General features: G+C 41.5%; 47 protein-coding genes, 1 pseudogene and 1 CRISPR repeat array (2 of these 49 running past the window's edge). Of the genes and pseudogenes, 7 read left to right on the top strand and 41 right to left on the bottom strand.

Going from position 1 to position 57,671, the window contains the following annotated elements:
- Positions 1 to 190: the 5' end (the start) of a nitrate reductase subunit alpha gene (locus AAHF22_RS05615; RefSeq protein WP_347323977.1), read on the bottom strand. It extends 3,485 nt beyond the left edge of the window; the window shows 190 of its 3,675 coding nt (coding positions 1-190); the start codon lies at positions 188 to 190; its stop codon lies beyond the left edge, outside the window.
- A 698-nt stretch (positions 191 to 888) separates the two neighbouring features.
- Here AAHF22_RS05615 and AAHF22_RS05620 point away from each other — a divergent pair.
- Entirely contained in the window at positions 889 to 1,335 is a 447-nt protein-coding gene (locus tag AAHF22_RS05620) for a hypothetical protein (RefSeq protein WP_347323978.1), read from the top strand.
- A 148-nt stretch (positions 1,336 to 1,483) separates the two neighbouring features.
- On the opposite strand, the gene AAHF22_RS05625 is transcribed toward AAHF22_RS05620, so the two are convergent.
- The 8 genes from AAHF22_RS05625 to AAHF22_RS05660 form a co-directional block, all read right to left on the bottom strand.
- Positions 1,484 to 3,496 (bottom strand): alginate lyase family protein, encoded by a 2,013-nt coding sequence (locus AAHF22_RS05625; RefSeq protein ID WP_347323979.1) that lies wholly within the window; start codon positions 3,494 to 3,496, stop codon positions 1,484 to 1,486.
- Positions 3,497 to 3,616: 120 nt separating this feature from the next.
- Entirely contained in the window at positions 3,617 to 5,011 is a 1,395-nt protein-coding gene (locus AAHF22_RS05630; RefSeq protein ID WP_347323980.1) for an ABC transporter substrate-binding protein, read from the bottom strand.
- Between the two features lie 119 nt (positions 5,012 to 5,130).
- Positions 5,131 to 6,729 (bottom strand): response regulator, encoded by a 1,599-nt coding sequence (locus AAHF22_RS05635; protein ID WP_347324121.1) that lies wholly within the window; start codon positions 6,727 to 6,729, stop codon positions 5,131 to 5,133.
- Positions 6,730 to 6,731: 2 nt separating this feature from the next.
- Positions 6,732 to 8,504, bottom strand: coding sequence for a cache domain-containing sensor histidine kinase (locus AAHF22_RS05640; RefSeq protein ID WP_347323981.1), 1,773 nt, complete (start codon positions 8,502 to 8,504; stop codon positions 6,732 to 6,734).
- A gap of 6 nt (positions 8,505 to 8,510) precedes the next feature.
- The gene (locus tag AAHF22_RS05645) at positions 8,511 to 9,344 is read right to left on the bottom strand and encodes a carbohydrate ABC transporter permease (RefSeq protein ID WP_347323982.1); all 834 of its coding nucleotides are present in this window, start codon (positions 9,342 to 9,344) and stop codon (positions 8,511 to 8,513) included.
- Positions 9,345 to 9,365: 21 nt separating this feature from the next.
- Complete coding sequence (locus AAHF22_RS05650) at positions 9,366 to 10,250, bottom strand: carbohydrate ABC transporter permease (RefSeq protein WP_347323983.1); 885 nt, start codon at positions 10,248 to 10,250, stop codon at positions 9,366 to 9,368.
- 443 nt (positions 10,251 to 10,693) lie between these two features.
- Positions 10,694 to 11,353, bottom strand: a complete 660-nt coding sequence (locus AAHF22_RS05655) for a hypothetical protein (protein ID WP_347323984.1) — start codon at positions 11,351 to 11,353, stop codon at positions 10,694 to 10,696.
- Between the two features lie 90 nt (positions 11,354 to 11,443).
- Positions 11,444 to 11,614 carry a helix-turn-helix domain-containing protein gene (locus AAHF22_RS05660; RefSeq protein ID WP_347323985.1) on the bottom strand — a complete coding sequence of 57 codons (171 nt, stop codon included), beginning with the start codon at positions 11,612 to 11,614 and terminating at the stop codon, positions 11,444 to 11,446.
- Positions 11,615 to 12,377: 763 nt separating this feature from the next.
- Here AAHF22_RS05660 and AAHF22_RS05665 point away from each other — a divergent pair.
- A pseudogene (locus AAHF22_RS05665) lies at positions 12,378 to 14,096 on the top strand (alpha-amylase family glycosyl hydrolase); the annotation flags it as partial.
- A 138-nt stretch (positions 14,097 to 14,234) separates the two neighbouring features.
- Here AAHF22_RS05665 and AAHF22_RS05670 read toward each other — a convergent pair.
- Positions 14,235 to 14,702 (bottom strand): DUF6678 family protein, encoded by a 468-nt coding sequence (locus AAHF22_RS05670; protein ID WP_347323986.1) that lies wholly within the window; start codon positions 14,700 to 14,702, stop codon positions 14,235 to 14,237.
- 586 nt (positions 14,703 to 15,288) lie between these two features.
- Between AAHF22_RS05670 and AAHF22_RS05675 the strand changes: the two genes are divergently transcribed.
- Entirely contained in the window at positions 15,289 to 15,735 is a 447-nt protein-coding gene (locus tag AAHF22_RS05675; RefSeq protein ID WP_347323987.1) for a hypothetical protein, read from the top strand.
- Between the two features lie 260 nt (positions 15,736 to 15,995).
- On the opposite strand, the gene AAHF22_RS05680 is transcribed toward AAHF22_RS05675, so the two are convergent.
- From AAHF22_RS05680 to queD, 23 genes are all read right to left on the bottom strand, one after another.
- Positions 15,996 to 16,823, bottom strand: coding sequence for an AAA family ATPase (locus AAHF22_RS05680; RefSeq protein ID WP_347323988.1), 828 nt, complete (start codon positions 16,821 to 16,823; stop codon positions 15,996 to 15,998).
- Between the two features lie 45 nt (positions 16,824 to 16,868).
- Entirely contained in the window at positions 16,869 to 18,068 is a 1,200-nt protein-coding gene (locus AAHF22_RS05685) for a GTP-binding protein (RefSeq protein ID WP_347323989.1), read from the bottom strand.
- A gap of 449 nt (positions 18,069 to 18,517) precedes the next feature.
- Positions 18,518 to 19,714, bottom strand: a complete 1,197-nt coding sequence (locus AAHF22_RS05690; RefSeq protein WP_347323990.1) for a GTP-binding protein — start codon at positions 19,712 to 19,714, stop codon at positions 18,518 to 18,520.
- A gap of 316 nt (positions 19,715 to 20,030) precedes the next feature.
- The gene (locus tag AAHF22_RS05695; protein WP_347323991.1) at positions 20,031 to 20,558 is read right to left on the bottom strand and encodes an SMI1/KNR4 family protein; all 528 of its coding nucleotides are present in this window, start codon (positions 20,556 to 20,558) and stop codon (positions 20,031 to 20,033) included.
- Positions 20,559 to 21,362: 804 nt separating this feature from the next.
- Positions 21,363 to 22,775, bottom strand: a complete 1,413-nt coding sequence (locus tag AAHF22_RS05700) for a radical SAM protein (protein ID WP_347323992.1) — start codon at positions 22,773 to 22,775, stop codon at positions 21,363 to 21,365.
- A 102-nt stretch (positions 22,776 to 22,877) separates the two neighbouring features.
- A complete protein-coding gene (locus tag AAHF22_RS05705; RefSeq protein WP_347323993.1) occupies positions 22,878 to 23,858 on the bottom strand; it encodes a prolipoprotein diacylglyceryl transferase in 981 nt (326 codons plus the stop codon).
- A gap of 309 nt (positions 23,859 to 24,167) precedes the next feature.
- Complete coding sequence (locus AAHF22_RS05710) at positions 24,168 to 24,464, bottom strand: hypothetical protein (protein ID WP_347323994.1); 297 nt, start codon at positions 24,462 to 24,464, stop codon at positions 24,168 to 24,170.
- Positions 24,465 to 24,645: 181 nt separating this feature from the next.
- On the bottom strand, positions 24,646 to 25,695 hold the full coding sequence (locus AAHF22_RS05715; protein WP_347323995.1) for an LLM class flavin-dependent oxidoreductase: 1,050 nt from the start codon (positions 25,693 to 25,695) through the stop codon (positions 24,646 to 24,648).
- 132 nt (positions 25,696 to 25,827) lie between these two features.
- A complete protein-coding gene (locus tag AAHF22_RS05720; RefSeq protein WP_347323996.1) occupies positions 25,828 to 26,463 on the bottom strand; it encodes a GNAT family N-acetyltransferase in 636 nt (211 codons plus the stop codon).
- A gap of 198 nt (positions 26,464 to 26,661) precedes the next feature.
- Positions 26,662 to 27,318 carry a hypothetical protein gene (locus tag AAHF22_RS05725; protein WP_347323997.1) on the bottom strand — a complete coding sequence of 219 codons (657 nt, stop codon included), beginning with the start codon at positions 27,316 to 27,318 and terminating at the stop codon, positions 26,662 to 26,664.
- Between the two features lie 461 nt (positions 27,319 to 27,779).
- Positions 27,780 to 28,538, bottom strand: a complete 759-nt coding sequence (locus AAHF22_RS05730; protein WP_347323998.1) for a ParB N-terminal domain-containing protein — start codon at positions 28,536 to 28,538, stop codon at positions 27,780 to 27,782.
- A gap of 40 nt (positions 28,539 to 28,578) precedes the next feature.
- Positions 28,579 to 29,547: a 2,3-diaminopropionate biosynthesis protein SbnB gene (sbnB, locus tag AAHF22_RS05735; protein ID WP_347323999.1), complete on the bottom strand. Its 969-nt coding sequence runs from the start codon at positions 29,545 to 29,547 to the stop codon at positions 28,579 to 28,581.
- Between the two features lie 157 nt (positions 29,548 to 29,704).
- Positions 29,705 to 29,947, bottom strand: coding sequence for an acyl carrier protein (locus AAHF22_RS05740; RefSeq protein ID WP_347324000.1), 243 nt, complete (start codon positions 29,945 to 29,947; stop codon positions 29,705 to 29,707).
- A 29-nt stretch (positions 29,948 to 29,976) separates the two neighbouring features.
- On the bottom strand, positions 29,977 to 31,722 hold the full coding sequence (locus AAHF22_RS05745; RefSeq protein ID WP_347324001.1) for an ABC transporter ATP-binding protein: 1,746 nt from the start codon (positions 31,720 to 31,722) through the stop codon (positions 29,977 to 29,979).
- A gap of 22 nt (positions 31,723 to 31,744) precedes the next feature.
- Positions 31,745 to 32,533, bottom strand: a complete 789-nt coding sequence (locus AAHF22_RS05750) for a glycosyltransferase family 2 protein (RefSeq protein WP_347324002.1) — start codon at positions 32,531 to 32,533, stop codon at positions 31,745 to 31,747.
- An 11-nt stretch (positions 32,534 to 32,544) separates the two neighbouring features.
- Complete coding sequence (locus AAHF22_RS05755) at positions 32,545 to 33,678, bottom strand: diaminopropionate ammonia-lyase (protein WP_347324003.1); 1,134 nt, start codon at positions 33,676 to 33,678, stop codon at positions 32,545 to 32,547.
- Between the two features lie 28 nt (positions 33,679 to 33,706).
- Complete coding sequence (locus AAHF22_RS05760; RefSeq protein ID WP_347324004.1) at positions 33,707 to 35,023, bottom strand: 7-cyano-7-deazaguanine synthase; 1,317 nt, start codon at positions 35,021 to 35,023, stop codon at positions 33,707 to 33,709.
- Between the two features lie 15 nt (positions 35,024 to 35,038).
- Positions 35,039 to 36,592, bottom strand: coding sequence for an AMP-binding protein (locus tag AAHF22_RS05765; protein ID WP_347324005.1), 1,554 nt, complete (start codon positions 36,590 to 36,592; stop codon positions 35,039 to 35,041).
- A gap of 12 nt (positions 36,593 to 36,604) precedes the next feature.
- Entirely contained in the window at positions 36,605 to 37,564 is a 960-nt protein-coding gene (gene sbnA, locus AAHF22_RS05770) for a 2,3-diaminopropionate biosynthesis protein SbnA (RefSeq protein WP_347324006.1), read from the bottom strand.
- Between the two features lie 118 nt (positions 37,565 to 37,682).
- The gene (folE, locus tag AAHF22_RS05775; protein WP_347324007.1) at positions 37,683 to 38,258 is read right to left on the bottom strand and encodes a GTP cyclohydrolase I FolE; all 576 of its coding nucleotides are present in this window, start codon (positions 38,256 to 38,258) and stop codon (positions 37,683 to 37,685) included.
- A gap of 26 nt (positions 38,259 to 38,284) precedes the next feature.
- Positions 38,285 to 40,027 (bottom strand): carbamoyltransferase C-terminal domain-containing protein, encoded by a 1,743-nt coding sequence (locus AAHF22_RS05780; RefSeq protein WP_347324008.1) that lies wholly within the window; start codon positions 40,025 to 40,027, stop codon positions 38,285 to 38,287.
- A gap of 35 nt (positions 40,028 to 40,062) precedes the next feature.
- Positions 40,063 to 40,794: a 7-carboxy-7-deazaguanine synthase QueE gene (gene queE, locus AAHF22_RS05785; protein WP_347324009.1), complete on the bottom strand. Its 732-nt coding sequence runs from the start codon at positions 40,792 to 40,794 to the stop codon at positions 40,063 to 40,065.
- Positions 40,787 to 41,275: a 6-carboxytetrahydropterin synthase QueD gene (gene queD / locus AAHF22_RS05790; RefSeq protein ID WP_347324010.1), complete on the bottom strand. Its 489-nt coding sequence runs from the start codon at positions 41,273 to 41,275 to the stop codon at positions 40,787 to 40,789. Before queD ends, queE begins: the two co-directional genes overlap by 8 nt.
- 445 nt (positions 41,276 to 41,720) lie before the next feature.
- Here queD and AAHF22_RS05795 point away from each other — a divergent pair, with 445 nt between their 5' ends.
- The gene (locus AAHF22_RS05795; RefSeq protein ID WP_347324011.1) at positions 41,721 to 42,755 is read left to right on the top strand and encodes a hypothetical protein; all 1,035 of its coding nucleotides are present in this window, start codon (positions 41,721 to 41,723) and stop codon (positions 42,753 to 42,755) included.
- A 298-nt stretch (positions 42,756 to 43,053) separates the two neighbouring features.
- Here AAHF22_RS05795 and AAHF22_RS05800 read toward each other — a convergent pair whose 3' ends face one another.
- Positions 43,054 to 43,284, bottom strand: a complete 231-nt coding sequence (locus AAHF22_RS05800) for a DUF896 domain-containing protein (protein ID WP_347324122.1) — start codon at positions 43,282 to 43,284, stop codon at positions 43,054 to 43,056.
- Positions 43,285 to 43,603: 319 nt separating this feature from the next.
- Between AAHF22_RS05800 and AAHF22_RS05805 the strand changes: the two genes are divergently transcribed.
- Both AAHF22_RS05805 and AAHF22_RS05810 read left to right on the top strand, forming a co-directional pair.
- Positions 43,604 to 43,915, top strand: a complete 312-nt coding sequence (locus tag AAHF22_RS05805) for an ArsR/SmtB family transcription factor (protein WP_371834026.1) — start codon at positions 43,604 to 43,606, stop codon at positions 43,913 to 43,915.
- Entirely contained in the window at positions 43,908 to 46,502 is a 2,595-nt protein-coding gene (locus tag AAHF22_RS05810) for an FAD-dependent oxidoreductase (RefSeq protein ID WP_347324123.1), read from the top strand. Before AAHF22_RS05805 ends, AAHF22_RS05810 begins: the two co-directional genes overlap by 8 nt.
- A 268-nt stretch (positions 46,503 to 46,770) precedes the next feature.
- On the opposite strand, the gene AAHF22_RS05815 is transcribed toward AAHF22_RS05810, so the two are convergent.
- The 5 genes from AAHF22_RS05815 to AAHF22_RS05835 form a co-directional block, all read right to left on the bottom strand.
- On the bottom strand, positions 46,771 to 47,220 hold the full coding sequence (locus tag AAHF22_RS05815) for a C40 family peptidase (protein WP_347324012.1): 450 nt from the start codon (positions 47,218 to 47,220) through the stop codon (positions 46,771 to 46,773).
- Positions 47,221 to 47,722: 502 nt separating this feature from the next.
- On the bottom strand, positions 47,723 to 48,379 hold the full coding sequence (locus tag AAHF22_RS05820; protein WP_347324013.1) for a flagellar brake protein: 657 nt from the start codon (positions 48,377 to 48,379) through the stop codon (positions 47,723 to 47,725).
- A 568-nt stretch (positions 48,380 to 48,947) separates the two neighbouring features.
- Positions 48,948 to 51,365, bottom strand: a complete 2,418-nt coding sequence (locus AAHF22_RS05825; protein ID WP_347324014.1) for a heavy metal translocating P-type ATPase — start codon at positions 51,363 to 51,365, stop codon at positions 48,948 to 48,950.
- Between the two features lie 513 nt (positions 51,366 to 51,878).
- Positions 51,879 to 53,177, bottom strand: coding sequence for an arsenic transporter (locus tag AAHF22_RS05830; RefSeq protein ID WP_347324015.1), 1,299 nt, complete (start codon positions 53,175 to 53,177; stop codon positions 51,879 to 51,881).
- A 427-nt stretch (positions 53,178 to 53,604) separates the two neighbouring features.
- Positions 53,605 to 53,949 carry an ArsR/SmtB family transcription factor gene (locus AAHF22_RS05835; protein WP_347324124.1) on the bottom strand — a complete coding sequence of 115 codons (345 nt, stop codon included), beginning with the start codon at positions 53,947 to 53,949 and terminating at the stop codon, positions 53,605 to 53,607.
- 457 nt (positions 53,950 to 54,406) lie between these two features.
- On the opposite strand from AAHF22_RS05835, the gene AAHF22_RS05840 reads away from it, so the two are divergent.
- A complete protein-coding gene (locus AAHF22_RS05840) occupies positions 54,407 to 54,766 on the top strand; it encodes an ArsR/SmtB family transcription factor (RefSeq protein WP_371834027.1) in 360 nt (119 codons plus the stop codon).
- Positions 54,767 to 54,879: 113 nt separating this feature from the next.
- Here AAHF22_RS05840 and AAHF22_RS05845 read toward each other — a convergent pair whose 3' ends face one another.
- Together AAHF22_RS05845 and cydC are read right to left on the bottom strand one after the other, a co-directional pair.
- A complete protein-coding gene (locus AAHF22_RS05845) occupies positions 54,880 to 55,890 on the bottom strand; it encodes a cation diffusion facilitator family transporter (protein ID WP_347324017.1) in 1,011 nt (336 codons plus the stop codon).
- 230 nt (positions 55,891 to 56,120) lie between these two features.
- A CRISPR array of direct repeats spans positions 56,121 to 56,488; the repeat unit is 32 nt; unit sequence ATTTCAATCCACACTCCTGCACGAGGAGTGAC.
- Between the two features lie 262 nt (positions 56,489 to 56,750).
- On the bottom strand, positions 56,751 to 57,671 hold the final stretch of the coding sequence (cydC, locus tag AAHF22_RS05850) for a thiol reductant ABC exporter subunit CydC (protein WP_347324018.1). Its footprint extends 954 nt past the window's final position; the window shows 921 of its 1,875 coding nt (coding positions 955-1,875); its start codon lies beyond the right edge, outside the window; its stop codon occupies positions 56,751 to 56,753.

A 57,671-nucleotide genomic window follows, 5' to 3' on the forward strand; every position in this document is an offset into this window, starting at 1 on the left:
TTTTCACAAATACTTTCCAACTGCATGAACCGGTGCAGTTGACACCATGCGTTGTACGCACGACTTTGTCATGGGACCAGCGTTGACGGTACATATTTTCCCAGTCTCTATTTTTCTCCTCCAAAATCGACCAGTTGCTGGAATAGCTCTCAATCGGCTTGAAGAAATTCAATTTGTATTTCCGTTTCATGTAAATGAACACTCCTTTTCCAATGCTTGAATCGACAAACATGGAGTTCAATGAAAAGTGGCAGTATAAAATCGATCTCGGTATACATCCGTTAAGATTGTTGTTCGCAAATGACTTGACGATATAGACAAGTTCTATGCTTTTATTATGATCTTCCGGCACAGCGACGGACATTAGGGAATTCCCTTTTCTCGTCGGGAAATGTCCTGATCTGTCGAATGCATGTTCATTTTCGATCTGTTACTCGGCGCTGCTCCACCATTCCAGAACAATACAAATGTGATGTACCTATAGATCATGATTATCTGGATAAAGTTCCAAAATATGATGTATTTTATTTAGAATAAATGGTAATTTATAATTGATATCCTAAATCTCTACTGCCACTAGTAATAATCCTCCTATACAGATTGCAACTCGGCAGGCGGTAGCCTTTAAACGAGGATCGGAAAGGAGTTTTGTAAGCGTTATCTTGCAAATGGACAATGATGGTGAGCAAGCGATAGTTGATCGGTCATACGATTCTGGTTAGCTGGGCATAACACTACTACATTGCAAAGGAGATCGGTTTATACACGTTAAACGACTGCTTGTTTGTATGTGCAGTCTGATCATTGTTACCTCGTAACCGTCCTAATCGACTTATCCATGAACAGGTTCATCGTTTCATACTTTGGCAGGACAAAGGAGAATGTATGATGAAGATTAAAGTGGTATTGGCGATGTTTGTAGTATGGACGCTGGTGTTCAGTCTGGCTGTTGCTCCGCTATCTACCTATGCAGCATCTTCCTCCCATACTAATCAGCAAGCGCGGTTATTTGGCGAGGTCGAAGAAACATTTACGATCGATAATAACCAGACCTATTATGTTGGGCCACTCGCTTCGACCGGTTATGTTAATGTGTGGCTTACATTTCCGCTGGCAGCAGGTGAAAGCCTGAGCTACAAATACGAATGGTATAATGAAGAAACTGACTCGTGGCAGGTGGTGAACAGTTCCAGTGTGACCGGTCCTTATTCGCAATATTTTTTCACCATCAATCATCCTGGATATGAGCAGCTCGGCGTCTACCGTCTTGCCTTCACAGCCAATGTAACGGCACCGATGGAAGTGTATCTGTATGGCGAATATATGGCTTGGTGATGAGTTTGTAATGTCGTTCTATCCATAAATCTATAGCTATCGCAACCGCATATCTACTCTCTGTCATATTATGAAAAAAGAGGGATCGCACCGATACCGATGCGATCCCTCTTTGCTATTTTTCGTACAACGCTTTAATAGATAATCTTCAAGATAAAACCCAGCTAATCCGCTGCTCATCTACACAAACCTGTAGCTGTGATTTATCGTTGTACAATACAATCTCCACACGATGATCCGTATGGCATTTCAGCTTGTCTACTACCCATACATTCGCTGGATCAGATCGATGATCATCTGGAATGACGACAGTCGCAATACCGATCGGGCGATCTATGCGAATCCCGGCATCGATAATAGAAGTTGGCTGCTTTTGCCCATAGATTGGAGACACCCAGCCTTCCTCGCAGACAATTTGCAACTTATGGTCATGGTCATCCGGCTCTGCTGAATCATGCTCACTGGATGTTGCCAGCGTCCAATACATGCGTGCAGATAGTTCGTTTTGCGGATAATCCAGTTGAACAGTCGGTGTAATATTAGGTTCGTTTATATCTGCTAATTCTACTTGTATACCTGCTGGGCTTGTCGTATCGCCAGTCATCACACGAACAACTGCATCAGGATGCAGCTGAAAGCGCTGATGCACTTCATGGTCTGCCTGCGCATCGATCCAATCTATCATAATGAGCAGCGGAATCTGCTTGCCCATCACCAGCCAGCGTCGGTGCTGAACAGGATCTTCTAAACGCATATATCCATCATGGGTCGCGTCCACCAGCTCATAGTCAGCATTGCTTTCGCGGCGAAGGGTCTGACAAGCTGCTGCTGGTTCTGCCCATGCTTGCGTCGAAATGTACGGCGTCTGATCGACACCATCGATCACGACCGTATTATGTGCAGCCGTGCTTTTGAAATAATGGCGCCAATAGCCTTCCTCATACGTATATCGACCTGGATCAACGAAAATTAATTGCCGCTGCCAGTACCATTCCAAATTTAGCGCATCCGCATGCCCGTGCGCTCCACCCATCGGCGCCGCATCAAAGAACAGATGTTGCCCCGGTGATTTCATCATATAATAGCCGGTTTGCGGAAAATCCATGCTCTCCACTTCAACAAGCTCCTGTTGCTGTAACCCCTTATACTTCTCGAACATCTCCGCACCAAACATCCATAAAAAGTCCGGACTCACCTCACCACGCAGCAGCAGATGCTCATCGTCCAAAATACCACCCAGTATTGCCACTCGTGCTCTGCCATTACTCACCCATTCCGAATCTCCAATCGCCGTCGAACGATGATCCGGGCGAATCATTGCCAGTGTGAATGTAGTCATCCGGTGTAGCTGCTGTCCATATGAAGTTGGAAATGGAAAACCTGACAATCTACCTAGCAAATACGGCGTACCAAACATCTCAATACTCGCATCATGATAATGCGTGGTCAGCTCACTCTGAATACCTTCCGGCCCGATCTGATCATACTGGCATAACTGTAAACGCTCCGTAGCCAGCTGACGCCAGTAAGGTGCTCTTGGATGCTCACTATAAAAGACACCGATCATAAACAAGCCCTGCATATGCATCATCGCATGATTAATTTCTGTTTGACCGAGATAAGACGTTAAATACACAGCATGCTGCTCCAGCGCCACTAATAGTTCAGTCGTAAATGCTTCATCGATCTGCTCACTACGCTGCATATATGCATAAGCCGATATCCATGACTGTACACGCAAACCTGTTTCCAGCAGACGCCACGGGCCTGGTAATTGGAAAAATGTAGCTTCCTCATACGGCATCGACGGCTGAGGTGGTGGATTCTGTGCACACCAGCTGCGAAAATGGCGAATGTACGTCGCTACATATTTCTCCTCACCTGTCATCAAATAGGCTCTTCCTAGATCCAGCATATGCCAGTGACGATTGATCCCCCATGTAAATTCAGGATCAAGCGACGGATTATATAACCAATCGACCGGATCCCCCATCGGTATCCAGTGTGTCAGATCATTCGTATACGGCACCATAAACAAATGTTGGCACGCTTGATCGGCAATTTGGATCGTATCTGCGGCTTGTTGTGGATAATGCTCCTGGTAAGCCGTAGCTGCCTGCTCCAGCTCATCTGCGGTCAAATAGTACGTTCTTGCACTCATCGTGTTATGATCCCCTTTCGATTTACCAGATTGACGTGCAAAGGACTGACCTCAAGCACTAGGCTTGCCTGAAGGTCAGTCCGATTCCATTTGCATTCGTGAGCGTATTCGTGATGCTACTTATTCGTCTTTGGACAGCTTGCCTTCCAGCTTCGCGGAACTAAAGCCTGGATCGGCTTTAATGGTCGTTAAACCTGAATCTCTAGCTTGCTGGAGTGCTGCATTATAGCGAGTATTCAGATCGCTAATGATTTGATCCACATCGCCGCCGGTCAGCACGTATTTGACAAAGTCCTCCGTCCATTTTGGCCCTTCAACCTGACTTTCTGTAGCCGACAATGGGTTCGCCGGATACAGTGCATCGTATTTACGAGGCAGAAAGCCTGCAATACCAGGAATCGTCGGTTTGGTAGCATGCTCCAATACGGTAGGGATCAGCGATACGCCATAGCCGTTTTCATAGTATTTCGTTTGCAAATCTGTGCTGTACACATAATTCATAAATTTCCATGCTGCGTCTTTATTGGGCGAGTCTGCGCTAATGCCGATATAGGAACCACCGATCACCTGTACCGCGCCGACAATTTTACCATCCTTTGTTGGCGGTGGAGCCGCTGCCCATTTTACCTGTGTTGGGAACTGATCTTTGTACACGCCTGGCTCACCAGAGTGGTTAAAATACATTCCGATTTTGCCCTGTGCGAATTGAGCACGCAGCGGATCGATATCTAGACTTTCCACACCTGGCAACATACTGCCATCTGTCATCATCTGGCGCATCGCCAGTGCAATATCTTTGTACATGCTAAAATCGAATTCGCCTGTAACGTAATTGTATCCGTCTACGCCAGTCGTTACACCAGCGGGTCCAACCGTGTTCGCTGGACGACCGAATCCGCTTACACCTTTGAGTGGACTGGCAAAGCCATAGATGCCTTGCGCTTTACCCATATCGGTAATTTTCTTCGCGTCCTGCACCATTTCGTCCAGTGTTGTTGGTGGAGCCGCAATGCCTGCTTGTTTGAACAGATCTTCGTTATAGATCAGGCGCCATGTTTGTCCCGTGTTGGGCAGCGTATAGATTTTGCCGTCAATTTCATTTTTATGATCAATGATAACGTCCTTGAACGTTTGCTTCATTTCGTTGCTCATATAGTCGTTAATTGGAGTCAGATATCCCTTTTTCACATACGTTTCAAAATCATCAATTTGCAGTACATCCGGCGCTTGTTTACTGGCAAAGGCGATGTCGACAGCCTGTGGATAGTTGTCCCCCATCACATTCATGTCGACTTCGATGTTGTCTTTGTTCGTTTTGTTAAACTCGTCTACCTTGCTCTGCATGAATTCAGCATCATGACGATCCGGAGTCCAGTATACAATCTTAGTTTTGCCACCACTTGATGCGGATGATGAAGAAGCGCTACTGTCTGTCGAACTCGAATTCGCAGAACAGGCAGCCAATGCGACGACGAGCATTGTACTTCCTACGACTTGCAACCATTTCTTCTGCATGTGCAGTCCCCCCGGATTTTGTTTTGGTGGGAGATGAGTCATTCACCTCTTGCTATTAACAATAACGGGTAAAATCTCACATGTGAGTAGGGTATATCGACTACACTGGGGTAGGGAATTCATCTTTTCTTCGCATTCTGCTGTTCAAAATAGTGCTGGCGAAACATCGATGGGTTCATGCCGCAATGCTTTTTAAACATTTCGCTAAAATACGGCCGATCCTCATAACCAAGCCGTGCGGAAATTAATTGCACCTGCATGCCCTCCAGCAGCCATTGCTTCGCCTTTTCAATGCGTAATGTGGTGACATAGTTAGCAAGCGTCATAGACGTTTCGCGTTTGAACAGATTCGCCAGATAGCTCGGACTTAAATGCACTGCACGCGCACAGCTATTCACCGTCAGATCACTATCCAGATGATCCTCGATATATTGCTTCACCTGCTGGATCACGCGCGAATACTCCTTATTTTGCTGACCACGAATACATTCACAACAGAATGAGCAAAATTCAGTCGTAATATTCATCCATTCGGCAAAGGTAAGTAGCGGCAAGCCTTGAATATCGGATAAACGCTCCGCCAGTCCATTGCATGGCACCCCTTCAAGCACTTCAAGCATCGTGCGATAAACGGTCATACATAATGTTTTAAATTGCTGCACCATCAATTCAGGACGGCAATAATCCGATTGCGATATCCACTCCAGAAATAATTCGTCCAGCATATATTCCGTCTGTTCGTTATTGCCAGAACGTAGCGCATACAGCAGCGCTTTTTCTTTATCCGGTGCATAACGCGGAATATCGCTTGTCCGCTGTGTCCGTTCATAGCTGTAACAGCCACCCGTTGAGCTGTAGAAGCGATACCCGAGTGCACGATCCGCTTCTTGATACGCATAAGCAAGCTGTGCAGGACCTTCCTGTATGGTGCTGTATCCTAGCGATATCGGGCCAGCCCCCTCACCTTCGATACAAGCTGCCGCCTCCTGCCATAATGACTCCATATCGATTGAACGGGAAGCTGGCAACAGCGCTACGATGCGCTGACTGCCATCATGCAGCACGATGCCGTCCTCGCGTTCCTCTATCATTTCGCGTAAAGCTGTAATCGTATGCTCATTCATTTTAGCCAGCGATTTCCCTTGCTCTCCTCGCTCTGTGTCAAAAATAAGCGTTCGATAACATGGCAACATTTTGTGCATCTGCCAGTTGTTCCACTGTTGCTCGTTGTCAACCGAAGGTGCACGATGAAGCAGTTTGCGCAGGAAATCATCGCGCTGATGACGGCGATTTTCCAGCAGTTCCATTTCCAGCAGACGCATTTTAGCTGTCTTTTCCGCTTCTTCCACAATCGCTTCCCGCAACTTCACCACCGTTTCGACCACCTGAGCCGGTGTAAAAGGCTTCGATAAATAATCAAAAGCGCCGAGGCGTACTGCCTCCTGCGCATAGACAAAATCGTTAAATCCGCTCATGAATATGACCCGGCTCGGCAAGTGCTCTTCGACCATTTTACGAATCATATCGCGGCCGCTCAGATGTGGCATACAAATATCAGTCAGCACAATATCCGGGCGAAGCTCACGAATCATTTCCAATCCACGCTGTCCATCCTCAGCTGTTCCGACAATCCGAATGCCATGTTTTTCCCACGGAATCTGATAAGCAATCCCGTTCACGACCATTTTAATATCGTCCATCACACACATTGTCAGCATACTCACAGACCTTCCTCCCCGTGAAATGGAATCGTGATCATCACCGTCGTCCGTTTATCAGGTGTACTTTCAAAATGCATCGATGCGGCCTCTCCATAATTTAAGCGCAGCCGGCTATAGATGTTATACAGCGCATAACTCGCATGCTTTTGCAGCGGCTCTTCCAGCGTGCGATTCATCGTATCAGCGTCCAGCCCATGCCCATTATCTGACACACTGAGCTTGAGATGATTGCGATTCACAGTCGCTTCAATCTCAATCCGACAGGGACGCTCCACATTTTTGAAGCCATGCAAAATTGAATTTTCAACGAGTGGCTGTAACAAAATTTTGGGCAATAACGCATGTCGTGCTGCCCCATCCATCCTGATCGTGTACATGAACATCTCTTCATAGCACTGCTGCTGAAGCAACATGTACTGCTCGACATGGTTTAGTTCCTGCTCCAGCGTCGTCATTTCCTGACCGTTATTCAGTCCCAGCTTGAACAGAAGCGATAACGAGACGATCATCTCCCCCACCTGTTCACTTTGACCAAACTGGCTTTTCCACAAAATCGTATTCAGCGTATTGTACAAAAAGTGTGGATTGATCTGTGCCTGAAGCGCTTTGATCTCGTAACGAAGGCGCTCCTGTTCACTGATCGTATTCGCCTCAATCAGATTTTCGATCTGTCCCATCATGCGGTTGAAGCGATATCCGATGACGCTTACTTCATCCTCATATTTACTGGCGAAGCGCGCATCGAGATCGTTATTTTCAACCCGCTGAATAATTCGGTATAGCTTATTCAACGGGCTTAACAATAGTCTGGTGAGCACGCTAGAGAACATGAGTGCGATCATCATACATCCGATCATAATCGCCAGAATGAGCCAGCCGATCTCACGCATCTCGCCAAGCAGATTGCTTTTGGACTGTACAGCGACGAGTGACCAGTTCTCATCCAGCTTAAGCCTGGCATAGTTCACCAGCTGCTCGTCATTTTCATTCGGATATGAAAAGGCACCCTGCTGCTGGCGTCCAAACGCCTCCAGAAAAGCAGCGGTGCCCAAATCGGTCGGTGCTGGGCTAACACCAGGTAATATACTTTGCCCTTGCCCATCAACTAAAAATAGCCCGATCTGATCATCCAGCACATTTTCCCGAATCAAATGATCCATATATTCTTCATTAAAGTTCACGATAAGATATACATCGGACAGATTATAGCCGTTGTTCAGCGAGTTGCGAAGGGGACGAACAAGTAAAGTGATGACACGCTTTTTCCCTTGAAACAGCTGATCCTCATGTCCAGCTACCCAGTGCACATTCCACGAACGATCAGCGATTTCCTTTTCATATAGCTGTCGAAATGAAGCATCGCCCATCAATGAATCCTGTGTTGAATAAAAATCACCTATCGGCGTAGCCAGCAGTACCGAATCGACGGCTGGCTCAATTTGTTTGAGCTGGGCAAACGGTGTTTGCATCAGTGATAGATCCGTATAAAAGCGCGAGCCGTCTTCGTTCCGGACATCGTTCATCACCCGATTGTACGTTTCGCTCATCATCAGGGAATAACTGGCTACAATCATATGCCGCATACTTTCATCCAGCGTCTGAACGGTTTTGTTGAGCATCGTTTGTTTGAGCTGCAATGCGTTCTGCTCAATGACTTTAGCGGCAAAATTATAGGCAAAACCGCCGGTTACCGTAATGCACACAAAGGTAAGCAATATATACAAAATATGAATGCGACTTTTGAGCGATAACTTGTAAAATCCCTTGCTCATTCCTCATCATCCTTTTACCGCTCCAAGAGTGACCTGCATGAAGGACTTGTTCGCAAATACGTACACGATCAGCAGTGGCAAGATCGAAATGCATGCCCCAGTTAGCATCAATTGCGATTCAGATGCCGCGCCAAAACCATAACGCAGATTAGACAAACCGACCGGTAACGTTTGCAAATCGGGATTGCTGAGTGTGAACACCAGCGGCAAAATGTATTCGTTCCACGAGTTCTGAAATACGCCCAGACCTGCAACTGCCAGCGCTGGACGCAGCAATGGCAAAATGATACGCCAGAACACCGAAGCAGGATGACATCCATCGATCCAGGCGGCTTCATCCAGTTCACGAGGAATGTTTCTCAGGAAGCCGATCATAATAAAATACGTGGCCGCATGGGCGCTAATAAGAATAAGAATGACACCCCATAGTGATTTTTGCAACCCTAGTAATACCATCAAATCAAACTGTGGACGCAGCACGACCGCGCCAATCGAAATGAACAATGTGCTTGCCATCAGACCGGTATAGATCTTCTTGCCCGGAAACTGGGCACGATCTACTGCATATGCCGCCATCGAGGACACCAGTAGCGTTCCAATCGTCGTCATCACACTGACAAACAAGCTGTTCCATGTAAAACGTGAGAAATTCGCTTTCGTCCATGCCGTTGCATAATTGCTAAACTGCCATACATCCGGCAAAATATGTGCACCGCTCGTCAGCTCCAAATTCGTCATAAATGAACCGGATACGACGATTACAATCGGAAATAGCGTTACAGCAGCCGTTACGAGCAGAAACACCCACAGAAGGGTTTTGCCTGTATATTTAATGACCATGTTTATTCCCCTCCTGATCGTTTAGTACATTTTATTCAGCTTACGAGATAAATAGAAATACAGGATCGTGACGATACCGACGATAATCGCTGTCACAAAGCCAACCGCACTGCCATAGCCGAGCTGCTGTTGCACCGGCGATTCAGGTGAAACCGGGAAAAGTAGCTTGAACAGGTACAGATACATCACCTCGGTTTTGCCATACGGCCCACCCTCTGTGAGCACCATAATACTTTCATAGCCTTTGAGTGAAATCGTAATCGCCAGCATAATAATCATCTGCATGACCGGACCGAGTAGCGGAATCGTAATGCTCCATAGTTTGCGTATTTCGCTTGCTCCATCTAATGAAGCTGCTTCGTACAGATCTTCTGAAATACCTTGCAGTCCAGCAAGGAACAATAGCATATAGTTACCAACCGCCCCCCAGATCGCGATCATAATCGTCGTCAGCATCGCATAGTCCGCGCCAAGCCAGCTAATCGGTGCCCCGATGATATGGAATTTCAGCAGAAATTGATTCAGTACGCCATTATACGAGTTGAAAATAATGAAAAAGACAATCGACATAACCGAGGCACTAAATACCGTCGGCAAATAGTAGATTGCTCGCAGCACAGTGCGCCCTCGTAGTTTACGATTCAAAATAAACGCCAGAATGAGCGATAGCGGAATGGTTACAATCAGCTTGCCTGCCGCATAAATGCCTGTATTCACAACAGACTGCCAGAACTCCGCATCCCGCAGCAAACGGGCAAAGTTACCAAAACCGATAAAGATCGGATCACCATACCCCTGATAGTTATAGAACATATACCGAAGCGCCCACATTAGCGGATACACACCCAGTACAAGCGTCAGAAACACGCTAGGAAAAATAAACAGATAGGCTGTTTTCTTGTTCACGGTAACCTTCCCCCTTTAGGTCTGTTGAAAAAAGTATACGGGAGTAGGTGAAGGGAGGGAGATAGGAAAATCAACTTTATCGTGTAGGATAATCTAACTTTGATGCGGAGATAGAATATGACTCATGGGGATGGTGAGCTGAAATATTGGTGGTTTTCTGGAATATTGGTAGTTTTATAGCGGAGTGTAGTGATTTTTACACATGTTTGTGGGTTGGGATATTTGAATGAGTATGTAAGTAAAAATTACGTATGGGTTGAATTAGTTAGTAGGGTATGGTCTTAACTATGGGTTAGAGTGAGGATGTAAAGGCTTGTATATTTAAAGCTTAAAAATTCAAGAGTTTAAAGATTTAAAATGAATGTTTTATCTATGTCCCATTCGAATTTCAACTTTAACCATATAATTGTTCCATCTCTTTTACTCCGGTTCTCTGTCTACGATCACAACGAATTAACATTGACGAGCAAACGGATAACGGCAAGTTGCTCAGGTTGCAGCGTAGGCATATGATGTTCAATCACATGGTCGACCAGCGCTTGATCGATAAATGGGATAACGAATAGTAACAGTTCATAGGTGATTTCTTGTGTTGTTAGCAGTTCTGCTAGTGCTTGTTCGGGCAATAATGAGAGGATTTCGGCTAGTTTTTGCTGGTTGGTATATTGTTGCCAGTGTGTTGCGACAAAAGATTGGAGCTGGTCGGGTGCTATACATGGTGCGATGGTCGACATTTGCTGGATGGTAATCTGGTGTTGATGTTCGTTGACATATTGATGCAGTCGCTCATCATAATATGGAGCAATCCGGATGACGGTTAAAATGTGATCGATCGTTAGGGGATCATCTCCGCAAACGATTGCATACAAAGCATTTTCAGTTAGGAATGGTGCAAGTTCGGTTAAAGCGTTGGCGTTCTCCGCCAGTGAATCGGTATGTAGTCTCGTAATATGGATAAGCGTTTCCTGATCCACTAACGGTGCCAATTGAATAATTTGTGCTACAGTTAGCGTCTGTAGATCATCGGGGAAAGATGATTTTTGATCGTCCTGTGCAATGATTGCATCGATTTGCACTGGATTTGTTAATGTGTGCAGGGGCATTGGGGTAGCTTGTCCGGGTGCGAATGAGTGTAGTAATTCGTCGGAAAGTTCCGTATTCTCGCCAAGTAACATAGCGATGTCAATATGTAGTCATTTTGCAAGTTTGATCATCGTGTAGAGATCGGGTAGCGATTTGCCAGTTTCCCATTTGGAGACTGCCTGAGGTATGACGTGCATATAGTCGGCAAGCTCCAATTGAGTGAGGTTCTGTTGCTTACGATAGTTGGCGATGGTCGCACCGATTAATATTGAATCCAGCATGATGATAAGCTCCCTGCCATTGCATTAGAATGTATGAATACTTGGATTGCTGTAAGCTACAATAAACGAAGGTAATTAAGGAAATGGGGCAACTTATGGTGTGAGTGATTTTTGAATACGGTTTAAATAAAAAGGCATTTGAGCAAAGTAAAATAGCTTACTTTTCACTGTGTTAGTGAACGTTTAGTATGAGATACGATTACAAATCATGTCGCTATACAGCATACGTTATTGTCTGTTTTGGAAACTTACAATTTATTTTCTCCTTCGACGTAGATTCGTTGTGTATCAGAAGCAAAATACGTCCATTTCCTCCCTCTAGCTGTGTTAGCAGGATCGCCTTCTACATTCGCCGCCCATTACTTATTTTTATTTTAGCGGTCATGGGCACAGATGTACAACAACCTGTAGTTGAGCCATCTATCCACTATGAGTTGAGTCTATTCCGGTATAATATTCGCTATTTATACTAATAATCTATCATGTCGTTCCACTTATTAAAATCATATTTTAACAGAATATTGTACTCCATCACCCGTTCCATAATTTCATATATTTACCTCCTTTTATTTTTGTAAGCGCTATCTTATAATCAATTGCGTAAACGTTTGCACAATCACACAACCCATATTGCTAAGGAGGACGAATGATGTACGTAAGATTTAATCAACACATGAAGCGGTCAGTAGCTGCCTGGATTGCGCTATTGATGGTGATGGCGGTACTGTTGGGGAGCTTTGGCCCTACGATCCATGCAGCGGATAATTCAGTAACCGTCTATTACAAAAAGGGCTTTACTTCACCGTACATACACTACCGGCAAGCTGATGGCAATTGGACAACAGCGCCCGGTATGAAAATGGCAGATGCTGAAGTGAGCGGCTACACGAAAGCAACGATCAATATTGGCACATCCACCCAGCTTGAAGCTGTCTTTAACAATGGTAGCGGTACATGGGACAACAATGGTTCCAAAAACTATCTGTTTAACACAGGCACATCGACCTTCACACCAGGCACGAACGGTGCCGCAGGTACGATTACAGCTGGTGCTCCATCCGGCTATACCACACCAACTGATCCATCGACTCCTCCTTCCGATAATTTTGGACCGGTTGACTGGAGTAAACGCAGCATTTATTTTATTATGACCGATCGCTTTAGCAATGGCGATACGAGCAATGATAACTATGGCGGCTTTACCTCCAACAAAAGCAATCCCGGCCAGTGGCATGGCGGCGACTTTCAGGGCATTATTAACAAGCTCGATTACATCAAAAATATGGGTTTTACTGCAATCTGGATCACACCTGTAACGATGCAAAAGAGCACTTATGCTTACCACGGCTACCATACGTATGATTTTTACTCTGTTGATGGTCACCTCGGCAATATGGCGAAATTCCAGGAGCTGGTGCGTACCGCACATAGCAAAAATATCGCTGTTATGCTCGATGTAGTCGCTAACCATACCGGCGATTTCCGCCCCAACAATGGGATAGCGAAAGCCCCATTCGATCAGGCAGACTGGTACCATAACGCCGGCGATATTACGCAAAATGACTACAATACGAACAATCAGTCCCGCATCGAAAATGGCGATGTGGCCAGTCTGGATGATCTGAAGCAAGAAAATCCAGCAGTAGCGACAGAGCTGAAAAACTGGGGCAAATGGATCATCCAGCAATCCGGCGTAGATGGATTACGCGTCGATACGGCAAAACATGTACCGAAGTGGTTCCTCAAAGACTTTGACAGCGCAGTCAACACATTCACAATTGGCGAAATATTTAATGGTAACCCGACCTATGTTGGCGATTACACCAACTATTTGGATGCAGCGCTCGATTTCCCAATGTACTACACCATTCGTGACGTATTTGCCAAAGACGGATCGATGAATCTGATCAAAGATCGTTATGCGCAGGACAATCGCTACAAAAATGCCAATCTGAACGGTACATTTATCGATAACCATGATGTGAAGCGTTTCCTGAACGAAGCATCCGGTAAACCAGGCGCATCATATGATAAATGGCCACAACTGAAAGCAGCGCTCGGCTTCCTGCTCACTTCACGCGGTATCCCGATCGTGTATCAAGGTACCGAACAGGGCTTTAGTGGCGGTGATGATCCGGCTAATCGTGAAGACATGACATTTGATACGAACAATGAGCTGTACAAATATATTGCCAAATTGAATGTCGTCCGCAATGCTCATCCAGCCTTGCAAAACGGGACGCAAAAAGAAAAATGGTCAGATAACACCGTGTATGGATTCCAGCGTACAAACGGTGCTGACGATGTGGTTGTACTGATTAACAATTCATGGAACAGCGAGACACGCACGATTCCGAATCTGGATAACGTCGGTAACGGTACAATATTGAAAAACCAGCTTGGCACCGATTCGGTGACCGTAAACGGTAGTTCGATCACGATTACACTCGCACCAAAAGAAGTGAAGATTTTGACTAAATAATGGAGTGATCTGTTCTATAGACGTCTTCATTTCACTTTCTTATTAAACGTTTGTATAGACTGCAAACGTGGAAGTGACAGCTCTACGACCCTATGAAAATAGCCTGCTTGTACGCATTAGCGACCAGCAGGCTATTTTTTATTTATGCAGGTGTGCAAACTCAGCGGCAGTAGCATAGCCATAAATCCAGTAATCTCCCTCTTTATACATATAAGGAATACCACATTCTTTTAATAAGGTGACAAAAGCAGCTTCGATATCGATCAGCTTATTTTCCACCAGACGTCCACGAAATTCCAATCGTCTCGGCTTGACCCGAATCCATTCCACATCACATGCGGGATGCTGCCAATCGCAAAACTGTGCATCATCTGATTCATCCCCAAGTATAGTGTGCCAATCACCATCATAGCTCACATCCTGTTGGAATGATTCTGGCTCGGCTTTTGGAGACAATACTTTTTTCACTTGAAAAGCCGGGGGGAATGGTAACTTGCGATATACACCAACCTTCAGCTTTTCCCAGCGTGTATCGTTCATTACTGACGTTAATCCACGGCGCTCTACTTCTTGCATAACTTGCTGCTTGTAGCGTATGTAATCCATGACTGTGCTCCTTTCTTCGTCCACTTGTTGTGCTGCCTTGATAGGGATGTATGAATGTATGGTAGTATGGAGAATAGAAATTGGATTGTACATTACATAATGAATAGCACTATTTAAAACGATGCGGATTGAACTCCAATGTACTCTTTCCAATTCGACACACCTATATGTTATCTGTTCGCCTTATCATTCTATTTTACTATATCAGTCATTCACTACGAGCAAAAGAAAGGAACTTATTATGGACTCTAAAAGCTCTAATTACCTTAAGAACTCTAAGAACTCTAAGAACTCTAAGAACTCTAAGAACTCTAAGAACTCTAAGGACTCTAAGGACTCTAAGGACTCTAACAATTTTAATGATTTTAAAACATCCAACCATATTAATCATCACAACCATCAATCTTCAGCTTTCAATGAACCTTCGACTACACATGAGTCTATTCATACAGAAGAGAATATAAAAGATACCTCTAACTCCATCACTCCAGCACAAATCCATCAATCGAAACCTTATATAACTAGCTCGATTTATAACGATTTTACGATTCAAACCGCACATACATTGCTTGAGCTATATACACAAATGGCAAAAGGACTTTGTACGACCCTTGCTGCTTCTTACTCAACAGAATCTACAATTGCCCCACTATCATCCACGCCGGACAACACTTCTTTTGAAGCGCTATTCGATCTGATCGCTGAACAAGAAGACGATACCGATCCGGTAATTTGTTATAAAAATGAGTATTGGAACATCGACCCTCATGGCGAGCATTGCCTGTTTATAAGCAGCTCTGGCATCTCGATGGAGGTGCATATTTATAATTATCGCTGGATCGATGCTGCCTTTTTCAGCCAGTTTCTACAAAGCCTTGCCCATGCTACCGGTCATCCGCACAGCCGACTTGCCCAGCAACTGACAGCATCGATTGCTCCAGCCGATTTCCAATCGATCTGCGCATTGCTGGAATATCTATGTGCTCAGGGAATGGTCATTCAGCACAATGCTGTACATTTTAGTCTGGCGTGATGTAATGCCCAATCAGTAAATGCTGATGCATAATACGCAACGAACAAGTAATGGTCATGAAAAATCCCTCATTGCCGAGAGCAAGAGGGATTTTTATTTCACATCTATTTTACATAATATATATGGATCATGTATATACACGACTACACCACTACATCATTCGCCATCTAACATTTTCCGACTGTGCACTCTATAATTAACAAAACAATACTTAGCAAAACAGTCTGGACGAAAAGAACGTCGACGATGCTACACAAACGCTATACTCGCTCGGCTACCAGCAAATGATACGGACGATATTCATGAAACGACATCTCGATCAACAGCTGAGACATCGGCGTATCATCAATGATCGCTTTACGTTTTGCTTTTAAAATAATCTGTTCCATATCCGCGTAGCTGCAACCTTCCATCCACTCGGCTGCCCACTGATCTAATCCTTGCTCCCGCGGGAAATCACCACATAAACGAGCCATGTATTCCAGTCGTAATGCAGCGGCTGGATTACTATAGATCATTTTCGTATCAAATCGACGCCAGATGGCATTGTCCAGCTCCGTTTCCAGATTGGTCGCTGCGATAAAAATACAATGCTCTGGAAACTCATCCAGACATTGCAGCAGTGTATTCACAACACGCGCCATTTCTTTTACTTCATCATTGTTATCGCGTGTACGTGCGACCGCGTCAAATTCATCCATAAACAGCACACAAGGTTCCAGCCGCGCATATTCGAAAATTTTACGCACATTGCTGCCTGTCTCGCCTAGATGAGCATGAATGAGTGCATCTAATCGCACCGTTACCAGCGGTAATTCCAGCTCATGTGCCAGATGGAAAGCGGTTAGCGTTTTGCCTGTGCCTGGAGGCCCGAACATCATAATTTTGTTTGGCACCGGCACGTCATGAAGGGCAAACTTCTCCTTCATATTTACAATTTTCAAAAATTCCTCGGTAATGATGCGATTTTCCGGCGAAAGTACAATATGGCGAGAACGCTGTCCGCATTCTTTGACACTGTATACCGACGCCATCTCAATTCCTTTTGTTAATGGCATCTTACCGTAGTTGCGACGGTTTTTACTCATGTGTGCTGTTCTCCTTCATTATGTTGAGTTGTTATGTTGTCTCATTTAGCTAAAAAAAGGCAATGGATCGTTCAGTTCACGCCAGTTACTGTGTAACTCTTCTCGTGTAAGCAATGCTTCATCCAGACTGCTCTCAATTTGCTCCCGATCCATATCGATACCGATAAATACTAATTTGGTCACACGATCTCCCCACGTCTCATCCCAATCCGGTGTGCGCGGCACTTCACCGCCAAAATGAACATCCAGTTCCTCCTGACTAAGTGCTGCAACCCACAGTCCCGCTGGCGACAACTGCTTGGAAGTTCCCGCATGGCTAAATGAAATAGCCATATTGTTGCGCGTTGCCAGCCACATCAATCCTTTGGAACGTATAATAGAGCTTGGATACTTTTTGACCCAGTTTAATAACCGTTCTGGATGAAAAGGAATTTTACGACGATACACAAACGAGCTAATGCCATATTCCTCTGTCTCCGGTGTATGTTCTTCTTTCAATAGTTCCTGAATCCAGCCTGCCGATTGGCTCGCTTTTTCAAAATCGAACAGCCCTGTATTTAAAATAGCTGTCGGATCAATCTTCCCATGTGTGGAATGAATAAGTCGCGCTTCCGGTTGCATCGCACGCAGTGCCTTTTCCAGACGTTCTAGCTCCACCGGCGTTACCAGATCGACCTTATTAATGATAAGCACATCGCAAAATTCAACCTGATCGGTAAGCAAATGCACAATCCCACGCGTATCATCCTCGCCAGCTGCCTGCCCACGATCCAGCAAGCTTTCGCGAGAATAATAATCCTGCCAAAATTGCGCTGCATCTACAACCGTAACCATCGTATCCAGCCGAGTTAGACTCGTTAAGTCGACTCCATTCTCTTCATCCACATACGTAAACGTCTGCGCAACCGGTACAGGCTCCCCAATTCCTGTTGATTCGATCAAAATATAATCAAACTTTTCCTCTCGTGCCAGCTTTTCCACTTCCAGCAGCAGATCTTCACGCAGCGTACAGCAAATGCAACCGTTAGACATTTCGACGAGCTTCTCGTCTGTACGTGATAATCCACCTCCATCGCGGATTAGATCAGCATCGATATTCACTTCACCTAGATCATTCACGATTACGGCTACACGTAGTCCTTCCCGATTGTTGAGCACATGATTCATAATCGTCGTTTTCCCGGACCCTAGATAACCGCTCAGTACAGTAACCGGGATTCTGCAATCCTGCTTGATTGCTGTCATGTACATCCACCTTTCTTCTTTGCCTATCTTCATTTTGTGTCGTCAGCCAATTCGTATCATCGACAAATTTATTTCTCAAAAAAGCGTAATTATTACGATTAAAACACAGGCATAGTTAAACTCAATAGAATGACAAGGTGCGATAAAATCGTTTATTAGAGTACAAGATTCGTATCCTTCTCATCTCGTATCGTGTACATCATTTGTTCTAATTTAACAAATGGCTTATAAATAGCATCCATCTCAAGCAGCACCATTTCACTTAGAGTTATGACGGAATATGATTAGATTTGAATGATACCAATAGATGAAGCTATCTCATTTACCGCAATCATTTCCTGGTCATAAGCTATATGCGACTGCGCGCAACGGATGAATAATCGTATTTTCGTCTATGATCACACCTTAATGCACACTCATTCATTTTATTAGCCATCAGAATATGTGATTCAAGACGAATGTACGGGCCACGGTAATGGATTCGAGAACGTCGTCCAATTCTGCTCCATCTCCTGCTCGGTAAGCAGACACTCATCCAGTTCTTCTTCCAATAGAGCTTGTTCCATTCCGATGCCGATCATGACTAGCTCGGTCAGACGATCTCCCCAGCGTGCATCCCAGCGTTCGTGTACATCCGGTTCTTCTTCCAGAATCGTTTGCTGTTCATCAACAGGCAATGCTGCTACCCATAATCCTGCTGGTCCAAATTGAATCGATGGTCCCGCCTGGCTCAAGCTTGCTGCCAGATCACCTTCGGCTGCGAGCCATACCAGTCCTTTGGCACGTACAACTTCCTCCGGCCATGCACTCATATATTCAGCCAGACGTTCTGGATGAAACGGGCGACGACGGCGATATACAAAAGAACCGATGCCGTATTCTTCTGTTTCCGGTGTATGCTTTTCTAGTTCCAACTCTCTAATCCAGCCTGCGGACTGACTCGTCTTATCAAAATCGAACAAGCCTGTATTCAAAATTTCCGATGGATCAACCGTTCCGTTCGTTGTACGAATAATCTTCGCCATTGGCTGAAGCTGACGAATGACACGTTCTAATCGTTCCAGCTCCTGTGGTTCGATCAGATCACATTTGTTCAATAGTAAAACATCACAGGTTTCAATCTGATCAATGAGCAGATCAACCACATCACGGGTGTCGTCCGTTCCGGTTGCCTGACCACGCTCTAATAACGTTTCGCCAGATTCATAATCATGCCAGAAGCGATTAGCATCGACGACCGTTACCATACAATCGAGGTATGCCAGATCGGTCAAATCAATACCGGATTCCTCATCTGCATACGTAAACGTCTGCGCGACCGGTACCGGCTCGCTAATACCCGTCGATTCAATCAAAACATAATCAAATCGACCTTCCTGCGCAAGCTTCTGCACTTCCTGTAGCAAATCATCTCGTAATGTACAGCAAATGCATCCGTTCGACATCTCGACGAGCTTTTCTTCCGTGCGCGATAATGCTCCTTGCTCCTTTACGATCGCTGCATCAATATTAATTTCACTCATATCATTTACAATCACAGCAACTTTCAGTCCCTGACGATTGTTCAAAATATGATTCAGTACGGTCGTCTTGCCGGCCCCCAAATACCCGCTAAGCACCGTCACCGGTAATCTTTTCCCAGTCATGTCTATTCTCCTTAATAGTAAATATTACGATTAATATGTAACAATATATGCCTGTTTGAATCTTTTGTCAACCATATCGGTTGCTTCAGACAGGCATACGCAGTAGATTAGAGACGTGCTTATTCGTTTGTTCCAACGTAAGAATGGCTAGTTTGGCTAGTTTAGCAGTTTAGCTAGTTTAGCTAATTTGGAAATTATACTTTAAACTGCGATCTTGTCTAGCCCAATAAAAATACTCGCAGATCCTATAAATCGCCGCAGACAAACAAAAGTCGTGCATTGTAGCAGCTTACAATTGCTTTAGGGATGTACCTTATTATTGTTCTTCATGCAGACACAACTGGATAAAAGCATTCAAGCTCTCCGCTTCGACAGAACGATTGTTCCAATCGTGCCAGAAATACAAAATCTGACCATAATTTCCATCATCCGCAGGGTCCATATCGATGCATACATAATCACCTGAACCATTCGTTGCAAATGGGATCCACGCCGGATTCCAGAGCATCGGCTTAATCGCTGCATCATTTTCGGGTTCCTCTCCATCTGGATCATATTCTTCCTGCAAAAATGTCCATGTCTCCATAATTTTCTTAATGGATGAAAAGGTGAGATTACGTAGTAATGGCATCGTCTCTAGCCGATCATCCTGTCCATCATGTACGCGATACCATTCTCGCATTTGATCTGGCAATTCTACTTTTAATAGCTCTTCCAGTTCCTCTAGCTCATAATTGCGTGCACTTCTTCGCAAACAAAGTTGCTCCAGCTTGCATTTGTTCATTTTCATCGCATGCTGCTGCACCGCCTTCCATAGATGCTCTGCAAATTGATGATTGATCATAACTTTCCTCCTTGTTTGATGTCATTTTGCCTCTTATCCGTACTCTGGATGTTAGCTTGTTCCTATACAGCATATCAGCAAAAAATGATTTTGACAGCTACCTCGAACGGGTTTATAATTTCTTTTTTTCGGGTTTTAGGTTTTTCTATTGTGAATTTTTCATATAATGTAATTTTCATTTAAAAGGATATAGATTTTAAAAATGTTGGCACGATGGATTTTGCCTGTTTGGAAGGTTGTTGGCTTGATTTATTGTCCACCTCGATGCCCACTTGCTGGATGGTCTGCTTTTATTTCAGCTTATAACTAAGTTGCACTCTCTGCTCTCTGCTCTCTGCTCTCTGCTCTCTGCTCTCTGCTCTCTGCTCTCTGCTCTCTGCTCTCTGCTCTCTGCTCTCTGCTCTCTGCTCTCTGCTCTCTGCTTAAATGGTGAGATTTTCTAATGCTATCCAGTCAATATCTTTTTTTATTTTCTTATCCTCTATTATGAATTTTTCATATGTTGATTTTTTATTTTAAAATTATTGGATCGGATATAAAAAAGCTTCGGTGCATCCGAGGATACATTCGAAGCTTTCGAGAATTTTTTCATCATCATCTTATCGATATTTCATCGTGTTTCTTCTATACTAATTTAATCGCTTACTATAGCGATTATCATCCAAATCGCTCGCCATCACTATATCGTTACCGCTATATCATTACTCCGTTTCTATATAACTTCTATCTATCGATTTTGCTCCACCTTTATTTTACGATTCGGCATCATCAGGAAGGCTCATCATCATTGCATCTTCTCTCGTTTCACTGCCACGCCGTCGTAATTTCCTGCTTCAAGCTCTCCAGGATCTGCTCCTTATCATCCCGGTAAAACATATTATAGGTGTCAAACGGAATGATACGTCCGTCCGGATGGGCGATGTGTACGCATGATTTTTTGACCGACCGCACATCAAAATTGTAGGCATCCAGAAACTGCATAATGATAACGCGGAATACATTATCATATACGATGCGCTCCGGCACAGCAGCGAGCGGCAGACAGCAAAGTAAGCTTTTGAGCGATAAGGCAGAGGATACTGGCGAATGTCCAGTCGATAGCAGCTCGAACAGCTTGCCACGGATAGCCGGATCATTTTCAAATACGATCGTATTACTGTCCCCTTCCAGCAAAATCTGCGGATCGATCATCCGAGTTAGGGGCAGCACTTCTCCATCCAGCTTTAACGCATAGCCCATCGCCAGTGAATCGGGATGACACGGTACTGGTAAAATATCATCGGAATTAAACACACCGGACTGATCGATAATCATCTGGCGCACTTCGCTTACCGTCAATCGATCGGTCGCTGGATCATAGCCTTCCAGTCGTCCTGCCGCCTGAATCGGCTGAATCGTGACGCCACGCACGGCAGGCTGCTCCAAACCGTATTGAATAATCGTCCCGACCTCATGATCATTTAATCCTTTTTTCAACGTGACCACGAGTGTCGTCGATAGATTTAATTCATTTAAATGGGCAATCGCCTGCTCGCGAATCGAGCGCAGATCGGCACCACGCAACTCTTTCAGCACCGACGCTTCCATACTATCAAATTGCAAATAAATTTCGAAGCCCGGCATATAGTCTGCCATTCGGCGTACAAACTCGCGATCTTTCGCAATACGGATTCCATTTGTGTTCACCATAATATGCTTGATCGGACGCGACTTACACATATCCAAAATTTCAAAAAAGTCCGGATGCGTCGTTGGCTCACCCCCACTAATCTGCACAATATCTGGCTCGCCTTCATTTTCGACAATACGATCGAGCATAAAAGCGATCTGTTCCAATGAACGATACGATGTGCGATGGGGTGACGATTCAGCAAAGCAGATCGGACACTGTAAATTGCAATGATCCGTAATTTCTAGTAGCGTTAGGCAACTATGCTGTTCATGATCCGGGCATAGTCCACAATCATATGGACAACCGTACTTGATCGGCGTATTCCATATTTGCGGCATTTCCGATGGCTTAATAAACTCGCGTGTACGATGATAGTAGTCCACATCGGTAGAAATGAGTACCTTTTCCGGGCCGTGGATCAGACAGCGTTTCTGCATGTAAATCCGACCATTTTCTTCAATAATCTTCGCTTCCACCTTACGATAACAAGTCGTGCAAATGCTGTTCGTGATCTCGTGGTATAAATAAGGACGGTTTTTAGGCATTATGTATTCCTCCTTGAACGAATAGGTTCGTTTTCAGTGAGCGCATGACGACTGTACATTGCAACATCGTGCAGAATAGGTAATGTATATCACGAGTAAACTTTATTTGGCCATATTCGCTCTTGTGGTCTGGCGACGCAGCAGGTCACCACGTCCCTTTAGCAATAACCAGCTATAATAGATTAATCCGGCGATACAGGCAAGCTGAATATTGTTCAGTCCCCAGTACGGATGCAGTGTCGGCTTGATAAATTCGATCAATAATCGGAAGCCCAGATAACCGAACATAAACCATTGGAAAAGTCGTCCCGACACATAGCCGCTAGATACATTTGTATCTTTTGTAATATGATCTGCTGATAGTGGTGACAGTGACAGCGGTGCATGTGCTTCACTGGACGTTGTCGTTGTTGACACGCTGGTCGCTGCTCTTTCTGTTGCTGGCGCTATTCCTTGTGCTGTTCCTGTTTTTATTGCTGGTGATGATACCGTTGCAATAGACGCCGTCTCTTTTTTCCAGCTTGCTCGGCTTTGACGATACATGGGATAAAGTACAATCCCTAACACGATCAAAAAACCCATCTCATACAGCTGTGTCGGATGCCGCAGCACCCCATCGCCAAAGTCTACACCGGTAAATAAACTTGTTGCTGTTCCATACGTATGATCATCCAACCCGGTCAAAAAACACCCGATGCGCCCGATCGCAATTCCGATCAACATCGGATAGGCAAAATCATCGCCGGTGGAACTTTTCCAGCCTGCCCATTTTTTAGCCAGTTCCACACCGATCAATCCGCCAAGTAACCCACCAACGATCGTCTTCCCACCCCATAGAAAGTGACCCTGACTGAACGCTGCCCACGTCGCCGCCGGATCTTCCAGCCAAAATAATACCTTTGAGCCGATCGCAGCACCGAGAATCGTACCCGCGAGAATTTGTAAACTGACCAGCTTCGACATCCCACTCGGTCTGCGGGTCCAGAGATAGATGCGAAAACCAATAAAATAAGCTAATGCTTCGAATAGCACATGCGGATGAATGCGTAGCGATCCTACATGAATATAAACCGGAAAGTCCACAGCGTTCCTCCTTTCGCCAGTCTTATTTTACAGCATCACATTATGCGATGTTCTATACATTTGCATCGTTATGCGATGTTCTGCGCTGTGTTCACTGTTCTGCGCTGTGTGCATCATTGTGCTAGATTCTTCAGATGCTACCTCGCCCTGTTCAGTTCTACTACATGATGCTCAGTTCTACTACATGATGCTCAGTTCTGCTGCATGATGCTCAGTTCTGCTACATAATGCTCAGTTAATTGCTCAGTTAGAAGTTCAGCAAGAAGATCAAGCTCCATGCCCTGCTCTCTTTTTCACATGAATTGCATCTTAATAGGAAAAGATCATCGCTCCACAGATCGCCAGAAACAGGATCGTCGCTCCCCCAATAACAGCCAAAATCGACACAATGACTTTCCAGGCAATCATCCCAGCACTATCTTGCTTCCGTGGTGGCGGCTGGATCGTTTGAAACGAATGATTGACTCTAGGTGTCACTGCATGCATTCCATCCAGGCAGCCTGCAACGGCTGGATCATAACATTCTTCACACAATGCCTTACCACATTGCCTGCACTGATACACCGCAGCCCGATCCGGATGATTGACACAATGAAACGTCTCCATCCTATCACCTCCTTATGAGCATTTCTGCATTCACATTTCTATCGATATGCGAACAGAAATTGATTTCATTTACATATTCGCTATATGTAAGGGTTTACCTTCTATATATTAGGAAATAATACTGACTATGCCTCATTTCCATTCACCCCAACCTACATCAATTTACATCAAAAAAAGCAGCCTATACCGGCTGCTTTTCCTGCCAAATCTTCGATTTCACTTCACGTCTCACAATCGGTGCAACTTCCGTAGCAAATCGCTGCAACTGTTCCTGCTGCTCACTTGCCGTCAATCCATCTACACTAATGCCAAGCACCTCATGTCCGAACAACTGCTGATAACGCAAAATTTTCTCTGCCACCTGCTGAGGACTCCCTACCAGTGCAGGTCCATTGACAATATTATCTTCTAAATCGGTAAACGGACTCCCGTTATGCTTTGCCGCATCCGTACCTTGAAACGAGTCATAATACGGTCGATAACGCCGCACGGCTTCTTCCGTTGTACTGGCAATATACAATGCGCCAGCTCCTGCGCCCACTACAGCACGCGCGGGATCATGTCCATAATACGCCAACCGTTCCCGATAATGATCAATCAGCTGCTTATACTTATCGGGACGATGAAATGTATTGGACGAAAAAATAGGTTCGCCATAACGTGCAGCCAGCTCTGTTGAACGCTCACTCGATGCACTGCCATGCCAGATCGGAATCGACGCTTGCAATGGACGCGGCTGACTTGTAAATTGCTGGAATGCTGGGCGATAATTGCCTGACCAGTCTATCTTTTCTTCGCTCCATAAGCGGCGTAGTAACTCGTAGCGCTCCTGTAATGAATCCCATTGCTGCTCTTCTTTCAAGCCAAACAATGGATAATGACGAGGATCATTGCCTTTACCAATAATCAACTCCAATCGCCCACCTGATAGCTGATCCAGGGTTGCATAATCTTCAGCCACCCGTACAGGATCAAGTACGCTGAGTACCGTGACAGTGGTCAACAAACGAATGCGAGAAGTACGCGCTGCAATCGCGGTTAACATGACTGCCGGAGAGGAAGATAGAAATGGCTCTCCGTGCCGTTCTCCGATCCCGTAAGCATCATAGCCCAGCTGCTCAACCCACTGCGCCTGTTGTAATACGCTGGCGATTTTTTGCCCATCTGTCAGGCGTTCGCCGGTGAGCGCATGCGGAAGATTAGCCATCAGGCTAAAGACGACAAATTTCATACGTTTCTCCTTTATATACGATAATCGATAGATTGAGGCTGGAAAGGATAATTGGAATAGCGATGATATATGGCATAACGGTATAAATAAAATAGCCATTCCATACGTTTCATCATCCCATATGTCTACAATTTAGAAGCGGCGGAACGATAATGCGGGCTGCTGAACAGATCGACCGCCACCGGACGCGGCCTGCGCCAGCTCAGCAGTCTGCACCTCATCACTCGATGCCGCAGCTTGTTTCGACTGCTCATACAGCGCAAATCGCTCTTTATTAACACGTTTGCGCAGCAGATGCATCACACCATCCCCTGTACCTTTATCAAAAGCAAACAGACGTTCATAGCCCCAGCGTTCATACATCGGCAATAACCACGGATGTTTCTCTGCCGTTGCCAGTGTAACCGCTGGTGCGCCCAGCTCCTTATCGATGACTTCCTGCTCGACCCAATTGAGCAGCTTGCGTCCCCATCCACTTCCCTGTGCATCGGGATCAACTGCAAACCACATCACAAATGGCAAATCCATCTGCTCTGCCAGCAGCTTCATCCGCTGCGGATCAGCCAGTGTAATGGTAGCGACGATGTCCCCATCCCGTTCCAGCACATAGCATTTATTAGCTATAATATTATCGCGAATCTGCTCCACATCTGCATGTGCCGCAGGCCATTGTAGTTCAAGCTCACGAATCGTCACATAAGCAGCATGTATGATGCGTTGCACAACAGGCGCATCTTCGGGTACAGCCAGACGATAGATTTCACTCATCATTCCCACTCCTTATTCCGACTATTTCAATCGAATTTAATATATATAATTTATCATTGGATATCAACAGTGACCAATCGAACTTTTCTATATATGTTGATAGAAAGATTCAATTTATAAAATCATAACATAATAGAGATAAAGATCCGCAAGCACTTTACTCACGGATCTTTATCTCTATTACCGGATATTCGATATTCAGCTCAGATTCCGTTGAATTTCCAGGTCATATTTATTGATTAATTCATCAAATAGTTGTTCCTCAGCTATTTTTAAGTGCTTTATAGTTGCTATGATGGAGTCATATCTTTTATACATACGTTCTTCTTTTATTGATATATTGCAATACATTACAAGATTCCTTAATTTTTCTGCTACATTCACTAACATCTCAGCTTTTTCCAAGTAAATTGGATTGTCAATATAATTTTTTACAGCAAGTGCTACTAATTTTTTATGTTCATACAGTAAATGAAAAGCATGAATATCGAAAGGTCTATTAACCAAGTTAACTTTTTGTCTTCCCAACATATCAATCATAATCTCATAAACTTCGATCCCTGTTCTACGATTATCTTTCAACAAAACTTTACTTACATGGTTTGTATATCCTAAGTATTCTTTAAAACAATCGATTAGATCATTTTTAGTAAAATTAAGAACCGTTTCATAATAAAAATCATCTTTTTCTTTGTACTTGTTCGTTTTTTGTATAGTCCATATTCCATCCAAATAATCAACTGCCCAATCAACATGTGGAATTTTGTTTGTATTTATTTTGATTTCATCAAATGACAACCATTTCGCAGCGTAGAATCCATTCCAAAAATCATGACACAAAAACTTTTTAGACACTAGATCATATCCTGAGATTAAAACCTCGTGTTTTCTGTCATTACCGGTATCCCTAAAAAAGAATACATAACTTTCAGTATTTATTAAATGAATTATTAAATCACTCAATTCCCAGTTACTCAAAAGAATTTCTTTGTCATAGCTTCTACATACAATCAACGGACAGGATGAAAATCTTAATTTGTGCCACGGAAAGTATTGCGAGCAAAAATCAACTCCATATCCCCCATTCTCGTGATAATGAATAAATGTCAATAAGTAGTTATGAAATACCCAGCTTAAAGCGCGCGAGTCATTGTCAATAATAGAAAAAAGACTGGCATGCTGAGGATAAGTCGATAGTAAAGGAGAATGGGTTTCAAGAACTTTAATTTCCAGAACTAACACCCCTTAATAAATAAGTTATATAAATATAGCTAAAATGGTTTGACCTAATATGACAAAATAAATAGTTTATAATATTAATTTTCACAGATGTAGACCGATTCAGGGTAATAACGCATTGAGTCTCTTCTATTATTAAGCATATTCTCCCACTCTGTAGCATCTTTGAGGCTATTTCCTAACATACTGAGAGGAATTTGCAGATTCAAAATTCTACCATTTATTTTAAAACGTGTTACTCCGGCAGGCAGAACTTTATTTTGACTAACCACTTCTTCGATTTCTCGCAAGGTACATGTCGAATACGAAATACGTAACATATTAGGCTTTAATTCCATTTCTTTATCAGTTTCTATTCTAGTAACAGTATAATTATTTTGATAAAAACTAATAAGCTCATGCCAAATGTCAAAATGATTTTGTTGTGCATATGGATACACATAGTAAGATACGCTATCATTTCTCATTTTAGCTAAAAGTCGTTCTGGCAAAGGAAATCTTTCTATTCGTACTAGATTCTTCTGGCTTTTTAAATATTCGATTACATTTATATCTGAAATACTATGGTCCCAATTATCGATCACAACATTCTCAATCCCTACAATATGAAGTGGTATTTGGCTATATCCTAATGCTTGTAGAGAAGACGTTCGATGTGCACCATCGATAACCAGATACTTTCCATTCTTCATTTTTATGGCAGCCGGTGGATGACGTAAAACGCCCTCCGAACGAATAGAATTTTGGGTTTTTTCGAGTCGAGCCGGCTCACAATTTTCATGTAAAACAATTAACGATGAATCGATCATTTTCAAACTAGAAAGAGCATCATTCATAACTGTCACTCCCAACCTTATGAATTATGTAAAACCGATGCTATTCATCCATCTCAGTTCCGATCTTGTTCTCTATAGACTGCCGGTAGTAATAAGTTGAAATAGCTACATCAAAAATTGCCATTCCCATTGGATTGAAAAGAACGGGTTTATCGTTTGGCAAAGTCGTCATTTTGTTATTGCATACAATTTCAGTTATTGAAATCGTATCTTCTTTTTGAAGTCCACCCTGTTTATGCATTAATTCAATATCTGTATTTTCGCGGCATACTTCTTCCCAATCATCTACAATAATAGATGGAGCATAATTTAAAATTTCCGGTTTGAAATCACGTAAAGAAATATTAAGCAATAAAGCACGATCTTTAGGCTTTTTATCAATATATCCATTAGGTGATACTGTGCATGTAATAAATACATCAGAATGCAAATAGGCTTCTTCCCAATTGTTCACAATTTCTATGCGACTTTTAATATTTTCGGGAATAAGCTCTTCTTTAATTCCAGCAATATCATATAACCATACTTTTGAAATACGATCCCCTAGTATACTTGTGACCATTTGCAAATGAAGCTGGCCAATTGGACCATAACCGATAATACCAATAGTCACATCTTCTAAACAATTCAGCTGCTCATAATATTGTATGATTAGCCCTGTAACTGACGCTGTACGAATACCACTTACTAAAGCAGTATTTAAAATACAAAGAGGTTCTCCAGTATCAGCATCATTTAAAATGGTTACGGAGTGCGCTCTGGGGATTTGTTTTTGAATATTTTTTGGAAAACTAGCGATCCACTTGATTCCAGCCATATTAATGTTGCCTCCGACAAAAGCGGGCATTGCAATAATTCGATTACTAGATTCGCGATATCTTAAATAGGGTTTTATTGGTTGTGCTACATCTTGCTTATGTAAAACGTTGACAGCATGCTTAATGGTGTCAATGGTCTGACTCCAATCAATACCCATTTGTTTAATATGTGTAGTATTTAAATATTTCATTTAAAAACCTCCTAATTTGGTAGGTGTTTATTTAATAAAAGATACCTTGTTTGAATTAGACTACTAAACAAGATATCTTTTATCAAAATTTGTATACATAAATTAAATTAAATTAAATTAAATGATTAACAACGATTTCAACTTCCACATCTATAATTTATGCAACTTTGTTCGAAATACGGTCTATGATTTTGGCTATCGTATTGAAATTTTCGGTCAACAGCTCTTCATCAGTAAATTCGATTTTAAACTCTGTTTCGAGCTGAAGAATTAGCTTAATAGTAGCTAATGAGTCAAGACCATATTTTAATAAATCTTCGTTACGATCTATCGCCGTATTATCCGTCAAATCTATGATTTTAGATAGAGCATTACGTGTTTGTTGTTCTAATGAATTCATCATTTAACCTCACTAATCAATTTTTAAAATTAGTTGTACGATAATTCTGATTTTTCTTTTTCATGTTTATGTTCTTCATCCTGCTCATCTTTGATCCATAACTCTTTGAAATATGCATTGCTGTTAATTAAATAATTAAAGTCTCCCTGATCGATAACATCCCCATTTTTAACTAAGAGGATATTATCTACATTTCTGATCGAATTAAGGCGATGAGCAATAATAATAACGGTCTTACCAGCAAAGTAATCTAATATATAATTCATTATTTTTTTCTCTGTAATATTGTCTAATGCAGATACAGGTTCATCCAATATTACAACATCGCGGTTTTGAGCCAGAACACGTCCAAAAGCTAAGCGTTGCTTTTCACCACCAGACAGTTTCATTCCTCTTTCTCCAACTGGTGTGCTCAATTGTTCAGGTAAGCTCAATACTTTTTCTTTCAGGAACACATTTTCAAGTATTTGATAAATCTCTTCATCGGAAAGATTATCATCAAAAACGATATTATTTCGGATAGAAGTATCAAACACGGGTGCGTCCTGTGAAATGTACGATAGCTGATTATAAAAGCTGTCTAATTTTATAGCATCAATATCCGTTCCATCCAATAAAATTTGACCTGAGTCTTTTTTCAAAAGACCTAAAAGCAGTTTTACAATAGTAGATTTACCGCTGCCGCTAAGACCTACAATCGCTAACGATTTTCCGTGTGGAATTGTAAAAGAAACATTGTTCAACACTTTTACATTTCCATAATTAAAAGCTACATTTTCAAATTTAATATCGCCTTTAAGCTGCTTAATATCCAATCCGGTATTCAAGTTTTTATCTTCTGGTGCATCTAAAAATTCTTCAAATCTGTTATAAGTTACTCGATTTAATTTGTAATCTACATAAATCACGTTAAAAATAGCGACTGGCGTATAGACTTTATCAATAAACATTGTAAGTGCCACTATAATACCTACAGTCGCATCGCCAGATAAAATACTTTTTATTCCATAAATGATGATGATGATTTTAATAATACTAACTAACAGAGAAAATATACCGAAAAATGATTCATGGATCATACGGATCTGAGAGCTTTTCTTAACAATATCATTGGCAGTATGATTTAATCGATTGATTTCCTTAGCATATCTTTTGTTAATTCTAAATACGACAAGCTCCATAAATCCTCGAATAGAATAACGGGACATATTCTCTTGACTTTGTAGTAGCGAAGACTTGATGCTATAAAGAAATCGCAATAGTAAATTGGTTAAAACAAAAATAATGACATAACCTAAAGCAATGACAAGCATAATTTTGATATTATAAAAACTAATGAAATATAGACTGAATATTACGGTAGGTAACAATTCACTCAGTATTCTCAGATAAAAAGAAAATACAATATTTGTACCCGCATTCGCGCCATTCTCAATAACTTTGATCATTTCCCCGGTACCTATATTTTGATAGGAACGGTAATCAATTTTAGAAATTTTGGAGAGAGCCATAATCTTTAATTTTTCTAGTATACTATTGGACAGAAAGACTTGAGGATATTCAATCAAATAATTGAATATACTAGTACCTATTAGAAGAAATCCATATATAAAAACTAACTGTGTAATCTCGTTATAATTGTGTATGATTGCAACTTTGTCTAATATTTCTTGAAAAACTTTGATGCCAAATGCACTGAAAAATTGAATCGTGCAGCCTAATATGACATAGGCAAATATCCACCATTTGAACATAAAAAAACATTTTTTTAACAAGTCCATCAGCCTCTTTTGTAAATTATTTCAAATAAGGTTGTAACATATACCCAGATGTATAGATCAAGTTCCAAACGATCATAAATATTGCTGTACTTATTCCTTTATCACGTAGTATATGAGGGATGTCTTTCCAAAATGCCCCTACTCCCTGCATTATTCCTTTCTCTACGCCTATTCGCTTTCCAGTTCCATAGTAAAAGGCTGCTTTTAGATCCTGCTTTATTTTCAAAGGTACATGATAAATTTCAGCAGAAGGTAAGGCAAAAATTTTTAAGTTTGACTTACGTATACGAATATTTAACTCTGCATCTTCTACCCAGCGAATTTCATGATCAAAATAATAAGATTCAATATGAGTCAAAATATCTTTTCTCAATCCTAGAGCGGGCGCAAACGCAAAACCAGTATTCGATGGATTATTTAAATACTCGCGAGCCTGTTTAACAATGTTACTTTGCCAGTTATTACTCAAAAAATTTATTCTTCCATTCACTATATATTCGTTATCCATCGCATTATAAAATTGACGAATTGCTCCCTTTTTAAATATACAATCTGAGTCCATAAGAATGACTTTATTATAAAGAGCAGCATGCATACCGACATCTCTAGCTTTACTAAGATTTCGTTCTTCAATAGAAATAATTTTTAAGTTTTGCTTATGTTTCTGAATAGTTTTAAGTAAATTTAATATTTCATCTGAAGCTCCATTGGCTACAACTAGTATTTCACAATCTTCATCAACAGAATGAATACATGATTCTATCCTCTGATCAGTTGCAACTGCTATCAAAACGGTAAGATCCATAAGTCCTCCATCTACTCTAAATTAGCTTCAAGTGAAAAACAAAATTCAGGATTAGTCATACCTTCCGTATTAAGTAATAAAACAGAAGAAGAATTAATGTTAAGATTGGAGCTTAAAATAGGATCGTCCATAATAGCTAATAGTCCAGCTAATGCTGCGGCTCCACTTTCTCCGGTTGATATCCCATATCGATAATAATAGGTTGCAGCAGTATACACGTACATATCCGGTATAGCGATACTTAAGTACATACTATTTTTCAATATGTCCCATGACCTTAATGAAGGAAACCCACAATTTAGACCTGCCATAATCGAATCCTGTAAACCGTTGCTGGCTACGGCTTTATTCGCAATTAAAGACTCCAAAATACAGCTCGAACTTAATGGTTCCACTACGATAATTTTGGTATTGGATTTTTTGTAATGTTTAAAATAAAGAGCTGCTGCTGCTGCAATTCCGCCTACTCCAGCAGGAACAAATACATAATCGTAAACTTGTGAAGTTTGCACATCCAGCTCTTTGAACAATGTTGTATAACCTAATATAATGCTCATCGGTCTTTCCAAATTCCCTATATAAGCGGTATCAGAAACAATCTCATAATTGTTATGTGTTGAATCTTCGTTACAAATTCTCACACAATCATCAAATGTCCCATCTATTAATACTACTGTAGCTCCTTCTGCTTCAATACTTTTAATTCTGGCTTCAGCAGAATTTTCAGGCATATAAATGATGGCGGTTTGCTTAATTAATTTAGAAAACCAGGCCACTGCTTTACCATGATTTCCATCTGTAGCAGCGCTAAACGTAATAGAAGGTAAATTTTTAATAGAACCGTCCCATAAATTGCTAGCCTTCAAATCTATATTCATCTCTTTTTTCAAACGTTCTTTTAAAATTGAAAATATAGAATAACTAGCTCCTAAACCTTTAAAAGAGTTAATATTAAAACGTGTCGATTCATCTTTTATGTGCATCGTTTTCGTCAATGAATTGCTTTCTACTTTTATAAGTGGACTTGGATCATAACCGGGTATATGTTTGTGAAAATCTATAATTTCACTATTGGCTATACCATCATTTGGGCTATCGCTTCCGGTATAATTCTCATTAAATTTATATCGAACTTTTTCTAACATAAAGGGCCTTCTTCCTTAATAAGTAAAATTATTGAGGATAAGCTATTGCTAATTTTTCTAGTAAATGCTCACTGCCTTCAACCCATCCATGCCATTTTTCTCTAACATATGGAATTTGGGCATAATGAATCGGATCTTCTAATCCAACTCGCTTAAAAGCATGATATCTCGTAGAACAATTACCGCATTTTCCACATGCCTGGCAATCTTCCCCTACATGCTCTTGTTCTACAAAGTTGTGACAGGACCAACAATTTTTGAAATTTACTTTTAAATGTTCGCCAATATAAATTAATTCACTTTTTCCACCAAGATAAAGTAGTACTGGATACATTTCTATCTCTTTAGAGCAATATTGCAAATTTAATACGTGTTGAAAACATTCAAAATAAGGAAGCCGGTTATCTGGCGATAATGTATCATCATGATGCCCACCTGTTACAATATATTTGATGTTATGTTTCAAAGCGTATATAATTCCAATATTCAAAAGGTTGGTATTTCTAAACGGAACGTATTCTGATTTAGAATTATCTTTTCGTAGTTCTATGCCGTCATTTAATAAGGCAGAGCCTCCAATTTGCTTCATACATGACAAAGAAATTTGTTCGTATGGTGTGTGCTGGGATACATTTAATTCGGAAACTATTTTTTCAACAGCATATTTTTCTTGGTTACGATTGGATTGACCATATTGAACATTGTACAAAGAAATATCTTTTCCCAATTTTCTCATAATATAGGCAGCAACTGTACAATCAAGCCCACCTGAAAACAGAATGACAGCCTTATCATCTGACAACGTAATCGGTTGAGACTTCATATACAATCCATCAGTGTTAAGTTTTAAAATTGGAAAGTTAATGGAGATGTCATGCCCTTCCGATGTTCCTATCATAGCCAAATTATTTAAAGCTTGAATATAATCGCTAACGGAAGAGGTTATACATTGTAACTCTTGTTCTGTCCACGGAATCCATAAGTTGTTACTTTCAATTGCCTCTGTTCTAGCTACTGCGAGAGAACATACAGTTAGAAAATAATTTGATAATGAATACACATAATCATGTTCCAAAAACACATTTTTATGTTCTAACTCTGGATAAAGAGCCTGTATTTCTTCAAAATAGTACGTTTCGCACGTACTTAATTTGTATTTACTTTCCAAGTTGGACAAATATATGGTGTAATCTTCTTTCCGATTAGGCAAAATAGCGATAGGCGTAATAAGAAATGAAGATATTCCTTCATCTAACATTTTAGTAATGCTCGAATGATCTTTGGCTTCTACTCCAGAAATTAACAATACGTGAGATTTACCTTTGTTCTCATTATGTTGTTTCATTTATAATGTGCTCCTTTAGTGCAAAATCTCTAATTGTTTTTTATCTACTTTACCGTTTGAATTTCGAGGCATACGATCAATCATGATCCACTTGTATGGAATTTTGTACGGCTCTAATTTAGCAATCAAATACGTTTTAATTTCGTCTAGCTCTTGTTGTGAATTATTTTCAGTAATAAGGTAGCAATATATTTTGTTCGTATCGTTCTCATTCATCGCTAAAATGCAGCACTCCTTTGTTAAGGAATGTTTTTCAATTATATTTTGTATTTCCAATAGTTCGACTCGATATCCGTTTATTTTAACCTGTGTATCTTTTCGACCCACAAAAATAATATCGTTATTAGGTAAACGCTTTACGAGATCTCCAGTAAAATAGACTTTTTCTAAGCTCTCTGGAAAAATAGGATTTACTTTCAATACCTTTTCTGTCGCGTCTTGGTTTTTCCAGTATCCACTCATAATGGAGTTACCACGAATAACTAACTCTCCTATTTCGTCAGGTTCTGTTAGCTCATTGTCCTCATTTATTACTAATAATTCAGTACCTTCGATCGGATCTCCAATCGGGAAATTTTTGATCTCGTCAGTAACAGGATAAGTAATCTCATGGAATGTACTTGAGGCATACGTTTCAGTAGTACCATAACCATTAATAAAAGTGACATTGGGCAAATAGGTTTGCAATGTTTGGATTGTAGTTGTAGGGCAGCTCTCATATCCAAAATAAATTTCTTGTAGACTAGATAAATCATATTCTTGCAATATATGTTTGTTTGACGATAAAAGTAACAGCAGCGAAGGCCCGCAACCAAAATTTGTTATGTTCTCACGTTCGATTACTTTCAAAAATTTGTTGATAGACATAAGACCTTTATACAGATAAACGAATCCGCCTCCAATAAAGCTAGGTACGATTTCAGTTAGAAATGGATCGAAAGAGAGCGGCGTATCACTCAAAGTCCTCGTAGCCTCATTATGGTGAAATCGCTTTGTAACGTAATTCATAAACGGTGTAATACACTCGTGACGTACGATGACTCCTTTTGGCGTCCCGGTAGTTCCAGAAGTAAATACGATGTTGATTATATCTGAACTAATAATGTGTTCTGGATGTTGAATATGTACCTCAAAATCTGAATATTTTTCAAAAACATACATATTTTGATCCTCAGATGCACTGCCATGAATAATAAGTTTCAAATCTTTTTTCATGCTCAACTGATCTAGCTTATTACAGTATTTAGCGTCTGCAATAACTGTGCTTACTTCTGTTTCATTAATAATATATTCAATAACATCTTCAGAACTTGAAGTATTAATAGGGACATAAATCGCTCCCTTTTTCATGATTCCTACAAGAGCAATTATGCTATGAATTGAAGAATCCATAAGTAAAGCAACTCGCTCCCCTTTTTTTACACCTAAAGAATATAAATAATTACAAAATTGATTAGACTGATCATGGAGTTCGCCATGTGTTAATGTATGATCATATTCTTTTAGTAGTATGTTATTCGAGGTTTTGTACAAATTATCTATCAAGAAATCATGTACTAGTTGGCTCATATAAATCTCCTTCTAAACAAAATGTTGTTTTTTCTCGCTAATAAGTTTTTCACACCATACATCATTATAGATCGTATCCATATAGCGCTCTCCTCGATCTGGAAAAATAGTTAGCACTTTAGGAGGAGTGTCGGTTTTTACATTCATAAAATACTTTTTAATTGCACTCATAACTAAGCCGGAAGAGCCACCTGCTAAGATGGAGTTCTCTTTTAATAATTGATGACACATTTTCACTGCTTCATATTCTTCTATAATAATTACATCATCGATACTAGCGTCATTCAGGATCTCTGGAACGATACTTGAACCTACTCCTGGAATATATCTTTTTTTCGATGGGCCTCCGAAAATGATCGAGCCTTCTGTATCCACTGCAATCACTTTACAATTCGGGAATTTCTCTTTGATTTTCCGAGAAACTCCAGTAATGGTTCCTCCCGAACTTACACCCATAAAAATATAATCGATTTCATTTAATTCATTACAAATTTCATTTCCTAATGTCATATAATAAGCCTCTGCATTGTAGCGGCTAGCATATTGGTTTACCCAATATGAATTCTCAACCGTTTCCACTAACTCTTTAACTGTTTCAATTCGACTCAGAAGATAGCCACCATTAGAATCAGGTTTTTGAACTTTAAATACTTTGCTGCTAAGATCGTTTATAATCCTTTCGTTAGTCGAAGTAATATTAGGATCTATAACACAATAGAAATTCAATCCTAATAATTTACAATAGGTAGATAGAGCAATCCCAAAATTTCCAGAAGAAGACTCTATTATGGTCGTATTTTTATTGATTATGTTTTTGGATAGAAGTTTAGGAAGTATGTAAGATGCGGAACGATCTTTTACACTACCTGTTGGGTTATAATATTCAAGTTTAACTTTTATATTTATATGTTCCAGTCCTTGAATTTCGATATCTACTAGAGGAGTCTCTCCTACTTTGTTAAGAATATTCATATTATTCCTTCTTTATCATTGTATTTATACTCTTGTAGAGGTTTTTATAACTGTAAAAATGTTAAGTACAGTTAGGATATTGAACTTTGATTGTTTTTAAATCACATACTTATTTTTATTAAATTCCTACCAGTTTTAAAAATTCATCATTCATTTTTTCGGATTCATTAAAACATCCATGTGTAGAACGAGTAATCGTTTCACTTTGTTGTTTTTCGATCCCTCGCATCATCATACATAAGTGTTTAGCTTGTATAATTACAGATACTCCCTGAGCGTCTAAATATTCTTCGAGAGTTTTAGCAATTTGATCTGTTAATCTTTCCTGTACTTGTAATCTTCTTGAAAAATGATTTACCAATCTTGCTACTTTACTTAAACCAACAATTTTCCCATTAGGAATATATCCAATATGACAAGTTCCCCAAAAAGGCAATAAATGATGTTCACATAAGCTATAAAATTCAATATTTTTTACAATTACAATATTTTTCGAATTTTCATTAAAGATGGCTCCATTGAAAAGCTCGTCCAAATCTTCGTTGTATCCACTTGTCAAAAAATCAAACGCTTTGGCTGCTCTGTAAGGAGTTTTAATCAGTCCTTCACGCTCACTATCTTCACCGATACTTTCAATAATTTTTTTGTAGGATGCTTCTAAATCCACTGCTTTAGAAGAATATAAATTTGTCATAATTTCATTACCTCTTTTCTTATACATTATTTAGTCAAGACAATTTGATTATTAAATATAAGTGCGTCTAATTTGCTGTTGACGAAATAATCAATCGCATCTTGTATATGGAATATGATTGGAGTTTTTAAATTGAATGATGTATTAATAACAATAGAAGAGCCGGTAATTTCTTTGATCGTTTTTAACTGTTTATAATAAATAACATTAAAATCAGGATCAACAAACTCAGGACGAAATGTATGATCGACATGAATAATAGCTGGAAACTCAGATTTAATTGCCTGTGAGTTATAAGCAATATTCATATATTTCCCTAGAAACTTCGTTTCATTTACAAGCAGTTTGGAAGCATCTTCTTGAAGCATACTTGGTCCTAATGGTCGTCCGGTTTCGCGATGTTTAATCGAAGTATTAATATAATCAAGGCGATCTTTATCTCTCGGAGAAGAGATGATACTTCTATTGCCTAGTGCTCTAGGTCCCCATTCATTTCTTCCTTGAAATAAAGCTACAACTTTCTCATTTGATATCAAGTTAGCAATAACTTCCTGAGCATTTTCCGTAATTTGATACTTTAATTCATTTGACTTTAATTCCTCGATTATTTCTTCATTCGAATATTCTATTCCGATAAACGGATCAAAGAATGGCTTATTTAGATGAGACGGATAGCCTAATTTATAAGCAAGCTCAAGAGCGGCTCCCAGTGATACACCAGCATCATTAGCTGCGGGATTTATGTATATTTCTTCAACGTTTTGTTCTTCTAATATACGCCCGTTCATAATGCAATTAAGAGCTACGCCACCACTCATACAAATTTTATTGATTTTGGTTTTGTTAATATAATAGTTCACAATTTGAACTACATATTCCTCAAGCAGGTTTTGAACTGAAGCAGCAAGGTTTTTATAAATATCCTCTATTTCGTAAAAGGAATTTACATTTTTATGATTATCTTCAATCCCTAGCTCTTCTTTAATAAAATGCTTCCACATTGTAATAACATTAGCTTGTTCATTCGTGTTTTTCTCAGTGAATCTACTTACAACTTGATATATTCTCTCCAATTTGTCGTTTAGAAGTAATTTATCTTCTTCTAGTATGAGTGCTTGTTTGAAATCATTGATAAATATAGGTTTTCCATATGATGCTAATCCCATCGTTTTTCCAGACTCATGATTTTTAAATCCTAAAACTTCATTTACAGCTTCGTACAAATAACCTAGCGATTCTTTAATTCCACTGTAACTAATTTTTTCTAACTCTCCATTTTCTGCCACCCATACACTTGACGACTCCTGTTCTCCCTGTCCATCAAAAACAAAGGTTAGGCATGTATTAAATTGAGAAGTTCTAAAAGAGCTTGCTGCGTGGGCTAAATGATGACCTATATAGACTATTTCGATTTCTTTATCGATCGTTGCTCCCTGGAAGAGCGCTTTCAATATTTCTTGATTATTATTAAAAGGAAACTCTGTATTATTCACTTCGTACATATGAGGATAATTCCAACCGAAAGCTATATAATCAATATCAGCCGGCGATAAACTATAATACTCTAACAAATAATGGATAGATTGTGTAGGTAGTACATTATATGAGCATTTTTGTTTCGTGATCTTTTCTTCTTCTAATGCTCCGAGAACTTCACAGCGGTTTGAATCCACTTCTACCAAACAAGCAGAAGCATCATGGCCATTTTCCATCCAACCATTAATACCTAAAATTAATTTTCCACTTTTGTTAAATGCTTTTTTCTTCATATCCTACAACTCGCTTCATTGTATATTTTGATATGCTAAACTTTTCTTTTGTTCCCCCATAATAAAGTATGTAACTGAGGTAGAACCTTAACAGACTTAAGACTCGGGTCATTAATTACTTTGTTACATAATTTTTCTAAATCTCGTAACAACTCTGCTGTATGATCTTCTTCACTATAGGGAGTTAAATTGCCTACTGAAAGATAAAATTCAATATTAGGATACCTGAAGTGCAGATTTTTAGCATACTGGTAATCTTCTTCATTAAAGATAACCACTTTCAAGCTTTTATTTTGTTTATTGCTTTGTATATTGTTTATTATAAAATCTAACTTCGTATAATCTGTAACCATTCCAGAGCTTGGCGGCTTAGGAGAAATCACAATATCATCCGATTTAGAAAACCAATCTTGATATTTAGTCCCTTGCGTTTCAATTCCCATTGATATTCCTTTAGAATGTAAAATATCAATCAATTCGCTCATACCCTGACCAATTAAAGCCGGGTTTCCACCTGTAATTGTAACATGATCAAAACCTCCTCCCCCTATTTTATAAATTTCCTCAAAAGCTTTATCAGGTGAGTACATAATAGGTTTTTCAGTTCCATCCCAAGTGAAGGCAGAATCGCACCAGGAACATGAATAATCACATCCTGCTGTTCTCATAAACATAGTTTTTCTACCAATCATCATGCCTTCTCCTTGAATAGTTGGACCGAAAATTTCCAATATAGGAATATTTGATTTTGTTCTTAATTTATTCATTAAATGCACCCGACATCTTTGTTAAAAACAAAGGGCCTTTTTCTGGAATATCTTCATATAACACTTCTGCCCAACCAGTAGGAGTTTCCCAAAGTTTAACAGAATGAACAGGCAAATTACGTTTAGCAAGCTTCCAACAAATATAAGTAGCCATGTTTTCTACGGTTGTTCTAAATCCAAGTAAACAAACTTTAGAGCCTGAATTTTTTATAGTTTCATAGCTAGGTTCGTTGCCTTGAGCTATAAAAGCATGATCGAATTCGTTTATGACCTCTTCCTTCACAATCGCCTTCAAATCGGAAAAATCGATAACAAATCCTTCATCTGTACTACCTTCACTCAAAATTGGTTCCGCTTTCAAATTAACCTCTAACTTGTATGTATGTCCATGAACATTAGCACATTTCCCTTTATGATTAACTAGTTGATGTGCACTATCAAAAGAAAATATTTTACATACTTTAACTTCATTTTGAGCCATTCTAAATTCCTCCTACTTGTATCTCTTTACATTTTTTGTATTTGAAATTATTGTTATAGATACAAACATAATACAATTATCTTGTTCGTGCAACCCTTAAATAAATGTTTGTAGTTATAATACATATATTTATTTACCTTATTTTCATTTACATATAAAATTGATCTATTTTTTTCTTTATTGTGCTTTATTTTCAAAAAAAATAGCATAAATTAAAGAAAAAATTTAAGTTATAAGGAGTTAAATGGAAATTAAACTTAGTTTTTAGTTAATATAAATATATACTTTTTACTAAGAAAACATTAAATATATATAATAATGAGTATGAAAAAAAACTAATTAGTGGTATAAATACTAATGTGTAAGCGGTATTTTAGTCGTTTATATTTGGAAAAAAATTTATAGTTGTTCAGCTGATTATCTATCTCAATTTAAGGAGTTTACAATGAAAACTTTACCTCTTTCTAAACCATTAATTTCCAGCTATCCGCAACATGCTTTTTACCTTTCAATCATTTCGAATAATGTAGAATGTCAGCCATGGATTTATTCTCAGTATACAAATATGTTCTTATCTGACTGGAAAGATGAAGAGCTTTTTTTAGACTTTTATGTACAAACACCGGAACATCATTTTAATCCCTGGTTTAAAGATTCTCAAAGACTTCACCGCAATCTCATTAAACAGTCCATTTCAGATATTATAAGTTTTATAAGAAATCAGATCGATGAAGACTACTATATTTGGACACATATTGATGAGTATTTTATACCAGGTACTCCTTCTTATAAGACAAAAAGATTTGCTCATGCCATTCTAATTTATGGCTATGATGATATTAATGAAGAGCTACATATTTCTGGTTTTTTTAACTCACGTCATTATTCTCAAATCATTATATCCTATGAAAATTTTAAAATGGCATTCGAAAATTGCGATATTTATGATGATTACTTAAATTATACACATCTTTTGAAAATCAACCCGGAATACCATAATGGAAGTATCTATCAATTTGATATCTTATATTTTGTAGAATGTATAAACAATTATTATAAATCTATTAACGAAACAGAAAACTTCAAAAGCTTTTACACCCCACAACTGTATTCAGATCGTACTTTTGGTATTAGAATTTATAGCAAGCTTATAGAATACTTAGAATCAATACTTTCTAAGCAACAAACTATAGATAGACGTATACTATTTATTCTTGTAGAGCATAAAAAATTTATGAATATGAAAATTAAATATATTGAGCAAGAAGGTCATTACTACTTTCCTAAATTATTTAAAGAAAACTACGAACGAATTGAAAAAGAGACACTTATTGCGCTTAATCAATTACTAAAATACGAGATAACTAAATCTGAAGATAATATTATTAGATTAATTGAACGTTTAAGATTTATACATATGCTCGAGAACGATACGCTAGAGTTACTAATGATTGATTTTAACGAAAAAGGATTGTTATAGTAGCCTTTACTTTTCTCTGATGCGTTTAGTCTATACACGGATCAAGGATTATAATCATTTATTAGCATTGCTGCTTATGTAGAGCTATATTAAAATCAAATTGTAAATTAGTATTGGCTATGATAGAAATCCTTTATCTTATCTTCAATTTACATTCAATAGTTCATAAGTATATAAAAAACACCGCTCCGCAATAAATGATAACTTTCTTGTGCATATCCATTCACCTCTAAGGCGACAGATCTACATTCAAAAGCTACCATTCATAGCAAAAGCGGTGTTCCTTGCAAACTCTATATTATTCGATCACAAAACCGTTTTCTTTGTCGTTTTTTAGTTTCTCCGGTGTAACGTCATTACCTTCTGCGTCTACTACAGTTAGACGGGAAAAGGTATGCAGCACTTGACCGCGAATTTCGCGCAGATACTCTTGGCGCAGAACATGCTGTTCTTCTTTTTCAATCTCAGTCAGGCCCTGCTCACGTTGTTTTTTAGCGAGTTCATTAATACGAGTTAAGCTTTTGATCATCATTATTATTCCTCCTTCGCAGAGAGCCATAGGCAACTGCTTGGTCAATATCTCAAATTAAACAATTATTAATTTAAGATAAATTTAGTATAACATATTTTTTGGAAAATGCAACCAACACCATTCTGTAGGTTTCATGTCGCTACCAGCAGCTACGAGAACATAACGACTTAGTATGATTTGGTATACATAATAGACATCTATCGTAAACGATTCTTATCAAAAAGACAAAATATTTGACACATAAATCAATATATCGTAATATTACGATATTAGGATTGAGAGAGGAGCTTTCACATTGGAAACCGAAGTTTTTGATATGAAGGATTTTGACATGAAGGATATGAAGCAATACGACGAACCTGCCAATTTACTCAAAGCATTGTCTCATCCTGTTCGACTGTGTATCGTGCGCGGACTTATGCGCAAGAAGAAATGCAATGTGTCGTTTATGCAGGAATGTCTGGATATGCCGCAGTCGACCGTATCGCAACATTTGCAAAAGCTACGCAGTGCAGGCATTGTCGCTACCGAGCGCAATGGGCTTGAAGTGAACTATATTTTAGCGAATGAGCGTATCGCCCATATCGTTACGATTTTATTAGGAGAGGAAGATTGTGAACATGAGTAAAAAAGTGCTTATTATTGGTGGAGTAGCCGGCGGTGCGTCTGCTGCTGCACGACTGCGTCGTCTGGATGAACAAGCAGAGATCATTTTGTTTGAAAAAGGGCCTCATATTTCGTTTGCCAACTGTGGTCTTCCTTATTATATAGGTGGCTCAATTACAGAGCGTGAACGGCTGCTCGTGCAAACGCCACAGGGAATAACGGATCGCTTCCGTATTGATGTACGGACAGAAAGTGAAGTGATCTCGATTGATCCGGCAGCACGTACAGTAACAGTGAACAGTCAGGAACGCGGTCAGTACATGGAAACGTATGATGAACTACTATTGTCTCCCGGTGCACGTCCCATCATCCCCAACGTTCCCGGTGCTGATCATCCTCTACTGTACACAGTACGCAACGTCAAAGACATTGATCGTGTAAAGGAGCAGGTACAGCGGATCGATGGCGGCTCTGCTATTGTGGTCGGTGGTGGTTTTATCGGTGTGGAAATGGCGGAGAATCTACGTGAAGCAGGGCTGGATGTCACGCTTATCGAAGGCAATCCACAGTTGCTCGCTCCATTCGATCCTGAGCTAGCTGCTGTACTTGCAGAAGAAATGCAGCATAACGGCGTAAAGCTTGTCTTTTCCCAGCGTGTACAGGGCTTCACATCATCAGCGCATGGCATTGGCGTCCAGCTTCAAGACAATATGATGTTAGAAGCGAATATGGTCATTCTGGCGATCGGTGTCACACCAGATACCGTCTTCCTACAAGGTACAGACATTGCGCTTGGCGCACGTGGACATATTATCGTAAATGAAGCGATGCAAACGAATATCCCACATATTTATGCGGTTGGTGATGCAATTGAAGTGCATGATCTAGTGCTCGGTACGCCTGCGGCGATCCCGCTTGCCGGTCCTGCCAATAAGCAAGGTCGTATTGCAGCCGATCAGATTGCTGGTATCCCTTCTACGTATAAAGGAACACAGGGAACATCAATCATTAAAGTGTTTGGATTAACGGGCGCTTCTACAGGCAGCAATGAGAAGACGCTCCAACGTCATAACATCCGCTATCAATCGGTTATCGTGCATCCAAGCTCTCACGCATCTTACTATCCTGGTGCAAGTTCGATGATGCTGAAGCTGCTATTTGCACCGGATGGACGGATTCTAGGTGCGCAGGCTGTAGGTTATGAAGGTGTAGACAAGCGAATCGACGATATCGCGGTTGCCATTCGTTTTGGCGGTAACGTCTCCGATCTGACCGAGCTAGAATTGAGCTATGCCCCTCCCTACTCTTCTGCCAAAGATCCGGTGAACATCGCTGGTTATGCCGCAGACAATATACTTGCCGGACGAACGGCTGTATTCACGTATGATCAGATCGCACAGTATGATCCAGCGCAGCAGCAATTGCTGGACGTTCGCAGTAGTCTGGAACATGGAAACGGACATATTCCAGGCTCGCTCTCGATTCCGGTCGATGAGCTTCGTGATCGATTACATGAGCTGGATCAAAACAAAGAATTGCTCGTCTATTGTCAGGTCGGTCTGCGTGGTTATACCGCTTCACGTATTTTAGCTCAGCATGGTTATCAGGTGAAAAATCTAAGTGGTGGCTATAAAACGTATAAACAAGCGCAATTTAAGCCGATGAATCCTTTCTCTTCCTCTAATGAACATACACAGTCAGGACAGGCTATAGGTAGCGCTACTCATTCTAATGTTCCAAAGACCGATCAGATCGCTGTAGACACAGTGGGTCATAGCCTTCTGACTGTCACACCTTCATCTACAAGTACGCTTGCTGACCGTTCGTTTACAGTTGCACCTCCCCAACAGAACTCATTAGCTGCCGATGTCACTACACATGAGCTGAACGTATGCGGCTTGAGCTGTCCAGGTCCGCTCATTCAAGTGAAACAGAAGATGGATGGATTAACTGATGGAGATCAATTGCATGTACTCGCCTCTGACCCAGGCTTCTATGAAGATGTGAAGGCATGGTCGCAAATGTCCGGTCATATGCTCATTCAGTTGGATCGTGGCAAAGGCGGCACAATCGAAGCGACACTGACCAAAACGCCAAAAGAGCAGACCGATGCCAGCACAAGCAACCAGCCTGCCGCCGATCCAGCCAGCACGATGGTCGTATTTAGCGGCGACCTGGACAAGGCAATTGCCTCATTCATTATTGCGAACGGTGCTGCTGCGAGCGGACGTAAAGTAACGATGTTTTTCACCTTCTGGGGCTTGAACATTTTGCGCAAGTCAGAGCCGATGCCAGTTCAGAAAAATATGATCAGTCGCATGTTCGGTATGATGATGCCACGTGGTAGTCAGCGACTCGGTTTATCGAAAATGAATATGCTTGGGATCGGGCCGAAGCTTATCCGTGGTATTATGGGCAATCAAAATATCGCTTCATTAGAGGATTTGATTCGCAGCGCATCCGAGCAAGGTGTTGAAATGGTCGCCTGCCAGATGTCAATGGATGTGATGGGCATTCAGCATGAGGAGTTAATCGATGGGATCAAAATTGCCGGTGTAGGCTATTATCTCGGTCAAGCCGATCGTGCAGGTCATAATTTATTCATTTAACTGCATACTATATTTAAATGCATAATTTAAATGCGTACTACACTATCATTATCATTAAATAAGTACAACATAAATAAAGCGTGCAGCCTCTCCCCTGTAGAGTTCTGCACGCTTTTATACGGTTGAATCGATAATGTTCAAGGTGATCGATGATGCTCCTTCGGTCGGTCATTTTAAATGGGCATGCCATAAAATAGACAGGTTAATATGCCTGTACGCTGAGAAGGAAAAACAATTCCCTCAGCTTTCTGTTCATTTGACGATTGTTTTAATTCACAACACGTCTTGCAGTCACATAACGCTTTTTGTAATACGATTCAGACAGGCTACTTACCGTTACGCCTGAGCTGCTGGCTGCATGAATAAATTTGTTATTGCCAATATAGATTCCAACATGGGAGATGCCATATCCTAACGTGTTAAAAAACACCAGATCGCCGATCGACAGATTGCCTTTGTATACGGCTTTGCCGATATGAGCCTGCTGGCGAGCAGTGCGTGGTAATGTCTTGTGCATCTTTTTGTACACATAGCGGGTAAAGCCAGAGCAGTCAAAGCCTCGTGTGCTTGTTCCACCCATTACATACGGTGTACCCATTACTTTGGAAGCCTGGGATTTAATTTCGCTTTTAAATGTCGGTGTGCTGGCTGAGGCGCCGGTTGGTTGCGCCGTGCAGATCACAGCAGCAGCCAGCAGAGACAATATCGTTTTCTTCAAAAAAATACTTCTCCCTTCGGTGCTTGCGGAGTTGATTTCAAGGAGTCCAGGGTACTGACATAACTATGTATTGCCCAATCCCGTATGTGACCACCCGCTGCAAAAATAATGTCTGATCCAGAACGTCAACATCGATAACATGCAAAAATAAGATTTCATTTATATGGTCGCTATCTAAATTAAATGAAAATGAAACACTTATTAAGATTTTGTAACCTTTATCACCTTAAAACATTTCGGGTGCATTTGTCAAATTCCGCCACAATCTACACGACAGAACATAGGCAGAACATATAGGTATATTTCCGTGTTTGCACACAAAAGACCTATTTTAGACTACCAGTCATGAGCAACTTTCGCAACTTTACGTATTTAAGGTACAAAAAAATCCCATTGCACCCGAAGGAACAACAGGATTATTGTAGATCATAAACTAGAAACAGGAAGACTGTACTTGATGCTTAAATGTGCTGTATAACCTCACATTTAAGCTAAAATGAACTTATTTACGAAAGCGAACCTGCTCCTGAATGGCATAGCGAATAATATGGTTGCGATGCTGTTCCTTAATATCGCTATATTTGAGTGCAATTTTGTAACGTTGATCATCTACCTGGTTCATATATACCAGATCCGCTTTGAAAGGCAGCGATATTTCGTTCTCGCCTTTATATAAATATAACGTCCCTGTGTACTTGTTATATTCGATCGGCTGACGGCTGTAAAAAGACAATCCACCACCGCTAATATCATGCGTATAAATTTGCAATTGCATTTCTTCTTCTATCTCCAGCACGTTCAGATCACAGCGTAATGACGTGTTAATACGCAAATAATCACGATTCTGGATTTTGATAATCTCCTCGACAGCAGGACTTTTCAGATGAATTTGAAACTGATCGGTATTCGCCCGTGTGATCACCGTTCTGAACTGATATTTCATTTTATTATTGCCAATAAAAAAGGCAAACACTTCTTTTTTCATCATTTCGCTAAGCGGTACTTTTTCACTCGACGAGGACATATAATCCAGTCGCGTAATATCAGCTAGTGTAATAAATTCTTCATCAAACGTTTCTACACGGCCTACAAACATATTGCCTTCATCATCTTGCACATCCAAATATTGATTAGCAAAAATATAATTTTGCAGTTTCATCGACGTACTCCCCCTAGTTATAACATGCCCGAAAAACCTTATCTCATACGCCCGGACAACTTTATCTATAAAACGTATTAACTGCATTCCTATCTATAAGTATGAAGTCCAACCGCGCATACAAACCTCAGTTTCGCCTCTATATCACCTATACAAGACAGTGAACATTTTACACCAATAATAACACAAAAGTCCTAATAAGCGAATAGAATAATTGTCGAATTTTGGTTAAAAAGAACCAGTTTGATCCCGGATCCATTTTTATCTTTACATGATATATATGAAAAATGTTAAAAACAATTCCTTATGCATAGTAGTATGGTTGCGTTTACATGTATGTATTGTTAAAAAAGAATGATTACTCCCTCTATAGCACTACTTGATCGATTATAAAAATAGTTCTGTATGCTAGTAGATCGCAGTTAAAGGAACATCATTTACCATTATATAGGTGTACATCCTAATCTGCTTAATAAAAAGGCTCTCGCATCTTATGTAAGATGCGAGAGCCTTTCATTTGGTTATCGTATGAGCTTATCTGTATATAGTCTTTATACAGTTGATTGTTTTATATAGTGGAAGTCTTTTGGTCGGATGGGGACATATGCATCGTCTTGCTCATATGTGAACCATCAAATCGCAATACACGCATCGCATTCAGCACCGCTAGCAGCGTTACGCCCACATCGGAAAATACAGCCTCCCACATCGTCGCAATCCCGAACGCACCGAGCAATAGAAATACCGCTTTAATTCCTAGCGCAAACATAATATTTTGCCATACGATGCGCCGTGTGCGGCGAGCAATTTCAATCGCTACCGGCAAACGGGACGGCTCATCATTCATAATGACTACATCTGCCGCTTCAATCGCAGCATCAGAACCTAATCCACCCATCGCTACCCCAATATCGGCACGCGCCAGTACCGGTGTATCATTGATCCCGTCCCCGACAAAAATAATTTTCTCGCCGCGTGCGCGCAGCGCATCCAAACGCTCCAGCTGCATCACTTTGTCCTGTGGCAACAGTTCGGCATGTACTTCGTCTACTCCAAGCTGTGTGCCGACCTGCTCGCCTGTCTGACGCGTATCACCGGTCAGCATCATCACACGGCGTATGCCCTTCTGCTTAAGCTGACGAATCGCAGCGGCGGCATCATGCTTCACTTCATCGGAAATAACGATCGTTCCAGCAAATTGTCCATCCACCGCTACATATACTACCGTGCCGCCGGATAGATCCGGTTCTGCCTCAATTCTTTCACGCTGAAGCAGGCGATAATTCCCGGCTAACACACATTGTCCATCCAAACTGGCTTCAATACCGTAACCAGCGGCTTCGCTATATTCGCTTATACGTGCTTCGTTCCATTTTCCGTGGTACGCATTACGAATCGACTCGGCAATCGGGTGACTGGAATGTAGCTCTGTATGTGCTGCGATATCCAGCAGCTGTTCCTCTGTATAACCTGCCGCTGGACGAATCGCGGTCACAGCGAATGTTCCTTTAGTTAATGTACCGGTTTTATCAAAAACAACATACTTAACATGATTTAGCGCTTCAAGATAGTTACTGCCTTTGATCAGAATCCCATTCTTTGATGCCGCTCCAATCCCACCGAAAAAGCCGAGTGGAATCGAGACGACAAGCGCACACGGACATGAAATGACGAGAAAGACGAGTGCGCGATAGATCCAATCACTAAAGGTAGCCCCATTCAGAAGCAGCGGCGGTACGACAGCCAGCAAAGCGGCAATCATAACGACTGCCGGTGTATAATAACGTGCAAAACGGGTAATAAACTTTTCCGTTTGTGCTTTTTTGCTGCTCGCATTTTGAACCAGCTCCAAAATTTTGGATACAGATGACTCGCTGAAAATACGCTCTACTTCCAATGTAAGCACACCATTTTTGTTTACAAAGCCAGCAAGCACTTCGCTGCCTTCTTTCGCTTCCCGTGGCACCGATTCTCCTGTTAATGCAGATGTATCGAGCATCGAGCTGCCTTCTACGACAATTCCATCCAACGGTACTTTTTCCCCTGGACGAATGACGATTCGATCACCGATCCGAATCTGCTCCGGTGACACCTGGCGAATGCCTGCTGCCGTTTGCACATTCGCATAATCCGGACGAATATTCATCAGCTCGGCGATTGAGCGGCGTGAACGCTCCACAGCGGCACCCTGAAACATTTCACCCAGCTGGTAAAATAGCATCACCGCTACACCTTCTGGATATTGTCCAATCGCAAACGCGCCAATCGTCGCAACTGACATTAGAAAATACTCATCAAACACCTGACCGCGTGCGATATTACGAAGCGCCTGCCACACAATATCTCCACCAGCAATCACATAAGCGAGTAGAAATACAGACAGCTCTAACACGGGTGGCATCGGTAGTAACAAACCTGCTGCCATTAGCAGTCCGCCGCTCAGCAAACGAAATAGTAGCTTACGCTGGTGTCCACCGTCATGATGATGGGTATGACCAGCATGCTCATGTTCGTTATGCTCCGTATTATGCTGTTGATCGGCACCTGTATGAGTATGACCGCTGTGACTCTCCCCAGTGTGACCAGAATGAGTAAAATTTGCCGGTGTAGTTGAGACTGAACCGTTAACAGAATGTGAACTGGATGCAGAAGCTGCTGCGGCAGATATTGCATTTTGACCGGTGCCAGCTTGATCCGATGCCGTCCATGTTGCTGTGTCTAAAGCTGCTCCTGCGGTCGGTAATGGTTTGATCCGAACGCGAATATGTGGCTCAATGCGATTGACGGTTCGTAATGCCTCACCTGCAATCTGTTCTGCCTGTGCTGCTTCGGCTTCCAATGTCAGTGTCTTATTTACAAAATTGACGGAGCACGAAGATACGCCTTTGAGTTTGCCAACGCCGTTCTCGATTTTCATAGCACAGTTTGCACAGTGAAGTCCATCAAGGGTAAGTTCACGTTTGCTTAATGCGGCGGCTTGTCCCATGGGATGATTCCCTCCTTTGGATTCAAGATTGTTGATTTGTGAATGGATTGGTGAAAATATAAGAGGTTAGCAAAAAGGTAGTGAGTTGATGGAATATTTCAAAGAAATCGGTTTATAAAACCAATACATGAGTAATTGTTCATATGTTATAATCAGTATAGACTTCTTGATCGTCGTTGTCAAAAGAATGTGTAGGTATCGGATGCGATATGGCATATGAAGACCAACATAGAATAGTCGTATCCAAATAAAATAGTCCCGTCGAAATATCTTACTCATACCCAGATAGCCCTGCTCCCTATAGGAGCAAGGCTATTTCAATTTATAGTTTGTTGTATGGATATACTCTACTCGTCGCCGCATTTAATATTAGACTGATTTTAGTATCTTATGCTGTGTTTAACAATATAATTATGAGAGATGCGATCAATGATTAGAGCGAATAAGTAGCATCATTGATCGTATGCCTGCGTATCCGCTCTACAGACTGGCTGTAGTCTTAATCACGTGTCCTCACCCGACTACAAGCAACCATACATACAGTCCCAGCAAGGTGAAGAACAGCGTCGGAATGGTCAAAATCAAGCCGATTCGGAAATACGTTCCCCATGAAATGCGAATGCCTTTGTTGCCAAGCACATGCAGCCATAGTAGTGTCGCCAGCGAGCCAATCGGTGTAATTTTCGGTCCCAAATCAGAACCGATGATATTCGCATAAATCAAACCTTCCTGAATGATGCCCTGCGCACCGGACGCATGAATCGAGAGCGCCCCGATCAGCACGGTCGGCAAATTGTTCATGACCGAGGACAAGATCGCTGTCAGGAAGCCCATGCCCATCGTCGTCGCCAATAATCCATGCGCGGAGAACGCTTGAATCCAGGTCGCTAAAATTTCGGTCAACCCTGCATTACGCAAACCATACACGACCACATACATCCCGATCGAGAAAAAGACAATCGCCCACGGTGCATTACGAATAATTTCGCGCGCCTGCACGACCGTACTGCGATTCGCCATAATCAGGAAGAAAATCGCAATTGCGCCCGCCACGACCGACACCGGAATTTTCAAAAATTCACTAACAAAATAGCCAATCAGCAGCAGACCGAGCACCCACCACGACAATCGGAACAGCTTCGGATCACGGATGGCCGCTACTGGAGGCTTAAGCTGACTCTCGTCAAAGGTGCGCGGAATACTTTTACGAAAATACACATACAGCACACCGATACTCGCTGCCAGCGCGAACAGATTCGGCACCAGCATCCGGCTCGCATACTGCATAAAGGTCACACCAAAATAATCTGCCGATACGATGTTCACCAGATTGCTCACCGTGAGTGGCAATGAAGTGGTATCTGCAATAAATCCGCCTGCAATAATAAACGGAAATACATACTTTTCTTCCAAATTCAGTGCCCGTACCATCGCGAGCACGATTGGAGTTAGAATCAGTGCGGCACCATCATTCGCGAACAATGCTGACACGACTGCTCCCAGCACGGAGATGTAAATAAACATTCGTACACCATTTCCGTGCGATAGACGCGCCATATGAAGGGCAGCCCATTCGAAAAAACCGATTCGATCCAACACGAGCGAAATTATAATAATCGCTACAAAAGCAAGGGTGGCATTCCAGACGATGTCGGTCACATCGATCACATCCTGCCAGCCGACCACGCCGGTCAATAGCGCTACAGCCGCACCGCCACACGCTGACCAGCCGATCGACAAATGACGCGGTTGCCAGATGACCAGCGTCAGCGTCAATACAAAAATTACAATTGCAAGTACAGTAACTACCACGTTGACATCCTCCAGATCGTCTATCACTATTCTATGCAGCTAATGGGCAAGCCATTATGACGTCTGACATAGCCATCCAGCAAGCATAGAGCGTGACATGTTGCTTCAAATCTTCATTTGCAAAAACCTGCTATCGATTGCAGCTCGAAACTGCCCAACCATGAAACAGAGGCCGAGCAGTTTCAAGTATATCGCATCATGCTTGATGTGCGTCTATCCGTTTAAAAAAGACGGCACACGCTACACTATGCTATTATTTACATCCTAAATGTATTGACTTGAATCAGCAATCATAAAATTTTTATAATTTAAGCTTTCATTGCAGGTCAATCAGCCTACCCCAATCCTATGATCTTGCCTGCTAGCCAATTTGTAACGGTATCTATAGCAAACGTTTAACCGATTGCCGTATACATAAAAAGTGATCTTATGGAGCCGATATAGCCGATTCGCTTTGATTACAGCATACGATTTTATCAAAATTACGCAATAGCTCCTCACGACCAGGCAAATGACGAAGCACTGCTTGAATATGCGGCTTGTCCTCAATATTGAGCGAGTAATACACCCATTGTCCGCGCCGTTCTTCCTTTACGATCCGGTGTGATTTCAGCTTACGCATATGCTGACTGATGCCCGGCTGCGAAATATCAAAAATCTCCACAAACTCGCACACACACCATTCCCGTTCTTTTAACAATGCAAGCATCATCAAACGATTTTTGTCTCCGAGTAGCTTCATTTGCTCTGCTACTTCCTCTATATGATGCATTGCTGATACGGCGACTTCCGTTTTCATTCTGCTTCCTCCCATTTGCTCTGACGATGCAGAGCAGGATCGATCATCAACTCGTTGCCACTGCTGATCCAGGTCGATGTTTCAGTCATGCTACTGAGCATCTTACAGCAGCCGCAGGCTGATATGATCTGATTGTACATAATCAGCAGCGTATCGTCACAGTTTAATATAAGAATATACTTATATCTAAATAAAAGATAGGAATAGGCATTATCTTTTGTTAAATAGCACTGCGTCGCCATTCAGCCGTATGCATACGATTAAAAATATAACATTATAGAACATACAGGTGATCATTAAACAATCATTTGTCCCTCTGACTCTTTTGTACATATTTAAAAATCCGCTATTCGTAATCACAACGATTTTTGGTATAATCGAATTATGACGTTATACGAGGAAGGTGATTTTCGTGAAGCAGGAAGCCTTGATTGAAGAATGCGGCCACTGCCTGAATGCTAATGAAGCTTCACAGCAGGAACTTGCTCGTATTAAGCAGGAGCTGGTCAGTGACAATACCGCTTTATCGATGGCCGAAATGTTTAAGGCGCTCGGTGATCCGACAAGAGTACGCTTGATCTATGCACTGCTCCAGCAAGAGCTGTGTGTGCATGATATATGCGAAGTGCTCGATATGACACAATCCGCCGTGTCTCATCAGCTACGTTATTTGCGTAATATGCGTATCGTTAAGCCTCGAAAAGTAGGCAAAACAGTATTTTATTCGCTCGATGATTATCATGTAGAAGAAATTTTCAAGCAGACGTATCAGCATTTAAACCATACGTAATCCGCTGATAGGATCGCGTATCAAACGACAATATATCGTTAACAACAGCAAAGCTCCAGCGCATGGATACATCGTGCGCTGGAGCTTTTATTGTTATTTGTTGGGCTGCTATATTAATGCTCATTGACCTCACATGCGATATCCGGCGTTTCCAGTTGAATCGTAATATGCCCGATACCGTACTGCCCCTGTAAAAGCGTGCGCGCCGCTTGCAAAATAGCGGTGCCCTGTGCCATATCGCTAATACGCAGATGACAACTAAGCAGTGGAAGCTCAGAAGTGAGTGACCATACATGCAAATCGTGCACGCCCATGACATGCTCAATTCCTTCAAGATCGGCTGTCATTTGCGCCGTATCAATATCGACGGGCGTACCTTCCATCAAAATATGCACCGAGTCGCGTGTAATCCGATACGCACTAATCAATACAAGCACGGCTACAATTACACTGGCAATCGGGTCAGCCAGATTCCAGCCAAATGCCATAATGAGCAATGCCGCTGCAATCGCGCCTACCGAACCGAGCATATCGCCCATCACGTGCAGCAAAGCGCTACGCATATTCAGATTGCTCGAAGCGCCTTCGCCTTTCATTAATACATAGGCAGCAGCAATATTAACGAGCAGTCCAATGACCGCAATGATCAGCATGCCTGTACTCGCTACCCCCTGCGGCTGACTAAAACGCTGAAAAGCTTCCCAGAAAATGTACAGCGAGATGACAACGAGAGCGACACCATTAATAAAAGCCGCCAATACTTCAAAACGTTTGTACCCATAAGTTTTACTATTGCTTGCTTTACGTTGTCCCCAGATCATCGCCAGCAAACTAAGCCCCAGCGCCGCGGCATCGCTCAGCATATGCCCGGCATCGGACAAAAGGGCAAGGCTGTTCGTTACAAAGCCGCCAATGACTTCGACAATCATAAAGCTAAAGATGAGGAAAAAAGAAAGGGTGAGCGACTTCTTGTTGCTCGTATGGGCGTGCGAATGGCTATGTCCGCCATGACCGTGGTGATGACTATGTTTGTGCGCGCCTTTGCCTGTGTGCTGGTGGTTATGATCATGGTCGTGAGGCTGGTCATGATCGTGGTTATGGTGTTTGGTAGTAGAGGATGACAATGGGATCAACTCCTTTATGGTTATTGGTGAGCTTTCATTTAATATATGAGCAATTGTTCATGTGTTTATTATAAAAGATGATTGGAGGTGTGGCAACTGTGTTTTGTGTAGAGTGGTAGTTGGGTTGTGTTTACATTAACGAAGAAGAGAGATTGGCTAGTGACAGGATGAAAAGTCACTCCCACATGGAGAGTGACTTGGACGGTAACGTATCCGACGATTACTGGATAATTTTAATCTATACTTCTGCAAGAGGAGTGACCATTGTTTCGCCGTCATTGATCCGCTCAGTTAGGTCATTTCAATCCACACTTCTGCACGAGGAGTGACAGCCGCGCATCGATCGCAATCGAATGGGGCTTAAAGATTTCAATCCACACTCCTGCACGAGGAGTGACACCCTACGTAGAAGATGGGTTTACAACCTATGAAATTTCAATCCACACTCCTGCACGAGGAGTGACACAAATCAACTCTGTAAAATCAACTAAAGTGAGAATTTCAATCCACACTCCTGCACGAGGAGTGACTGGTACTTGCTGTACAGGTTGTTACTAAGGGGTTGTATTTCAATCCACACTCCTGCACGAGGAGTGACGTACCCACTCTCAGCCCTTATGTATCAAAGGAAAAACCACCCAAAAGTGCGAACCTCCCTTTTAGCCTACTCGAAACTGCATCAAAAAACAACAAAAAACCCCGCAGCCCTTGCTGGGTGCGGGGTGCGAACCTCCCAGGGATTTGATGTGAGCTTGGGGTTCGCGCAAAGTAGCTCACACTCTCTCCGTCGTACCCGTTTCAACTCATTCCTTAATCCCAGGCTTCTGATCTGCATAAAGCGGCATACATCATATCACTCATCAAGCCTGTACAACATAACGCTCCTGCTCTTCCATCGTCCGCGCAGTCATCACCGGATGATCCATACGATACAGATGACGATACCGCTCTGATGTAGCATACAGTTGTTGATGTGATCCACGCATCACGATCTCGCCTTCATCGATAAATACAATCTCATCCATCTGCTCCGCCCGAACGAGTCGATGCGTCACCCAGATCATCGTTTTATCGCCCAGGCTGCCCAGTATCGTATCCAATAACTCGCGCTCTGTACGCGGATCAAGACCGACTGTCGGTTCATCCAAAATGACGATCGGTGTCTGTTGTAGCAGCACACGAGCGAGTGCAATGCGCTGACGTTCTCCGCCGGAGAAGCGACGGCCTGCCTCCTGCATCGGTGTATGATAGCCTAGTGGTAAAGCTGCGATCAGTTTGGATAATTGGGCGGCATCCAGTACCTGCTCCACCTCTTCTGCTGCCGCTTCTGGACGGCTTAGACGAATATTGTTGAGCAGGGTCGTATCGAATAAATACGGCTTTTGATTCAGCACTGCGATCCATTGATGAATCTGTTGTTGCCACTGTGTAGCCAATTGTCCGTGAATGAGCACCTGTCCATGATCCGGCTCATACGCTCCTTGAATAAGTTTGAGTAATGTCGATTTGCCCGCACCGCTCGGCCCGATGATCGCGATTCTTTTGCCCTGCTCAATCGTTAGGTTTACATTGCGCAGCACAGGCTCCCTTTCACCTGGATACGTATAGTGCACCTGCCGAAGTTGAATACTGTTCGATGGGTTGATCTTTTCCAACCATACTGTCGATGCTAATGACTGCGCAGGCTTACGTTTTGATGTGGAGGCAATGCTACTATTTGATGCAGTGCTACCAGGTGTTGAAGCAGTGACATCGTTCAATTCATCGTTCAATTCATCATC

Source organism: Paenibacillus wenxiniae (genome assembly GCF_039822605.1).
Classification (GTDB): Bacteria; Bacillota; Bacilli; order Paenibacillales; family Paenibacillaceae; genus Saccharibacillus; species Saccharibacillus wenxiniae.

Coding starts and splice junctions, on each gene's coding strand:
- AAHF22_RS05620 (WP_347323978.1), top strand. CDS start 889: ATGAAGATTAAAGTGGTATTGGCGATGTTTGTAGTATGGACGCTGGTG.
- AAHF22_RS05625 (WP_347323979.1), bottom strand. CDS start 3,496: ATGAGTGCAAGAACGTACTATTTGACCGCAGATGAGCTGGAGCAGGCA.
- AAHF22_RS05630 (WP_347323980.1), bottom strand. CDS start 5,011: ATGCAGAAGAAATGGTTGCAAGTCGTAGGAAGTACAATGCTCGTCGTC.
- AAHF22_RS05635 (WP_347324121.1), bottom strand. CDS start 6,729: ATGCTGACAATGTGTGTGATGGACGATATTAAAATGGTCGTGAACGGG.
- AAHF22_RS05640 (WP_347323981.1), bottom strand. CDS start 8,504: ATGAGCAAGGGATTTTACAAGTTATCGCTCAAAAGTCGCATTCATATT.
- AAHF22_RS05645 (WP_347323982.1), bottom strand. CDS start 9,344: ATGGTCATTAAATATACAGGCAAAACCCTTCTGTGGGTGTTTCTGCTC.
- AAHF22_RS05655 (WP_347323984.1), bottom strand. CDS start 11,353: ATGCCCCTGCACACATTAACAAATCCAGTGCAAATCGATGCAATCATT.
- AAHF22_RS05660 (WP_347323985.1), bottom strand. CDS start 11,614: ATGCTGGATTCAATATTAATCGGTGCGACCATCGCCAACTATCGTAAG.
- AAHF22_RS05670 (WP_347323986.1), bottom strand. CDS start 14,702: ATGGATTACATACGCTACAAGCAGCAAGTTATGCAAGAAGTAGAGCGC.
- AAHF22_RS05675 (WP_347323987.1), top strand. CDS start 15,289: ATGGCAAAAGGACTTTGTACGACCCTTGCTGCTTCTTACTCAACAGAA.
- AAHF22_RS05680 (WP_347323988.1), bottom strand. CDS start 16,823: ATGAGTAAAAACCGTCGCAACTACGGTAAGATGCCATTAACAAAAGGA.
- AAHF22_RS05685 (WP_347323989.1), bottom strand. CDS start 18,068: ATGACAGCAATCAAGCAGGATTGCAGAATCCCGGTTACTGTACTGAGC.
- AAHF22_RS05690 (WP_347323990.1), bottom strand. CDS start 19,714: ATGACTGGGAAAAGATTACCGGTGACGGTGCTTAGCGGGTATTTGGGG.
- AAHF22_RS05695 (WP_347323991.1), bottom strand. CDS start 20,558: ATGATCAATCATCAATTTGCAGAGCATCTATGGAAGGCGGTGCAGCAG.
- AAHF22_RS05700 (WP_347323992.1), bottom strand. CDS start 22,775: ATGCCTAAAAACCGTCCTTATTTATACCACGAGATCACGAACAGCATT.
- AAHF22_RS05710 (WP_347323994.1), bottom strand. CDS start 24,464: ATGGAGACGTTTCATTGTGTCAATCATCCGGATCGGGCTGCGGTGTAT.
- AAHF22_RS05715 (WP_347323995.1), bottom strand. CDS start 25,695: ATGAAATTTGTCGTCTTTAGCCTGATGGCTAATCTTCCGCATGCGCTC.
- AAHF22_RS05720 (WP_347323996.1), bottom strand. CDS start 26,463: ATGAGTGAAATCTATCGTCTGGCTGTACCCGAAGATGCGCCTGTTGTG.
- AAHF22_RS05730 (WP_347323998.1), bottom strand. CDS start 28,538: ATGAATGATGCTCTTTCTAGTTTGAAAATGATCGATTCATCGTTAATT.
- sbnB (WP_347323999.1), bottom strand. CDS start 29,547: ATGAAATATTTAAATACTACACATATTAAACAAATGGGTATTGATTGG.
- AAHF22_RS05740 (WP_347324000.1), bottom strand. CDS start 29,947: ATGAATTCATTAGAACAACAAACACGTAATGCTCTATCTAAAATCATA.
- AAHF22_RS05750 (WP_347324002.1), bottom strand. CDS start 32,533: ATGGATCTTACCGTTTTGATAGCAGTTGCAACTGATCAGAGGATAGAA.
- AAHF22_RS05755 (WP_347324003.1), bottom strand. CDS start 33,678: ATGTTAGAAAAAGTTCGATATAAATTTAATGAGAATTATACCGGAAGC.
- AAHF22_RS05760 (WP_347324004.1), bottom strand. CDS start 35,023: ATGAAACAACATAATGAGAACAAAGGTAAATCTCACGTATTGTTAATT.
- AAHF22_RS05765 (WP_347324005.1), bottom strand. CDS start 36,592: ATGAGCCAACTAGTACATGATTTCTTGATAGATAATTTGTACAAAACC.
- sbnA (WP_347324006.1), bottom strand. CDS start 37,564: ATGAATATTCTTAACAAAGTAGGAGAGACTCCTCTAGTAGATATCGAA.
- folE (WP_347324007.1), bottom strand. CDS start 38,258: ATGACAAATTTATATTCTTCTAAAGCAGTGGATTTAGAAGCATCCTAC.
- AAHF22_RS05780 (WP_347324008.1), bottom strand. CDS start 40,027: ATGAAGAAAAAAGCATTTAACAAAAGTGGAAAATTAATTTTAGGTATT.
- queE (WP_347324009.1), bottom strand. CDS start 40,794: ATGAATAAATTAAGAACAAAATCAAATATTCCTATATTGGAAATTTTC.
- queD (WP_347324010.1), bottom strand. CDS start 41,275: ATGGCTCAAAATGAAGTTAAAGTATGTAAAATATTTTCTTTTGATAGT.
- AAHF22_RS05795 (WP_347324011.1), top strand. CDS start 41,721: ATGAAAACTTTACCTCTTTCTAAACCATTAATTTCCAGCTATCCGCAA.
- AAHF22_RS05800 (WP_347324122.1), bottom strand. CDS start 43,284: ATGATCAAAAGCTTAACTCGTATTAATGAACTCGCTAAAAAACAACGT.
- AAHF22_RS05805 (WP_371834026.1), top strand. CDS start 43,604: ATGAAGGATTTTGACATGAAGGATATGAAGCAATACGACGAACCTGCC.
- AAHF22_RS05810 (WP_347324123.1), top strand. CDS start 43,908: ATGAGTAAAAAAGTGCTTATTATTGGTGGAGTAGCCGGCGGTGCGTCT.
- AAHF22_RS05820 (WP_347324013.1), bottom strand. CDS start 48,379: ATGAAACTGCAAAATTATATTTTTGCTAATCAATATTTGGATGTGCAA.
- AAHF22_RS05825 (WP_347324014.1), bottom strand. CDS start 51,365: ATGGGACAAGCCGCCGCATTAAGCAAACGTGAACTTACCCTTGATGGA.
- AAHF22_RS05835 (WP_347324124.1), bottom strand. CDS start 53,949: ATGCATCATATAGAGGAAGTAGCAGAGCAAATGAAGCTACTCGGAGAC.